The sequence below is a fragment of the Nocardia sp. NPDC050175 genome, from assembly GCF_044459885.1.
Lineage (GTDB): Bacteria > Actinomycetota > Actinomycetes > Mycobacteriales > Mycobacteriaceae > Nocardia.
Genome location: NZ_JBITJI010000019.1, coordinates 71,888 through 129,558 on the forward strand (window position 1 = coordinate 71,888; position 57,671 = coordinate 129,558).

43 protein-coding genes and 3 tRNA genes (1 of these 46 cut by a window edge) are annotated in these 57,671 nt (G+C 64.5%); 30 read left to right on the forward strand and 16 right to left on the reverse strand.

The annotated features are described in order from the left end of the window. Nucleotides 1–838: 838 nt before the first annotated feature. The 6 genes from rsmG to rpmH form a co-directional block, all read right to left on the reverse strand. Nucleotides 839–1,627, reverse strand: a complete 789-nt coding sequence (gene rsmG / locus ACIBK2_RS41835; protein WP_396976090.1) for a 16S rRNA (guanine(527)-N(7))-methyltransferase RsmG — start codon at nt 1,625–1,627, stop codon at nt 839–841. 155 nt (nt 1,628–1,782) lie between these two features. Further along, on the reverse strand, nt 1,783–2,334 hold the full coding sequence (locus tag ACIBK2_RS41840) for a protein jag (protein WP_379283167.1): 552 nt from the start codon (nt 2,332–2,334) through the stop codon (nt 1,783–1,785). 105 nt (nt 2,335–2,439) lie between these two features. After that, a complete protein-coding gene (yidC, locus tag ACIBK2_RS41845) occupies nt 2,440–3,534 on the reverse strand; it encodes a membrane protein insertase YidC (protein WP_396976093.1) in 1,095 nt (364 codons plus the stop codon). A 4-nt stretch (nt 3,535–3,538) separates the two neighbouring features. Continuing rightward, complete coding sequence (yidD, locus tag ACIBK2_RS41850; RefSeq protein WP_396976095.1) at nt 3,539–3,937, reverse strand: membrane protein insertion efficiency factor YidD; 399 nt, start codon at nt 3,935–3,937, stop codon at nt 3,539–3,541. Continuing rightward, the gene (gene rnpA / locus ACIBK2_RS41855) at nt 3,934–4,350 is read right to left on the reverse strand and encodes a ribonuclease P protein component (RefSeq protein WP_396976097.1); all 417 of its coding nucleotides are present in this window, start codon (nt 4,348–4,350) and stop codon (nt 3,934–3,936) included. The genes yidD and rnpA overlap by 4 nt, the downstream gene beginning before the upstream one ends. Nucleotides 4,351–4,368: 18 nt before the next feature. Continuing rightward, the gene (rpmH, locus tag ACIBK2_RS41860) at nt 4,369–4,512 is read right to left on the reverse strand and encodes a 50S ribosomal protein L34 (protein ID WP_005516618.1); all 144 of its coding nucleotides are present in this window, start codon (nt 4,510–4,512) and stop codon (nt 4,369–4,371) included. 666 nt (nt 4,513–5,178) lie between these two features. Here rpmH and dnaA point away from each other — a divergent pair. Beyond that, nucleotides 5,179–7,263, forward strand: a complete 2,085-nt coding sequence (gene dnaA / locus ACIBK2_RS41865; protein ID WP_396976099.1) for a chromosomal replication initiator protein DnaA — start codon at nt 5,179–5,181, stop codon at nt 7,261–7,263. Between the two features lie 969 nt (nt 7,264–8,232). Continuing rightward, nucleotides 8,233–9,408, forward strand: a complete 1,176-nt coding sequence (gene dnaN, locus ACIBK2_RS41870) for a DNA polymerase III subunit beta (protein ID WP_357380130.1) — start codon at nt 8,233–8,235, stop codon at nt 9,406–9,408. Here dnaN and ACIBK2_RS41875 read toward each other — a convergent pair. Next, nucleotides 9,375–9,638, reverse strand: a complete 264-nt coding sequence (locus ACIBK2_RS41875) for a hypothetical protein (protein ID WP_396976102.1) — start codon at nt 9,636–9,638, stop codon at nt 9,375–9,377. The genes dnaN and ACIBK2_RS41875 overlap by 34 nt on opposite strands. On the opposite strand from ACIBK2_RS41875, the gene recF reads away from it, so the two are divergent. The 7 genes from recF to ACIBK2_RS41910 all read left to right on the forward strand — a co-directional run bounded on the left by recF (nt 9,631) and on the right by ACIBK2_RS41910 (nt 18,818). After that, complete coding sequence (gene recF, locus ACIBK2_RS41880) at nt 9,631–10,812, forward strand: DNA replication/repair protein RecF (RefSeq protein WP_396976104.1); 1,182 nt, start codon at nt 9,631–9,633, stop codon at nt 10,810–10,812. The genes ACIBK2_RS41875 and recF overlap by 8 nt on opposite strands. 152 nt (nt 10,813–10,964) lie before the next feature. Continuing rightward, on the forward strand, nt 10,965–11,525 hold the full coding sequence (locus ACIBK2_RS41885) for a DUF721 family protein (RefSeq protein ID WP_396976245.1): 561 nt from the start codon (nt 10,965–10,967) through the stop codon (nt 11,523–11,525). A 594-nt stretch (nt 11,526–12,119) separates the two neighbouring features. Next, on the forward strand, nt 12,120–14,174 hold the full coding sequence (gene gyrB / locus ACIBK2_RS41890) for a DNA topoisomerase (ATP-hydrolyzing) subunit B (protein ID WP_396976106.1): 2,055 nt from the start codon (nt 12,120–12,122) through the stop codon (nt 14,172–14,174). 52 nt (nt 14,175–14,226) lie between these two features. Then, a complete protein-coding gene (gene gyrA, locus ACIBK2_RS41895) occupies nt 14,227–16,749 on the forward strand; it encodes a DNA gyrase subunit A (RefSeq protein ID WP_396976108.1) in 2,523 nt (840 codons plus the stop codon). Between the two features lie 42 nt (nt 16,750–16,791). Beyond that, nucleotides 16,792–17,964, forward strand: coding sequence for a DUF3566 domain-containing protein (locus ACIBK2_RS41900; RefSeq protein ID WP_357380125.1), 1,173 nt, complete (start codon nt 16,792–16,794; stop codon nt 17,962–17,964). Nucleotides 17,965–18,155: 191 nt separating this feature from the next. Next, nucleotides 18,156–18,229, forward strand: a tRNA-Ile gene (locus ACIBK2_RS41905). A gap of 513 nt (nt 18,230–18,742) precedes the next feature. Then, a tRNA-Ala gene (locus ACIBK2_RS41910) sits at nt 18,743–18,818 on the forward strand. A gap of 239 nt (nt 18,819–19,057) precedes the next feature. Here the strand turns inward: ACIBK2_RS41910 and ACIBK2_RS41915 are convergent. Then, nucleotides 19,058–21,082 carry a hypothetical protein gene (locus ACIBK2_RS41915; RefSeq protein WP_396976111.1) on the reverse strand — a complete coding sequence of 675 codons (2,025 nt, stop codon included), beginning with the start codon at nt 21,080–21,082 and terminating at the stop codon, nt 19,058–19,060. 361 nt (nt 21,083–21,443) lie between these two features. On the opposite strand from ACIBK2_RS41915, the gene ACIBK2_RS41920 reads away from it, so the two are divergent. The 11 genes from ACIBK2_RS41920 to ACIBK2_RS41970 all read left to right on the forward strand — a co-directional run bounded on the left by ACIBK2_RS41920 (nt 21,444) and on the right by ACIBK2_RS41970 (nt 36,037). Continuing rightward, nucleotides 21,444–22,865, forward strand: coding sequence for an N-6 DNA methylase (locus ACIBK2_RS41920; RefSeq protein WP_396976247.1), 1,422 nt, complete (start codon nt 21,444–21,446; stop codon nt 22,863–22,865). A gap of 23 nt (nt 22,866–22,888) precedes the next feature. Continuing rightward, nucleotides 22,889–24,835, forward strand: a complete 1,947-nt coding sequence (locus ACIBK2_RS41925; protein WP_396976113.1) for an N-6 DNA methylase — start codon at nt 22,889–22,891, stop codon at nt 24,833–24,835. Then, nucleotides 24,832–26,049 (forward strand): restriction endonuclease subunit S, encoded by a 1,218-nt coding sequence (locus ACIBK2_RS41930; RefSeq protein WP_396976115.1) that lies wholly within the window; start codon nt 24,832–24,834, stop codon nt 26,047–26,049. Before ACIBK2_RS41925 ends, ACIBK2_RS41930 begins: the two co-directional genes overlap by 4 nt. Further along, on the forward strand, nt 26,046–29,234 hold the full coding sequence (locus tag ACIBK2_RS41935) for a type I restriction endonuclease subunit R (RefSeq protein ID WP_396976117.1): 3,189 nt from the start codon (nt 26,046–26,048) through the stop codon (nt 29,232–29,234). The genes ACIBK2_RS41930 and ACIBK2_RS41935 overlap by 4 nt, the downstream gene beginning before the upstream one ends. 22 nt (nt 29,235–29,256) lie before the next feature. Further along, nucleotides 29,257–30,837: a protein kinase gene (locus ACIBK2_RS41940; RefSeq protein ID WP_396976119.1), complete on the forward strand. Its 1,581-nt coding sequence runs from the start codon at nt 29,257–29,259 to the stop codon at nt 30,835–30,837. A gap of 509 nt (nt 30,838–31,346) precedes the next feature. Continuing rightward, nucleotides 31,347–31,661: a WXG100 family type VII secretion target gene (locus tag ACIBK2_RS41945; protein ID WP_396976121.1), complete on the forward strand. Its 315-nt coding sequence runs from the start codon at nt 31,347–31,349 to the stop codon at nt 31,659–31,661. Between the two features lie 3 nt (nt 31,662–31,664). Then, nucleotides 31,665–31,964 carry a WXG100 family type VII secretion target gene (locus tag ACIBK2_RS41950; RefSeq protein ID WP_396976123.1) on the forward strand — a complete coding sequence of 100 codons (300 nt, stop codon included), beginning with the start codon at nt 31,665–31,667 and terminating at the stop codon, nt 31,962–31,964. A gap of 113 nt (nt 31,965–32,077) precedes the next feature. Further along, nucleotides 32,078–33,472 carry a hypothetical protein gene (locus ACIBK2_RS41955; RefSeq protein ID WP_396976249.1) on the forward strand — a complete coding sequence of 465 codons (1,395 nt, stop codon included), beginning with the start codon at nt 32,078–32,080 and terminating at the stop codon, nt 33,470–33,472. A gap of 2 nt (nt 33,473–33,474) precedes the next feature. Then, nucleotides 33,475–33,708, forward strand: a complete 234-nt coding sequence (locus ACIBK2_RS41960; RefSeq protein ID WP_396976125.1) for a hypothetical protein — start codon at nt 33,475–33,477, stop codon at nt 33,706–33,708. A 44-nt stretch (nt 33,709–33,752) separates the two neighbouring features. Next, nucleotides 33,753–34,190 (forward strand): hypothetical protein, encoded by a 438-nt coding sequence (locus tag ACIBK2_RS41965; protein WP_396976127.1) that lies wholly within the window; start codon nt 33,753–33,755, stop codon nt 34,188–34,190. Between the two features lie 701 nt (nt 34,191–34,891). Beyond that, nucleotides 34,892–36,037 carry a tyrosine-type recombinase/integrase gene (locus ACIBK2_RS41970; protein ID WP_396976129.1) on the forward strand — a complete coding sequence of 382 codons (1,146 nt, stop codon included), beginning with the start codon at nt 34,892–34,894 and terminating at the stop codon, nt 36,035–36,037. A 249-nt stretch (nt 36,038–36,286) separates the two neighbouring features. On the opposite strand, the gene ACIBK2_RS41975 is transcribed toward ACIBK2_RS41970, so the two are convergent. Next, nucleotides 36,287–36,952 carry a hypothetical protein gene (locus ACIBK2_RS41975; protein WP_396976131.1) on the reverse strand — a complete coding sequence of 222 codons (666 nt, stop codon included), beginning with the start codon at nt 36,950–36,952 and terminating at the stop codon, nt 36,287–36,289. Between the two features lie 624 nt (nt 36,953–37,576). Between ACIBK2_RS41975 and ACIBK2_RS41980 the strand changes: the two genes are divergently transcribed. From ACIBK2_RS41980 to ACIBK2_RS41990, 3 genes are all read left to right on the forward strand, one after another. Then, the gene (locus ACIBK2_RS41980) at nt 37,577–37,684 is read left to right on the forward strand and encodes a DLW-39 family protein (RefSeq protein ID WP_357380124.1); all 108 of its coding nucleotides are present in this window, start codon (nt 37,577–37,579) and stop codon (nt 37,682–37,684) included. Nucleotides 37,685–37,687: 3 nt separating this feature from the next. Beyond that, nucleotides 37,688–37,760 (forward strand) — tRNA-Ala (locus ACIBK2_RS41985). Nucleotides 37,761–38,130: 370 nt separating this feature from the next. Then, complete coding sequence (locus ACIBK2_RS41990; RefSeq protein WP_396976133.1) at nt 38,131–43,158, forward strand: hypothetical protein; 5,028 nt, start codon at nt 38,131–38,133, stop codon at nt 43,156–43,158. 23 nt (nt 43,159–43,181) lie between these two features. On the opposite strand, the gene ACIBK2_RS41995 is transcribed toward ACIBK2_RS41990, so the two are convergent. Continuing rightward, complete coding sequence (locus ACIBK2_RS41995; RefSeq protein ID WP_396976135.1) at nt 43,182–43,508, reverse strand: LuxR C-terminal-related transcriptional regulator; 327 nt, start codon at nt 43,506–43,508, stop codon at nt 43,182–43,184. Nucleotides 43,509–43,744: 236 nt separating this feature from the next. Here ACIBK2_RS41995 and ACIBK2_RS42000 point away from each other — a divergent pair, with 236 nt between their 5' ends. After that, a complete protein-coding gene (locus tag ACIBK2_RS42000; protein WP_396976137.1) occupies nt 43,745–45,013 on the forward strand; it encodes a TetR family transcriptional regulator in 1,269 nt (422 codons plus the stop codon). 26 nt (nt 45,014–45,039) lie between these two features. Here ACIBK2_RS42000 and ACIBK2_RS42005 read toward each other — a convergent pair whose 3' ends face one another. From ACIBK2_RS42005 to ACIBK2_RS42025, 5 genes are all read right to left on the reverse strand, one after another. Then, nucleotides 45,040–45,495: a hypothetical protein gene (locus ACIBK2_RS42005; protein ID WP_396976139.1), complete on the reverse strand. Its 456-nt coding sequence runs from the start codon at nt 45,493–45,495 to the stop codon at nt 45,040–45,042. Nucleotides 45,496–46,145: 650 nt separating this feature from the next. Then, nucleotides 46,146–47,558, reverse strand: a complete 1,413-nt coding sequence (locus ACIBK2_RS42010) for a hypothetical protein (protein WP_396976141.1) — start codon at nt 47,556–47,558, stop codon at nt 46,146–46,148. Then, nucleotides 47,555–48,925, reverse strand: coding sequence for a hypothetical protein (locus ACIBK2_RS42015; RefSeq protein ID WP_396976143.1), 1,371 nt, complete (start codon nt 48,923–48,925; stop codon nt 47,555–47,557). The genes ACIBK2_RS42010 and ACIBK2_RS42015 overlap by 4 nt, the downstream gene beginning before the upstream one ends. Before the next feature lie 422 nt (nt 48,926–49,347). Further along, nucleotides 49,348–50,538, reverse strand: coding sequence for a hypothetical protein (locus ACIBK2_RS42020; RefSeq protein ID WP_396976145.1), 1,191 nt, complete (start codon nt 50,536–50,538; stop codon nt 49,348–49,350). A gap of 39 nt (nt 50,539–50,577) precedes the next feature. Then, nucleotides 50,578–51,288: a YoaK family protein gene (locus tag ACIBK2_RS42025; protein WP_396976147.1), complete on the reverse strand. Its 711-nt coding sequence runs from the start codon at nt 51,286–51,288 to the stop codon at nt 50,578–50,580. Between the two features lie 486 nt (nt 51,289–51,774). Here ACIBK2_RS42025 and ACIBK2_RS42030 point away from each other — a divergent pair, with 486 nt between their 5' ends. The 4 genes from ACIBK2_RS42030 to ACIBK2_RS42045 all read left to right on the forward strand — a co-directional run bounded on the left by ACIBK2_RS42030 (nt 51,775) and on the right by ACIBK2_RS42045 (nt 55,873). Next, nucleotides 51,775–52,704, forward strand: a complete 930-nt coding sequence (locus tag ACIBK2_RS42030) for an acyl-CoA dehydrogenase (RefSeq protein ID WP_396976149.1) — start codon at nt 51,775–51,777, stop codon at nt 52,702–52,704. Nucleotides 52,705–53,491: 787 nt separating this feature from the next. Next, nucleotides 53,492–53,899 carry a VOC family protein gene (locus ACIBK2_RS42035; RefSeq protein ID WP_396976151.1) on the forward strand — a complete coding sequence of 136 codons (408 nt, stop codon included), beginning with the start codon at nt 53,492–53,494 and terminating at the stop codon, nt 53,897–53,899. A gap of 130 nt (nt 53,900–54,029) precedes the next feature. Next, nucleotides 54,030–55,037, forward strand: coding sequence for an ATP-binding cassette domain-containing protein (locus ACIBK2_RS42040; RefSeq protein ID WP_396976153.1), 1,008 nt, complete (start codon nt 54,030–54,032; stop codon nt 55,035–55,037). Then, on the forward strand, nt 55,034–55,873 hold the full coding sequence (locus tag ACIBK2_RS42045; protein WP_396976155.1) for an ABC transporter permease: 840 nt from the start codon (nt 55,034–55,036) through the stop codon (nt 55,871–55,873). The genes ACIBK2_RS42040 and ACIBK2_RS42045 overlap by 4 nt, the downstream gene beginning before the upstream one ends. A 121-nt stretch (nt 55,874–55,994) precedes the next feature. On the opposite strand, the gene ACIBK2_RS42050 is transcribed toward ACIBK2_RS42045, so the two are convergent. Continuing rightward, entirely contained in the window at nt 55,995–56,207 is a 213-nt protein-coding gene (locus tag ACIBK2_RS42050) for a hypothetical protein (RefSeq protein WP_396976157.1), read from the reverse strand. 265 nt (nt 56,208–56,472) lie between these two features. Here ACIBK2_RS42050 and ACIBK2_RS42055 point away from each other — a divergent pair, with 265 nt between their 5' ends. Then, complete coding sequence (locus tag ACIBK2_RS42055) at nt 56,473–57,000, forward strand: peptidylprolyl isomerase (protein ID WP_375907562.1); 528 nt, start codon at nt 56,473–56,475, stop codon at nt 56,998–57,000. A 4-nt stretch (nt 57,001–57,004) separates the two neighbouring features. After that, on the forward strand, nt 57,005–57,671 hold the 5' portion of the coding sequence (locus tag ACIBK2_RS42060; protein ID WP_396976160.1) for a rhomboid family intramembrane serine protease. 200 nt of this gene lie beyond the right edge of the window; 667 of the gene's 867 nt are visible here — the first part of the coding sequence; the start codon lies at nt 57,005–57,007; its stop codon lies beyond the right edge, outside the window.

Consider the following 57,671-nt stretch of genomic DNA (forward strand, 5'->3'; position numbering starts at 1 on the left):
CCGGCGACCCGGCGACCCGGCGACCCGGCGACCCGGCGACCCGGCGACCCGGCGACCCGGCGACCCGGCGACCCGGCGACCCGGCGACCCGGCGACCCGGCGACGAAAAGCTAGCGAGGTGCCCGCGTTCCCGGCAACGGCTCGTGCGACTCAATCGTGCCGACAGATCTTTGCGATCCGTGTGCAGGAGGGGAGAACTTCACACATGGGTTCCGAGACTGCCTGCCACCGCAGGCAACCCTTCACCAACTCATTCCGTCACGTGACTCTTACGCCAGAGGGTGCTGGGACAGTCCCCTCGGGCGGCATCGAAGGTCTGCGTTTCATATGAAAACCACCCGAGCGACTTGCCCCGCCCGAGAGCGATCGTCACCGTCCGTTCGACCATCACAGGCTTCCAATCTGCCCGCGCTCGCTCTCGTTCCGATGCGACCCATCTCGTCCGCCGACGGGGAAGTTCGGATGCGACTTGTCGCTCATCCGCACTGACGCATCTGGCTGCGCACTCCGCTCCGGGGTCGAATCGGAGAGATCCCCGAGGTGCCTCAGTGCCGTTCAAGTCCACGACCCCGACCCGGCTCTGACGCGCGTCGGGCGAACGGGTGTCGCGCGAGCATCGGACGTAGGTCGACGAGGACCCAGCCAGGACGGTCATTCCGGAACCGCAGGATGGTTCGATCGTCTGCAGTGGCACTTCACCGCGAAGCCGCTGCGATGCGCACTGGAGAGGCAGTCGCGAACACTCACTGTCCACGGCCGCAGCGAGATCCGGCGGATTCAAGCTGAGTCACCCGCAGTGCGCTGCACCCGCCCCCTCGCCGCGAGCAATCGTGCCGCCCTACTTCGACTTCCGAACCCGATCCGGCGCATCCGCACCAGCACGCTTCGCCGCCTTCGCCTCCCGGCGTGCGGTCGCCTGCTCACTCCGCCGTCGCGGCGCTCGCTCGGCGCGGGGGAGGCGCTCGGCGCTGATGATCAGCGTGGGGGTGGAGACGATTCCGGCTCCGCATTCGACGACCGTCGCGTTGCCGGCGCCCGCGCGTTCCAGTGCCTCGCCGTCGCGGGCGAGTTCCTCGGCGGCGCTGACACCTTTGAGTGCGAGCATCCGGCCGTGGTCGCGTAGGAGGGGGAGGGACCACTGGGCGAGCTTGCCGAGCGGGGCTACCGCGCGGGAGGTGACTACGTCGGCGCCGCCTGCTTCCTTCAGAACGCCGGATTGTTCGGCTCGGCCGCGCACGACGGTGACGTCGAGTCCGGCCGCTTCGATGAACTCGCTCAGGAAGATGGTGCGGCGCAGGAGCGGTTCGACCAGGGTGATGCGGAGGTCTGGGCGGGCGATCGCGAGGGGGATGCCGGGGAGTCCGGCGCCGCTGCCGATGTCGACGACGGAGGCGCCTTCGGCGATCAGTTCGCCGATCACCGCGCAGTTGAGGATGTGGCGATCCCAGAGGCGGGGGACCTCGCGCGGGCCGATCAGTCCGCGCTCGACACCGGCGGTGGCGAGCGCCGCACAGTATCGGCGGGCGAGATCGAGTCGGTCGCCGAACACCACCGCGGCCGACGCCGGCGGTGCCAGCTCGGCGGGCAACGCGGTGGTTTCACCGAGATCTCGTTCCACGTGAAACATCCTTCCGGACTCAGGTCGATCAGGGGACCGGCGACGCGCGGGCAATCAGGTGCCGGACATGAACAAGGCCCCCGATCCGAAGACCAGAGGCCCTATCCAACCATTACCCGTCAGGGTGACGAAATACGCCGGGCCCTAACGTGTCTGGCTTTCGCTCAGGACGGAACAACCACAACATGCCGATTCGGCTCGACGCCCTCGCTCTCGCTGGCGACACCGTCGATGACCGACACCGCGTCGTGCACGATCTTGCGCTCGAACGGCGTCATGGGGGACAGCGACTCCGGCGCACCCGACTCCAGCACCCGCTGCGCGGCAGCGGTACCGAGCGCGCTGAGGTCTTCCCGGCGCTTCGCGCGCCAGCCGGCCACGTCGAGCATCAGCCTGCTGCGCACACCGGTGGCCTGCTGCACCGCCAGCCGAGTCAACTCCTGTAGTGCGTCGAGCGTTTCGCCGTTGCGCCCCACCAGCTTTGACAGATCCCGGCCGCCGTCGATGCTGACGATGGCGCGGTCGCCCTCGACGTCGAGATCGATGTCGCCGTCGAAGTCGAGCACGTCGAGCAGCTGCTCGAGGTAGTCGCCCGCGATCTCGCCCTCTTCGATCAGGGCTTCCTCGGCATCGTTCACGACATCGTCGGCGTCCGTTCCGGCGTTCACCATCGTCGTCGCCACTGTGGCGTCCCCTCCGTCGGTCTCAACTGTCATTTGATTTCCTTCATCTGGTCATCGCGCTCGCCGTGCGCTCGCCGCCGGACGGTGCGCGATCAAGGGGTTGCTCAGCGTGGTGGCCGGCCGACCACCGAAATGCGATCAGCGGCGGCGCTTTTGGTTCGCCCTGCCTCGGTTGCCGCCCGGTCGCTTCTGGCCACCCGGCCGACGCTGCCCGGTGGCCTTCTTGGCGGTCCCGTTGGTCGAGGGCGCCGCGTCGACGACGGCGTCCACCGCATCAACAGCGTCTTCGACCGCATCGGCTATCGGCCTCTTCCGCGTATTGACCGGCTTGGCACCGGGTTTCGGCGCATTCTGCGCGCGCTGCTCCAGCTTGGCCTGTTTCTTTTCTTCCGCTTCGCGCTCCATGCGACCGAAGACGAGATGCTGCTGCCCGTAGGTCCAAATGTTATTGGAGACCCAGTACAGGAGGATGGCGATCGGCAGGAACGGACCACCGACGAGCACACCGAGCGGGAAGACCCACAGCGCAAGCTTGTTCATCATCGCGGCCTGCGGGTTGGCGGCCGCCTCCGGCGTCTGCCTGGCGACCGAGGCGCGCGCGTTGAAGTGGGTCGCCAGACCGGCGATGATCATCAACGGGATGGCGACGACGGCGATGCTGACCTTGTTCGGCAGCCCGAGGCCGTCGATGGCGAAGGCGCGCAGCTCGGTGTCCGGGATGGTAATGAAGGCCGAGATCGGCGCACCGAAGATACGGGCGCTCAGGAAGGACTGGACGTCGGCAGCGTTGAACACGTAGTTCGGTGTGTTCGCGTTCTGGTCGATCGACATCGCCAGCTGGCCGAAACCGTGACCGGTCCGGTTGAACGAGCGCAGCACATGGAACAGACCGAGGAACACCGGCACCTGGGCGAGGATCGGCAGGCAGCCCATCAGCGGGTTGAAGCCGTGATCCTTCTGCAGCTTCTGCATCTCGGTCGCCATCTTCTGGCGATCGTTCTTGTACTTCTTCTGCAGCTCCTTGATCTGGGGCTGCAGCTCCTGCATCTGCTTGGTGGTGCGCACCTGCTTCACGAACGGCTTGTAGAGCAGCACCCGCAACGTGAACACCAGGAACACGACGGCGAGTGCCCAGGCGATGCCGCTGTCTTTACCGAGACCGGGCACCAACGAGAACGCCCGATGCCAGAACCACAAGATCCAGGACACCGGATAATAAATGAAGTCGAGCACGGCTCTATGCACTCCCGTCGTTCGTATCGCCGATCACCGCGCGCGGTGATCCTTTCCAAGCGTTCGGCTCCGACACCGGGTCGGCCTGCAGGTTGGCTTCCTGCGGCACCGGATCGGTGGCTGCCACGGTCCCGGGCGCGGTGCGAACGGTGCTTCGCTTCCGCTCCGGAACGGGGTCCCACCCACCAGGGTGCCAGGGCGCACATTTGGCCAGACGCACGGCTGCCAATCCGAGGCCTATGAACAGCCCGCGCGTCCGCAAAGCGGTGACCGCGTACTCGCTGCAGGTCGGGGTGAAACGGCACACCGGCATGCGGGTGGGGGAGACGTAGGTCCGATACAACTCGATCAGAAAGATCAGTGCATTCGCCGGTAGCCGGCCGATCTTCGCGGTGCGGCTCATGGCGATCCGACGGTTGCCGCGCCGACACCGAGCTTGCGTATCGCGCCGCGCAGCTGGCGCAGCAGGTCCTCCGAGGAGGCGGCCGCGGCGCCGGGCAGGGCGCGGATCACGATGTCGGCGTCGGCGGGCAACTCAGGGACTATCTGGAGGCACATATGACGCAGGCGGCGGGCCACACGGTGTCTGATCACCGCGTTGCCCACCGCCTTGCTGACGATCAGCCCGAAGCGTGGCCCGCCTACGCGGACCAGCGCGTCGGCTGGATCACCATGTCGTCCATTCACGTCCACGACTCCGTCATACCCGTGTGTGAGCACGTGTACGACTAGATCGCGCCTCCCGATTCGCTGGCCGCGGCGCACCGTCCGGGAGAAGTCGGCACGATGATGCAACCGATACGGCTCAGGCAACACCCGAGCGTCCGCGGAGGATCAGGCAGTGAGTTCGGCGCGGCCCTTGCGGCGACGCGCCGAAACGATGGCGCGACCCGCACGGGTGCGCATCCGGAGACGGAAGCCGTGGACGCGCGCCCGACGACGGTTGTTCGGCTGGAACGTCCGCTTGCCCTTGGCCACGGTCAACACTCCTCGAGTCAGTGGGCACCAGTTAGTGCCCGAAGCTTTTTCGGTGAAACAGGTATTCGCGATGAATCACAGGTCTGGTCATCATCGGCGCGTCGGTCTTGGCGCACAGTCGGTCGATAACGACCTACACGCGGTCAGCACAAGACCGCCACCGCACCAAAGGGTGACTGTACGAGGGTACTGATCGCCTCGGAGCGGGTCAAACTCGCCCCACCCGGCCTGCCCCGAACGCCCGACCAGCATCAACCCGTTCGGCCCATCCCGAAGCTGTGCATATCACGGTCAGACCCTGTGGACATCAGCGTGAGTTCGTCCACACCCCTAGCCACGCCCGAGCGGATCGGCAACCTGCTTTGCCGGAGGGTTGCTACACAGCCGCAGGTCAGAGCGTTATCGACGGGCCGCGCAGCCGCATTTCACAACTCCCCAGGGTTCTCCACATCTGTGGATAATTGTGTGGAAAGACCCCTGGAGTGGCATATTCGTAGGGCCGACGGTGCCACGCCGCCGCCCGGAATGGGGATCCGGGCAGCGTCCGAACCGGTTACGGACGTACGCAGGATCACGGTACCGACCCGAGCATGGTCGTCACCACATGTTGTCCCCGCGTGCCCCGGCCGTCTGCTCCTATCGACCTACTTCCGGGGAGGAAACTGCATGGACGACGAGCAGAACGTGTTGGCCACGGTGTGGCCCGAGGTAGTTGCCGAGCTGACCACCGGCTCACCGGACGGTGCCATTCCGCCGGTGACCAGAGCGCAGCAGGCGTGGCTGAAACTGGTCAAGCCGCTGACGGTGGCGCAGGGATTCGCCCTGCTCTCGGTGCCTTCCTCGTTGGCTCAGGAGGCCATCGAACGCGATCTGCGCGAGCCGATCCTGCGGTCACTGGCCCGGCGCCTCGGTCCCCAGGTGGAGGGACTCGGCGTGCGCATCGCCGCGCCGACCGCCCCGAACAACGAGCGGACCAGCAACAACCCCAGGCATGCCCGGATGACCAGCATGCCGGAACGCCCGAGGAACAGCGGACCTCGAGACAACGGCCCCCGCGACAACGGACCTCGAGACAACGGACCCCGAGACAACGGACCCCGAGACAACGGACCCCGAGACAACGGACCCCGAGACAATGACCCGCGCGACAACGGACGCGGCCAGGGCGGTTATTCCGGCGAGTACCAAGGCCGCGACGAATACCAGCAACCGCGCTACGCCCAGTCCAACGACTACGCCCCGGCCCCCAGCTACAACGGCGGATCCGACTACTCCGACAACGAGTACGCACCGGATTACGCCGCCGCGGGCGAGTACGACCGCCAGGACTACGCCCGCGACGAATATCAGGGCCGCGACGAATACCCGGCCCCGGCCGAGATGCAGTCCGCCCCGAGGCACGAACCCACCCCCGCGCAACGCCGCGAACAGGGCCTGCCCCCACGCCGGGAATCCATCCCGCCTGGCCAGGAGTCCCTGTTCACACCCGAACCCGGCCCCGCGGCCATGCGCGGTCCGGTCCGTGCGCCGGTGCGCGAGGCCGCGGAATCCGACGATCAAGGCATGGCGGCCGCGCACGAGCCGGTCCGGGAATCCGACAGGTCCGTCCGGGAATCGGAGAACCCGCGCGCCGATCGCGACGACGAACCCGTGGTCAACGCCCGCAATTCCTGGCCGACCTACTTCACCAAGTCGCAGGAGAGCGCCGCGCCGTCGAGTTCCTCGGCCAGCCTGAACGCGAAGTACACCTTCGAGACGTTCGTCATCGGCGCGTCCAACCGGTTCGCCCACGCCGCCGCGGTCGCCATCGCGGAAGCACCGGCCCGCGCCTATAACCCCCTATTTGTCTGGGGTGCTTCAGGTTTGGGCAAGACGCACCTACTACACGCGGCCGGCCACTACGCCCAGCGGCTGTTCCCTGGCATGCGAGTGAAGTACGTCTCGACCGAAGAGTTCACCAACGACTTCATCAACAGCCTGCGTGACGACCGGAAGGTGGCGTTCAAGCGCCGCTACCGCGAGACCGACATCCTGCTGGTGGACGACATCCAGTTCATCGAGGGCAAGGAAGGCATCCAGGAGGAGTTCTTCCATACCTTCAACACCCTGCACAACGCCAACAAGCAGATCGTCGTCTCCTCCGACCGCCCGCCCAAACAGCTGGCCACGCTGGAGGAACGGCTGCGGACCAGGTTCGAGTGGGGTCTGATCACCGACGTGCAGCCGCCCGAGCTGGAGACGCGCATCGCGATCCTGCGCAAGAAGGCGCGGATGGACCGTCTCGACGTGCCGCACGACGTGATGGAACTGATCGCCACCAGGGTGGAACGCAATATCCGCGAGCTGGAAGGCGCGCTGATCCGGGTGACCGCGTTCGCGTCGCTGAACGGTCAGCCGCTGGATCTGCCGCTGGCCGAGGTGGTGCTGCGCGACCTGATGCCCGATACCGCGGCGCTGGAGATCAACGCGGCGACGATCATGGCCGTCACCGCCGAGTACTTCAACACCACGCTCGAGGAGCTGACCGGGCCGGGCAAGGCGCGGCCGTTGGCGCAGGCCAGGCAGATCGCCATGTATCTGTGCCGTGAGCTGACCGATCTGTCGCTGCCGAAGATCGGCCAGGCGTTCGGCCGGGACCACACCACGGTGATGTACGCGGAGAAAAAGATCCGCAAGGAGATGACCGAGCGACGCCGGGTGTACGACCAGGTGCAAGAACTAACAGCCCGAATCAAGCAACGCTCGCGCTGAGTTTCACTAACACCCCCGCACCGCCCCTGACCTGGGGCGGTGCTTTTTTGTGGCCTGTGGATTCCTCGAGGAATCCTTGTGGAGTCCTCGAGTAAACAGCGAGTTGTGCACCGGATGGCTAACAGGCATGGGGATGAACTGTGCGGCGTCCGCTAACAGGGTCTTATCCCCAGCTTCCCCAGCCGATCTTGCGCACAGGCGGTGACCAGCACCGCAGTCGGTCAAGGGGTTGGGGAATCCTCGAGGAGTCCATGTGGAGTCCTCGAGGATTCCTCGAGTTGTCCACGCATCGGTACACACGTGTGAACAACCGGGTGAATTCGGTGGAACAACTCGAGGAGCACTCGAGGATGAATGTGGGACAACTTCGGAACTCCACAGACGCCCCTCGTTCATCCTCGAGACACCCCGCGGTCATCCCCACGGCACCACGCTCGCTGACCTGCGGATTCGGCCTCAGTGCACAGATTCCACAGTGCCTACTACTACTTCAGTTCTTCTCCTAGAAGAACCTTCTTTAAAACAGGTGTGTGGAAAGTCGGGTCGGAGAGGGTCACGACTGGAGCCGCTCTCGTCCACAGGCAAGGAAGCGAGCCGGAGCAGATCCGCGATCGACACTTCGGTCGTCGGTCTCCTCAGTGCTCGACATCGATCAACCGATGGCTCAGCACACCGATGCCTCATCGATGCGATTCACGAGACCCGTCCACTCGCGACGCCACGATCCACACACCTGCCGCGCACTCACCGGCATCACGAACATCGGGCCATCACGAACCGCCGGAGGGTCGGGCTAGGCCACAGCTCATGTCGCGGGTACGGTTTGGTGTCGGTCGCCTGTGCCACACTTTCCATGGCGGCTGATCCACATCCTGCGCGAATCAACGTTGAACGAGCCGACAGGCTTGGAGGACGAATGTCCGGCCACCGCATAACAGCTCACGGAACTGGGAGAGGACAGATCGGGCGATGGAGCTTGCAAGCATGAAGTTTCGGGTCGCCCGAGAGGACTTCGCGGAATCCGTTGCCTGGGTGGCGCGTAGCCTCCCGTCCCGGCCGCCGGTCCCGGTACTCGGTGGCGTGTTGCTCGTCGCCGACGAGGGCGGGCTGACCGTCTCCGGCTTCGACTACGAGGTCTCCGCGCAGATGCGCGTCGCCGCCGAGGTCGCCGGTCCCGGCGAGGTTCTCGTCTCCGGCAGGCTGCTCGCCGACATCACCAAGTCGCTGTCGAACAAGCCGGTGGACGTGTCCGTGGACGGCACCCGCGTGCTGATCGCTTGTGGCAGTGCGAAGTTCTCGCTGCCGACCATGCCGGTCGAGGACTATCCCCAGCTGCCCGAGGTGCCGCAGCAGACCGGCGAGCTCAGCGTCGATGTGTTCGCCAATGCGGTCGGCCAGGTCGCCGTCGCGGCGGGCCGCGATGACACGCTGCCGATGCTCACCGGCATCCGGGTCGAGATCGAAGGCTCGAAGGTGGTGCTCGCGGCCACCGACCGATTCCGGCTCGCGGTCCGCCACATCGAGTGGTCGCCCGCCGACGCCGCCATCGAGACCTCGGTGCTCATCCCGGCCAGGACGCTGTCCGAGGCGGCCAAGACGCTCGGCGCTTCCGATGCGCCCGTGCAGCTTTCGCTCGGTACCGGTGCGGGCTCGGACGGCCTGCTCGGCATCGTGAACGCGGGCCGCAGGACCACCACGCGCCTGCTCGATGCCGAATTCCCCAAGTTCCGGCAGCTGCTGCCGAAGGAACACACCTCGATCGCCACCCTGCAGGTGTCGGTGCTGACCGAGGCCATCAAGCGCGTCGCGCTGGTCGCCGAGCGCGGCGCCCAGGTGCGGCTGGAGTTCTCCACCGAGGGTCTGCTGCTGTCCGCGGGCGGTGACGACGCCGGTCGGGCCGAGGAGTGGCTGGAGGCCGACTTCCGCGGCGAATCGCTGACCATCGCGTTCAACCCCGGCTACCTGATCGACGGCCTGTCCGCGCTGCACGCCGACCGGGTCACCTTCGGGTTCACCACGCCGAGCCGTCCCGCGGTGCTGCTGCCTGCCGTCGACGACGAGCCGAAGGTGCTCGAGTCGGGTGCGTTCGCGGCCCTGGACAGCCCGTACACCTACCTGCTGATGCCGGTCCGGCTGCCGGGCTGAGCAACTGTGCACGACCGCGAGCCGAGTTCGACCATCGCCTCGGTCGCCGCGAAACCGATAGCGACGCTGCGGGATTCGGCGGCCGGGCGGTCGAGCTCAGCAGCATTCATGCACAGCTCATCCACACACTGTGGTTGGGTGCCAACGGTTTCGGCGCCCGCATCGAGGTGTTGTGCACAACTCGGGATGGCGGAACTCGCGCAGGTAGGGGCCAGGTAGCGGATGTTCATCAGAACACTGTCGCTGCGTGACTTCCGCTCCTGGGATCACGCGGAACTCGAATTATCCCCAGGCCGAACGGTTTTCCTCGGCTCGAACGGCAACGGCAAGACGAACCTGCTCGAGGCGATCGGCTACCTGGCCACTCTCGGCTCGCATCGGGTCGCGGCCGACGCGCCGATGATCAGGCTCGGCGCCGACAAGGCGCGGATCGGTGCGTCCGTCGTCAACAGCGGCCGCGAACTGCGCATAGACATCGAGCTGAACCAGGGCACCGCCAACCGCGCGCAGATCAATCGCTCGCCGGCCCGGCGACCACGGGAGATCCTCGGCATCCTGCAGACGGTGCTGTTCGCCCCTGAAGATCTCGCGCTGGTGCGCGGCGACCCTGGCGAGCGTCGGCGTTTCATGGACGAGTTGTGCACAGCCCGGCTACCCAGGCTCGCCGCCGTCCGCAGCGACTACGACCGGGTGCTGCGCCAGCGCTCGGCCTTGTTGAAATCCGCTGGGCGGCAATCGAGATCGAAGGCGGACCTGGGCACCCTCGATGTGTGGGACGGTCACCTGGCCACGCACGCCTCGGTGCTGCTGACCTACCGACTGCGCCTGGTGCACGACCTGTACCCGTATCTCGCCCAGGCCTATTCGTCGATCGCTCCCGAATCGCGTCCCGCCGCAATCGCTTACCGCAGCTCGACCCTGCCGCCCGGATTCCTGGATCCCGCAAGGGAACCCCAGCCGGACGACACCGAGGCGCTGGAGGCGATCATGTTGCGCGAGCTCGCCGCGGCCCGCCCGAAGGAGTTGGAGCGCGGCGTCTGCCTGGTCGGCCCGCACCGCGACGAGCTCGAGCTGAACCTCGGCGAGGCACCGGCCAAGGGGTTCGCCAGTCACGGCGAATCCTGGTCGTTCGCGCTCGCGCTGCGTCTGGCCGCGTTCGAGTTGCTGCGTGCCACCGGATCCGAACCCGTGCTGCTGCTCGACGACGTCTTCGCCGAACTCGACCGTCGCCGTCGCACCGCCCTCGCCGCCGTCGCGGCGGGTGCCGAACAGGTGTTGATCACCGCGGCGGTCCCGGAGGACGTGCCCGCCGAGCTCGCCGCCGTTCCGCTGCGGGTGGAAACCAGCGGCGGACCGGACGGCCGGACCTCGCGGATCGCCGAGCCCGCCACGCCGGCCCCGTGACATTCGCATTCGCACTATGACGTATGCACAGAAAAGCATGGTTATCAACAGGTCCTGTGGAGAACTGATGCGTCCATCACGTCGCCCGAGGCGGCTGTTTTGTCGGTGCCCTGTCGTAGAGTGACCGTCTGGCCGCGCACTACGAGAGGAGCCTGGTGACCGATCAAAAAGGCGCCGAACCGGCAGGACAAGAGCCGGAGTTGCGCGGTGTCGATCTGGCCAGGCGGGCGCTCGAAGAAGCCCGTGCGGCGGCCAAGGCAAGTGGCAAGTCCGTCGGACAGGGGCGATCCTCCCCGCAGCGCAAGTTGCGCACCGGCGCTCGTCGCCGCAGCGGTTGGTCGGGTGCCGGGCCGGATCCGCGTGATCCTCAACTGTTCGGCAAGCTGACCGGCTCGCTCGCCAAGAATCGCGGCTGGTCCACCAAGGTCGCCGAGGGAATGGTGTTCGGTCGCTGGGCCGGCGTCGTCGGCGAGGACATCGCCTCGCATGCCACCCCGTTGACCCTGAAGGACAACGTGCTGAGCATCGCGGCCGAATCCACCGCGTGGGCAACCCAATTACGGATGCTGCAGAGCCAGATCCTGGCGAAGATCAACGCCGCGGTCGGACCCGGTGTGGTGACCTCGCTGAAGATCACCGGCCCGGCGGCACCCAGCTGGCGCAAGGGCGAACGTCACGTCAGAGGCCGCGGACCGCGCGATACCTACGGGTAAGCCGACGCGTTCCACGTGAAACCGCGCATCGGTATCGCTCGCTGTGCCAACCGATTTCGGCCGAGCAGTAGTAGCTGAACCTTTCCGGCAGCGGCTCGGTGGTCTGCTCTCGACGATGGCCGAGTCTCTCGCGACACCGCCGCATCCCTGAGATTTGATCTCCCGCCCTGTTCACCGACCGATCCGTCGTCGAGAGCGGACATCGCACATGATCTCGCAGGCGCTCTTGGTAACTTGTCGGCTACGCCCGGCAGCCCCGAAATACCGGCATACCGCCCGGTGGCCGCCTGCCGCCCGGACGGCCCCTCGGTCCGCACCGCCCGAATCCTCCCAGAGGCGGGCTAAAGTCCCGAAGGGCGGAACAGACTCGCGACAATCCGATTTCTCGCATTCACGGAGCTGTCAGGGGTGTCGTAGGTGCACTGTAGGTTGGGTGTACCAGTAGGATGGTGACGTAACTAGCGGCGATCACCTTCGGTGCGTCCCGTACAGCGCGCGTGGCCCTGTATTTCTCGAGCAGTCATGGCCAGGGACCAACGCGTGCTGTGCAGTGCCTCGCCAGGAGGATCAGCAAGTAAGGAGAGCTACCGACCAGTGGCTGCCAACGACTCCAACGCATCGGGCTCGACCAACGCTACCTCGGGCAAGGCGGATTACGGCGCCTCGTCCATCACGGTCCTCGAGGGACTCGAGGCGGTCCGCAAGCGTCCCGGCATGTACATCGGTTCCACCGGTGAGCGTGGCCTGCACCACCTGATCTGGGAGGTCGTCGACAACTCCGTCGACGAGGCGATGGCCGGGTACGCGTCCAAGGTCGAGGTCACCCTGCTCGCCGACGGTGGCGTCGAGGTGGTCGACGACGGCCGAGGTATTCCGGTGGCCATGCACGCGCAGGGCGTCCCGACCATCGAAGTGGTCATGACCCAGCTGCACGCGGGCGGCAAATTCGACTCCGACTCCTACGCGGTGTCCGGCGGTCTGCACGGCGTCGGCATCTCCGTGGTGAACGCGCTGTCCTCCCAGCTCGAGGCGGAGATCGACCGCGACGGCTTCCACTGGTCTCAGACATACAAGGATTCGGTCCCCGGCAAGCTGCTGCAGGGTGACCCGTCCAAGAAGACCGGCACCACGATCCGCTTCTGGGCCGACCCGAACATCTTCGAGACCACCACCTACAACTTCGAGACGGTGGCCCGGCGGCTGCAGGAGATGGCGTTCCTGAACAAGGGACTCACCATCACCCTCACCGACGAGCGCGTCACCGACGCCGAGATCACCGACGACGTGGTCAGCGAGACCGCCGACGCGCCGAAGCACGCGGAGGCCGAAAACGTCGCCGCGCCGGTCGAGCACAAGGTGAAGAAGCGCACCTACCACTACCCGGGTGGCCTGGAGGACTTCGTCCGTCACATCAACCGGACCAAGCAGCCGATCCACAACTCGGTCGTCGGCTTCACCGGCAAGGGCACCGGCCACGAGCTCGAGGTCGCCATGCAGTGGAACTCCGGCTACTCCGAGTCGGTGCACACCTTCGCCAACACCATCAACACCCACGAGGGCGGCACCCACGAAGAGGGCTTCCGCGCGGCGCTGACCACCGTGGTCAACAAGTACGCCAAGGACAAGAAGCTCCTCAAAGAAAAAGATGCGAACCTCACCGGTGAGGACATCCGCGAGGGCCTGGCCGCCATCGTCAGCGTGAAGGTCTCCGAGCCGCAGTTCGAGGGCCAGACCAAGACCAAGCTCGGCAACACCGAGGTCAAGTCGTTCGTGCAGAAGGCGTGCAACGAGCACCTCTCGCACTGGTTCGAGGCCAACCCGGCCGACGCGAAGACCATCGTGAACAAGGCGGTCTCCTCGGCGCAGGCGCGGGTCGCCGCCCGTAAGGCCAGGGAGTTGGTGCGCCGCAAGAGCGCGACCGACCTCGGCGGCCTGCCCGGCAAGCTGGCCGACTGCCGGTCCAAGGACCCGAGCAAGTCCGAGATTTACATCGTGGAGGGCGACTCCGCCGGTGGCTCGGCGAAGTCCGGCCGCGACTCGATGTACCAGGCGATCCTGCCGCTGCGCGGAAAGATCATCAACGTCGAGAAGGCGCGCATCGACCGCGTGCTCAAGAACAACGAAGTCCAGTCGATCATCACCGCGTTCGGCACCGGCATCCACGACGAGTTCGATATCGCCAAGCTGCGCTATCACAAGATCGTGCTGATGGCCGACGCCGACGTCGACGGCCAGCACATCGCGACGCTGCTGTTGACGCTGCTGTTCCGGTTCATGCGCCCGCTGGTCGAACAGGGCCACGTGTATCTCGCGCAGCCGCCGCTGTACAAGCTCAAGTGGCAGCGCAGCGATCCGGAGTTCGCCTACTCCGACCGCGAGCGCGACGGCCTGCTCGAAGCCGGTGCGGCGGCAGGCAAGAAGATCAACAAGGAAGACGGCGTCCAGCGCTACAAAGGTCTCGGCGAGATGAACGCCAAAGAACTGTGGGAGACCACGATGGACCCCTCGGTGCGCGTGCTCAAGCTGGTCACCCTGGACGACGCGGCCGCGGCCGACGAGTTGTTCAGCGTGCTGATGGGCGAGGACGTAGAGGCCCGCCGCAGCTTTATCACCCGTAATGCCAAGGACGTTCGCTTCCTCGACGTATAAGCCGGTGCGCGTGCCACGTCACCGCAACCGCACCGCCCGCTAAGGAGACTTCATGACCGACACGACGCTGCCTCCGTACGGAGGCACCGGCGGCGACCGGATCGACCCGGTCGACATCCAGCAGGAAATGCAGAACAGCTACATCGATTACGCGATGAGCGTGATCGTCGGCCGCGCGCTGCCCGAGGTGCGCGACGGCCTCAAGCCGGTGCACCGGCGCGTGCTGTATGCCATGTACGACAACGGGTATCGGCCCGACCGCGGCTATGTGAAGTCCGCGCGCCCGGTCGCCGAGACCATGGGTAACTACCACCCGCACGGCGACAGCTCGATCTACGACACCCTCGTGCGCATGGCGCAGCCGTGGTCGCTGCGTTATCCGCTGGTCGACGGCCAGGGCAACTTCGGTTCCCGCGGCAACGACGGCGCGGCCGCCATGCGATACACCGAGTGCAGGCTCACGCCGCTCGCGATGGAGATGCTGCGCGAGATCGACCACGAGACGGTCGATTTCGTGCCGAACTACGACGGTCGCTCGCAGGAACCGACCGTGCTGCCGAGCCGGGTGCCCGCGCTGCTGATGAACGGCAGCAACGGCATCGCGGTCGGCATGGCGACCAACATTCCGCCGCACAACCTGCGCGAGCTGGCCGAGGCGATCTACTGGGCGCTGGACAACTACGACGCCGACGAAGAGTCGACCCTCGCGGCCTGTATCGAGCGGGTCAAGGGTCCGGACTTCCCGACCTACGGCCTCATCGTCGGCGGTCAGGGCATCCTCGACGCCTACTCCACCGGCCGCGGCTCGGTGCGGATGCGCGGTGTGGTCGAGATCGAGGAAGACAACAAGGGCCGCACCACCCTGGTCATCACCGAGCTGCCCTACCAGGTCAACACCGACAACTTCATCAACGCGATCGCCGAGCAGGTGCGCGACGGCAAGATCGCCGGCATCTCCGACATCCACGACGAGTCCTCGGACCGCGCGGGCATGCGGATCGTCGTCACCGTCAAGCGGGACGCCGTCGCCAAGGTCGTGCTGAACAACCTGTACAAGCACACCCAGCTGCAGACCAGCTTCGGCTGCAACATGCTCTCGATCGTCGACGGCGTGCCGCGCACCCTGCGGCTCGACCAGATGATCCGGCACTACGTCAAGCACCAGTTGGACGTCATCATCCGGCGCACCAAGTACCTGTTGCGCAAGGCCGAGGAGCGGGCCCACATCCTGCGCGGCCTGGTCAAGGCGCTCGACGCGCTCGACGAGGTCATCTCGTTGATCCGGCGTTCGGCCAACACCGACACCGCGCGCACCGGCCTGATGCAGATGCTCGACATCGACGAGATCCAGGCGACCGCGATCCTCGACATGCAGCTGCGTCGCCTCTCGGCGTTGGAGCGGCAGAAGATCGTCGACGAGTTGGCCAAGATCGAGCTCGAAATCGCCGACTTGAAGGACATCCTCGAAAAGCCGGAACGTCAGCGTGCCATCGTGCGCGACGAGCTGGCCGAGATCGTCGAGAAGTACGGCGACGACCGGCGCACCCGGATCATCGCCGCCGACGGCGACGTGGCCGACGAGGACCTGATCGCCCGCGAAGACGTGGTCGTCACCATCACCGAGACCGGCTACGCCAAGCGCACCAAGACCGACCTCTACCGCAGCCAGAAGCGCGGCGGCAAGGGTGTGCAGGGCGCCGGGCTCAAGCAGGACGACCTGGTCAAGCACTTCTTCATCTCGTCCACGCACGACTGGCTGCTGTTCTTCACGAACAAGGGCCGGGTCTACCGCGCCAAGGCCTACGAGCTGCCCGAGGCCAGCCGCACTGCCCGCGGTCAGCACGTGGCCAACCTGCTCGCCTTCCAGCCGGACGAGAAGATCGCCCAGATCATTCAGCTGAAATCCTACGAAGACTCCCCATACCTGGTGCTCGCCACCAAGAATGGCCTCGTGAAGAAGTCGAAGCTGACCGATTTCGACTCCAACCGCACCGGCGGCATCGTCGCGGTGAACCTGCGCGACGAGGACGAATTGGTCGGCGCCGTGCTGTGCTCGTCCGAGGACGACCTGCTGCTGGTCTCGGCGCTGGGCCAGTCGATCCGGTTCTCCGCGACCGACGAGGCGCTGCGTCCGATGGGTCGCGCCACCTCCGGCGTGCAGGGCATGCGATTCAACGCCTCCGATGAACTCTTGTCGCTGAACGTTGTGCGCCCGGATACATATCTGCTGGTGGCCACCGCGGGCGGTTACGCTAAGCGGACTGCGATCGAGGAGTACACGGCACAGGGCCGGGGCGGTAAAGGCGTATTGACCGTCCAGTACGACCCCAAGCGTGGCACCCTTGTCGGTGCGCTCATCGTCGAGGACGAGGATGAGTTGTATGCGATCACATCCGGTGGTGGTGTCATCCGGACGGTGGCGAAGCAGGTTCGCAAGGCTGGACGACAGACCAAGGGCGTGCGATTGATGAACCTCGGCGAGGGCGATACGTTGCTTGCTATCGCGCGTAATGCCGACGAGCCCGATCCCGACCTGCTCGCCGGTGAAGACAGCGACACCGGTTCCTCTGAGTAGTAACCCAACAGCGGCGGCAACGAACGGATCTAAGGATTCCCATTGACCACTCCGAATCAGCCGAATGACGAGCGGCACCAGACGAACGGTGTGACCGAGCGGATCGCACCGTCCCCGATTCCGCCGCGGCCCATCCCGCGGCCGGGCTCGTCGGCCGATAACGGCCAGCAGGGCGGCGGGCAGCCAGGTGGCGGCCAGCCGAACGGTGGCCAATCGGGTGGTGCGCAGTCCGCGCCCGGCCAGCAGCATGGTGGCCAGCCGGGTGGTGCGCAGTCCGGTGGTGGCCAGCAGGGCGGGCAGCAACGCGAAATGCAAGACAAGCAAGGCGATTTCGCGGGCCAGCCGAAGGGGTCGGAGCAGGCTCCCGGTCACACCGGGCAAGATCCGTTCGATCAGACTGTCCGCATGAACAACTCAGAGCCCGGCGCACCCGAGTCGGGGGATCAGTCCGGTGGCAACGGTGGTGGCCAATCGCCGTTCCAGGACGGCTGGGCACAACTGCCGCAGCGGGAACCACAGTCCAACCTGTACCGGCCCGGTCAGGCCCCGGTCACCGGACGCCCGAGCGGCTCAGGCGCCCAGGGTGGTGGCGGTGGTGGCCTCGGCGGTGGCGTGACCAACGCGCGCACCACCGCCGACCTCGCGGCCAAGGCGGCCCGCAAGGAAGCCGCCATGGTGAAGTCCGTCGGCATCGACGGACCGACCCGCAGCATCGCCAGGCCCGAGCTGATCAAGGACATGCCGGACCTCTCCGAGATCCGGCATCCGCTGCCGCCGTCGGCCGAGCACACCGGCCCGCAGACACCCATCTCGCCCGCGGTGCCGGTCGCGGTCGCCGCGGCCGTCGCCACCGGCGAGCCGCTGCGGGCCACCGTGCAGATCCGCCGGATCGACCCGTGGTCGACGCTGAAGATCTCGCTCGTCATCAGCGTCGCCATGTTCTTCGTCTGGATGCTCGCCGTCGGCCTGCTCTACATCGTGCTCGAGGGCATGGGCGTGTGGGAACGGTTGAACAACACCTTCACCGACATGGTGTCCCAGGACAGCGGGTCGGTCGGGCTCATCGACGCCGGCACCGTCTTCGGCTACGCGGGCGTCATCGGGCTGATCAACGTGGTGCTGTTCACCGCGCTCGGCACCGTCGGCACGTTCATCTACAACCAGTGCTGCGATCTCGTCGGTGGCATCCAGGTGACCCTCGCCGACCCCGACTAGAACTCGAACACCCAACGGCCGGCGTCGTCCCTCGCCAAGGGACGGCACCGGCCGTTTTCGGTATTCAGGACAGTCCGCGATGAACCGGCGCGAGCCCCCGTGGCACCCCTGCTACCAGCCGTTTTGGAGGTAGTGCGAAAGGTCGGGTAATCTCTAGCCTCGGCTCAGGTGGAAGAACACAAGAGTCATACGGGCCTATAGCTCAGGCGGTTAGAGCGCTTCGCTGATAACGAAGAGGTCGGAGGTTCAAGTCCTCCTAGGCCCACAAATTTCTAGTTAACTCTGCTGGTCAGGGCATTTTTTCTGCAAAGCACGCCCATTTCGCCCGAATTTAGTGATGACGAGGGTTTCGTTTTCGGACTTTGCAACTTGGTGTAGAACTCTGTGAGCTGCACTTTTGTTGACGCCGTCATCACTTCTGCAGTCCTCCGCCCCCTTCCGTCGAGTTGATTTCCGGCGCAAAGATCCCTGACCTGGTATTTCTTCACGTAGTTCGGAGCGTCAGGATCCTCCTACCCCCTCGACTTCAGCCTTGCGATCAGCTGGCTAACAGCTTGGTTCCGGTGGATCCTTCAGGCGTACTCGGCCATCCGCTTAGCTGCCAACGCGACAATCCGACAGAGTTGAACCTCGAAGGTGACTCAGTGTGGAAGGTGTTCGCCTGTAACGAGCTTCGGTCGGCTGTGGTGTGAGCGTCCGCTGGATTTTGACCGTATGGATGCGGGAGGGTACGGTTTCCCCGGCGTCTGCGGACACCGTCGCCGCTAACAACGGTGTCGGGGCCTTAGCTCAATTGGCAGAGCACTGCCTTTGCAAGGCAGGGGTTAGGGGTTCGATTCCCCTAGGCTCCACCAAATCGGTCATTGCACGAGTCGAATCCTCCGGTGCCGGTACCGCAAGCAGTCTCGACGAGCGGGACAACAGCTTGGGCACCACACCACCAACCCGGATCGAGGGAAACTCTGAACCCATTATCTACCGTCTTATGGAAACAGAGCATTAGCGTGGCCTCGGTGAGCCTGCATGCCCTGGGGCGCGGTTCCACCTCATCCACCTTGAGCCTGGCAGGCGACACACCGCCAGGAAACGATCTTCAAGTCTGGCTGCCGATAACGATCAGGTTGTCGCACCGGCCGACGACCGCAGTTTGCGCTGCGTTGAGCAGGCTGTCAAGGCGGCGTAGACGCCAGACGTCATCGCCTGCTGGTTGGTTGTCCGCCGATTCGGCGTGCACTCGTCGGCAGGTAGCTTCCGAGACATGAGGTTGCACGATGACGACCTCTTTTCGGCAGGTGTCGTCGCAAATCGACAGCATGGCGAGGAACTCGGAGCGATCGAGTACTCGCTTGCCGTCCGTCCAGCATGCGGGCCTGGACACCCGCGGCTTCATCAGACGTGCGCTGAGCTTTTCGAGGTTGGTGAAGGGCATGTTCTTGATGGCTTGGCTGGTCACTTGCTCGTAGGCCGTGGCCGAGACGTGCCGCCGTGGCCCGCGACTGTTGGCGCCTTTGACATGGATCAGTGTGAGGGTTCCGTCCTTGGCGAGGTGCACGAAGTCAGCGACTTCCTCGGCGCCGTCGTCACAGACAAGCCAGCCATCGGAGTAATGGTGGACCACCCAGGAGAACAAGGACTGGTCGCCTGGAACACCGATGGCATCGTGGATGGCCTGATCCGATGCGGTTGGAATCGGCTTTTCATGATCGATTAGATAGCCGGTGAAGTCGTGGAAACGCCAATTTCGGAACGGAAAGGGCGTCGTGTGTTCCTGATGGAATTGTCCGTTGGTCAAGGCGTGCCCGGAACGGTAGTAGACATTCATCAGGTCGCCATTGCGCAGCGCCTCGATGATCGGCCGAACACGTGTCATGTCTGAGGCCGCACCCACGACGCCTATGCGGAGCCGGACCCCATTGCCTTCCGCGACGGGACGGAAGGACAGTGATCCACCCGTCGCTCCATCCAGGCCAACCTCGACCGTGAATCCCGGTCCAGTGGGATCGGCGACCGGTGCCATGAATACCGCGCGCTGCAACAGCGCCGCCGCTGCCAGCAGATCGTCGTCCGGCACGGGCTCCTGAGGCAGATCCTCAGGAGCGAGCACGGACACCTCATAGGCTCCGTGGACCTCGTCAGGATCCTCTACCTCCCTAGCGAGTATTGCCAGTTCGCCGAGGAACGGTTCCGTTTCCGCCAGATGCTTCTCGATAAAGACGAGGGCCTCTGCCACCGATGTGATGAAAGTCGAGAAGTCGGGCGTCGGGCCACAAGACCAGATCGACGAGTCGCGAGGCGTCATGCCGATGGTGCCGCGTAGCGCCGTGCGCTGGGGATCGTCCGGCAGGTTGCTTCGCCCCGACCGCAATGCGTACGAGGAGTCCCGAGTGGGGTCCAGCGAATCCTGCAATCGAATGCCGCCCAAGCTCTGGCTATCCGGCTTGGTGGACCGGCGCCGATGAGTGCCCCGCATGTTGATCCCCTTGAGCGATCCGTCCGCGAGGCAGCTCATCGATACCTCGACCGGAATGAGTCGCCAGCATTCCTTGCCATCCTGATGCACCCACCGGGTGAGCCGCTCCTTGATGGCCGAGCCGTTGGTCTGCACAGCTACAAGCTGCCCGCTCAGCAAAGTGATGGTGAGGTGTGAATCGATATCGATGAGGTCGCTCTCGGGTGCCCACCTTGGTCCACCCTTCTTACGCCAGATGAAGCCGTCCACTGTGCCGACGCCCAGTCTCGCCATGACGATGCTGATCTCATCAGGGGGATCGTCGTCAGCCGTCCAGCCGTTCTGGTTCACGATGAGCCCACTGCGATCCTTCGTCAGGAATGCGACGAGCTGCGAGTACGCAGCTGTCGTGTCTTTCGAGATGCACTGCAGCACCGTTGCCGAAAGCTGCGGGCGTACTGCAGCCCAATTCACTGTTGCAGGCCCGTGATTCGACTGCTGCGAATCGTTTGGGACACCGCTACCTGCTGGGGGCTTCATCGAGCCCATAGGGGTTCCTCTCCTGGTCACGGCGGAGCCGTTGGTTGTATCGAAGCTGCTCAGCACCTGCCGTGGCAGCGTGCACAGGCGACTGTAAACCATTTTGTGAACATCGACAACAGTGTTCACAACATACTTGCTTTGACACCTCCCTCTCTGTACCGTCGAAGACGTGAGCGACGAGATGACAGCAGCGGCGATAGCTCGGCTGGCCGGCGTCGGCCGAGCGGCGGTATCGAATTGGCGACGCCGCTACCCGGAGTTCCCGAAACCAGTCGGTGGCAGCGACGCCAGCCCGACGTTTGCCAAGGCCGACGTCGAAGCGTGGCTAACCGCGACCGGCAAGGCGGATCAACTGGCCACCGCAGGGCGCACTGCGACAGGGACTCAGTACAAAAACGGAGAGTTCGACCAGCCTCCGTCCGCTCAACAGCTGACGTTGGAACGCGGCCTAGCCGATTTAACGCCGGCTCAGCTGTTGGCGAAGGTCATGGCGGCTCTACTGCCTCGCTCGATTGCGGCCGACCGAGGACCGGATGACCCGGAACTCGACGCCGATACCGATGACTTGCCGGTGATTCTCGACCCGGCGTGTTTCAACGCGACCGCACTGTCGGCCGTTGCCGACAGGTTCGCCGACCGCGTGAGACTCGTCGGCCAGGACATCAACGAAACGGCCACCTCCATGGCCGCATTCCGGCTACGCCACAATCCTTATGGGACGTCGTACGAGATACAGGTCGGCGATTCGTTTCTGGACAACAGGCTCGCTAGCTACCGGAATGTGGCCGCTGCCGTGGTGTGCGAGCCGCCGTACGACCCGCCGTGGCCAGCGGACGAGCTGGCGACGGATCCACGCTGGGAGTTCGGCACACCGTCGGCACGCGATGGAGAACTGGCGTGGGTGCAGCACTGCTACGCGCATCTGCGTCCTCGCGGCGTGGCGGTGGTCGCGGTGTCGCCGCGCACCAACATCCATTCCTCAGGTCAACACATACGTGCGGCCCTGGTCCGTTCCGGAGTGCTCAGTTCAGTGATCGCACTGCCTAAGGGCCTGGGATCGCGTCCCGGTACTAAGGCGTACCTCTGGGTGTTGACGCGCCCTCACAACACGGACACGGCGCCCCCCGTCCGCATGATCGATTTGTCACGGCTGGCGGATGCCGCCGACGTGCCGAACGAATTTGCGTCCTGGCAGCGGCTTTTCGCCGACGCCGATCCAACCGTGCTTCGAGCTGTCCCGCGCCTGGAACTGCTCGACGGCGACACCAACCTGCTTCCGTCTCGGCACGTCGTTGTCCGTTCCGACGCGAGCGCGACCGACATCGCGCGGGTCACCAGCATGTTGGAAGGTCTCTATGCGCGGGTAGGCAAAGGCATGCCGCGCTACGCGGCCCCGGAAGCACCCACTCGGCACAGCCAGGTGACCTTCGGTGAACTGGAACGCGTCGGAGCGTTGACGATCCTAGCTCGCGACACCACACCCCGCGCCGGCGACGTACTGCTGCGGACCCTGGGCCGCCCACCGGTAGTGGCCAGCGGAACGCCGGATGACGACAAAGGCATCGCGCAAGTCATCGAGGTGAACCAAGCCCGCCTGGACCCGCATTTCGTCGCGACATTCCTGGAAACCGACGCCAACTCCCTGCCGGTAGCCAATACGCTGGGCGCGCTGAGCCGCGACGACTTACGGCGCTGCCGAATTCCGCGAATGCCCATAGCCGAGCAACGCCGATACGGCACGGCATTCCAGCAGTTGCACGACCTGCGGAACACGCTGGCTGCGCTGGCGAAGGTCAGTGTCACGGTGATCGACCAGACCATCCACGGTCTGACCACCGGGGCGCTGGCACCCGACGTGCTGGTGAAGAACGACATCGACAAGACCGACCCTACAGAAGGTGAAATGTGAGTTCAGGACCCACACACTCCCAAATGGCCGCCGACATCTGGAAAGTCGCGGACCTGTTGCGCGGTGACTACAAACGCCACGAATACGGCCAGGTCATCCTGCCGTTTACGCTCATGCGTCGTCTCGACGCGGTGATGGCCCCCACCCGTGACGCCGTCCGCGCGCGTGACAGGGAACTGGACATGCAGAACAAGCAGCGCCCGCTGGAGATCGCTGCCAAACTGCCGTTCTACAACACCTCCGATCAGAACTTCACGACCATCGCCGCGGATGCACCGAGCACCGCGAAGAACCTGCGTGACTACATCAATGGCTTCTCCCCGAGTGTCCGCGAAATCCTGGCCCGCTTCGACTTGGACAACGAGATTACCCGCCTGGCCAGCGCGAAAATCCTATATCAGGTCGTAGGCCGGTTTGCCGCCATGCGAGATCTCGACAAGCTCGATAACCATCAGATGGGCTACGTTTTCGAGCATCTGATCCGGATGTTTGCCGAAGACTCGAACGAGACGGCCGGTGAGCACTTCACCCCTCGCGAAGTCATCAAACTGATGGTCAATCTGCTCATCACTCCAGACAAAGACACCGTCCTTGGCGAAGGCCAGGTCATCAATATCCTCGACCCCGCCTGCGGCACCGGCGGCATGCTCACCGCCGCCGAAGACCACATCAAGTCGATCAACCCCAACGCGACTGTCTACCTGTACGGGCAGGAAATCAACGGTGAGTCGTGGTCGATCTGCCAGTCGGACATGCTCATGCGCCGCCAGCGCGGCCAAATCCACTTCGGCAACACCTTCAGCGACCCCGCATTCGCGGACATGAAGTTCGACTACATGCTGGCCAACCCGCCATTCGGCGTGGAATGGAAAAAAGTCAAGGAAGAGGTCGAAAACGAGGCAGAGCTGGGTCACGCCGGCCGCTTCGGCGCGGGCACGCCGCGCATCAACGACGGTTCGTTCCTATTCCTCCAGCACATGATCTCCAAGATGGAACCCGTTGAAGGCAAGGGCGCCCGCCTGGCGATCGTCTTCAACGGTTCTCCGCTGTTCACCGGGGCCGCCGAGTCCGGCGAGTCCAGGATCCGCCAGTGGATCCTGGAAAACGACTTACTGGAAGGCATTGTCGCGCTGCCGGATCAGTTGTTCTACAACACCGGCATCTCCACCTACTTCTGGATCTTGAGCAACCGCAAGGCCAAAGCTTTGCGTAACAAGGTGATCCTGCTCGATGCCCGCGACCAGTGGGAGAAGGTGCGCAAGTCCTTCGGTGACAAGCGCAAACAGATCAGCGACGACCAGATCAATCACATTACGGAGCTGTATGTCCAAGCGGTCAATATCGCGGCCGATCCTGAGGACCCGGACCACGGAAAGGTGAAGATCTTCGGCACCCGCGACTTCGGCTACCACCGCATCACCGTCGAGCGCCCGCTCAAGCTGCGCTTTGAGATCACCGAGGACACTCTCGCCGCACTGGAAAGCGCAAAGGCGCTGGCCAAGTGGGATGGCCGCGATGCGCTGGTCGAGGCGTTGCGCGGCTCGGTTGGCGCGGTGTGGTGGACGAAGAAGGAAGCCACCAACGCCCTGCACAAGGCGGTAGCTGAAGGAGGTGCGCAGTGGCCGAAGGGTACCTCGCTGCTGAAGGGCCTCTGGTCCGCCGTGTCGGTCTCCGACCCGGAGGGCGAGGTGCAGACGGCAAAGGACGGCAGCGTTCTCCCGGACCCGGATCTGCGCGACTACGAGAACGTCCCGTTGGACGAGGACATCGACACCTACTTTGTCCGCGAGGTCATCCCACACGTTCCCGATGCCTGGATTGACCACGACAAGACCAAGGTTGGATACGAGATCCCGTTCACACGACACTTTTACGTGTACACGCCCCCACGACCACTCGCGGAGATCGACGCGGAACTGCGCGAGCTAGAGGCACAGATACAGAAGCTGCTGGGCGAGGTGACACGATGAAATGGACGGAAGCGCGGCTCAAACATCTATGCGTCGACGCAGGACAGTACGGCCTCAACATCTCAGCACAGGACTACGCGCCTCAGGGGCATCGTCTGATCCGTACCTCAGACATCGATGAGCTCGGGCACCTACGCCCGCGTGACAGTGCTGTTTACGTCGACGTGTCTCTCGACGCGCGCCACGAGATTAGGGACGGAGACCTCTTGCTGTCGCGTAGCGGCACCCTGGGGCGCTCATTGCTTCTAGATGCTTTAGATGAGCCCAGTACTTATGCAGGCTATTTGGTAAGGTTTCGTCCTCGCTCGGATACCGAGCCGCGTTTTATGGCTTATGTGGCGGCATCAAAAACATTTCAAGCATCCATTGAAGCCGATGCCGTCACATCGACGATTCAGAACTTTAATGCCGAGCGTTACGCGAACATCCCGGTGACTCTTCCGTCACTCGACGAGCAGCGCCGCATCGCCGACTTCCTCGACGCCGAAGTGGGGTGTATCGACGAGCTTGTGACGGATCAGCTGAGAGTGCTTCACTTGCTTGAGGAGCGGATCGACAGCAGGATAATGGATATCGTCGGGAAAAGTAAGCTTGCCGATTTTGGCGGCACTCAGTCCCTGCCGCTTCGTCGACTTCTGTTGAAGCTTGACCGCATTACCAAGGCCACCGACGAAGTTATCACTGCTTTTCGGGATGGTCAGGTTACGGCTCGCAGCGTCCGGCGAAGTGAAGGTTATACGCTGACTAAAAGTGCTGAACCTCAAGGTCAAGGCGTAGAAGTAGGTGATGTCGTCGTCCATGGCTTAGATGGGTTTGCGGGTGCGATAGGGGACTCCGAGGCTATTGGTAATTGCAGTCCTGTATATCATGTATGTCAGCCAATTAGCGGCGGCAATGCGCAATTTTACGGTCGACTGCTTCGTGTTCTCGCTATTAATGGCTACCTAGGCTTATTTGCATCAAGTACAAGAGAGCGCGCTGTTGATTTCCGAAATTGGGCGCTCTTTGGAAATATTCCCGTGCCTGTAGTTGACAGTAAGATCCAGCATGAAATCGGTCAACTCGTGGTAAGTGTCAGGCCACTCCGTGAAGAGGTAAGCAGGTTCAATCAACGTCTTGCTGAGCGTCGCCAGGCCTTGATCACCGCTGCCGTCACAGGGCAGATCGATGTTACGACCGCGCGCTTCTCGCCGTCTGGAGCTGAGTTAGCATGACCCCCGGAATTCACACTGAGCTTGCCTTCGAAATCCGTGTCGAAGCCGAGATGGTCGAACTGGGTTGGGATCGTGCTCAAGGCACGTTCAACCTTGAGCTCGGAATCGACACCGGCGAAATGTACCGTTTCATCGGCGCGGCGCAGGCGCGGGCTTGGGAACGTCTAGTCGGCTTCTATGGAGGTGACCCCGACACCGCACAGCGCCAATTCGCACAGCGGGTCGCGGCGGAGATCGACGCGCGCGGTGTGTTGGACGTGCTACGTCAAGGCGTGCGGGACCGTGGGGTGTTGATCAACCTGGCTTACTTCCGGCCCGGACACACCCTGGCCGCCGACGCGCTAGTCGAGTACCGTGCGAACGTGCTGACGGTGGCGCGGCAGCTGCATTACAGCGTGCGTCACCCGCACAAGTCACTGGACATGGCATTGTTCGTCAACGGCTTGCCGGTGGCCACCGTGGAGTTGAAGAATCCGAACACCGGTCAGGACGCCGATGATGCCATCGCGCAGTACCGCAACGATCGAGACCCGCGCGAGTTGTTCTTCGCCAAGCGTGCTCTCGTGCATTTCGCCGTCGATCCGGATCGTGCGTTCGTGGCGACTCAGTTGCGCGGTGCCGAGACGCGATTCCTGCCGTTCAACCTCGGCTCGAAAGGGCCGGGGAAGTCCGGTGAAGCGGGGAACCCGCCTGCTGAGGAAGGCTCGTATTCCGTCGCGTACCTGTGGGAGCAAACTTGGCAGCCCGACAACTGGCTAGAGATTTTGCAGCGGTTCATGCACGTGCAGGCTCCGGACCGCAAGGGCGCCAAGACGAATCCGCACACCGCGCCGCGAATCTTCCCGCGCTACCACCAGTGGGACGCCGTGCAGCGGATGGTCGGGCATGCGCGGGAGAACGGTGCCGGGCACAACTACCTGATCCAGCATTCGGCGGGCTCGGGCAAGTCCAACACGATTGCCTGGCTGGCGCACCGGCTGTCGAATCTGTTCGATATCGACAACCAGCCGGTGTTCCACAAGACCATTGTGATCACCGACCGCACAGTGCTGGACCGACAGTTGCAGAAGACGATCTATCAATTCGACCACACCCCGGGTGTGGTGAAGCGGATCGACGAGGATTCGACTCAGCTGGCCGCGGCACTGGATGATTCCACATCGAAGATTGTGATCAGCACGCTTCAGATGTATCCGTTCGTCCTGAAGAAGGTCGCGGACATGGGCTTGACGGGCAAGCGGTACGCGGTGGTGATTGATGAGGCGCATTCCTCGCAGGGCGGAGAGTCGGCGGTCCAGCTCAAGCAGGCATTGGGGTCCAACGCGGAGCCGCGTGCCGAGGACGAGGATGACGCGGAGTATTGGACGCGTGTGCGCGGCAAGCAGCCGAACTTGTCGTATTTCGCGTTCACGGCCACACCGAAGTCGGCGACACTCAAGCTATTCGGTGAGTTCGAGCCGGAGAAGATCAATCCGCGCACCGGCGAGCGGGGCATGTATGTGCCGTTCCATGTGTATTCGATGCGGCAGGCCATCGATGAGGGCTACATCCTCGATGTGCTGGCCAACTACATCACCTACGACACCAAGTGGCGGCTGCGGAACGCAGCAGTCGATCAGCAGGAGTCGGACCTGGCCAATCCGCGGGTGGATGCGCGTAAGACCAAGGCGAAGTTGGTTCGCTATGCCGTGCTGGACGTGAGGCCCTTGGAGATGAAGGCAAAGGTGATCGTCGATGACTTCCGGGAAAACATCGCGCCGCGGTTGGGTGGACGGGCCAAGGCCATGGTTGTCACCAGTAGTCGTGAACACGCGTTGGGGCTGTATCAGGCGATCCGGGCCTATGTGAGGCTGCGCGGTTATACCGACTGCGGGACGCTGGTGGCGTTTTCCGGGAAGCTCGAGGACAAGTCAACCCGGAAGCCTGGGGCGGACTCTGGCGGGGTGGAAGTTACCGAGTCCCTGCTCAATAACATCCCAGAATCTCGGTTGGCGGACCGCTTCGGGTACGTCAAGGCCGACGATCCACAGGCGGTCGACCGGGACCAGGAGGAATTCCGGATTCTGGTTGCGGCGGAGAAGTATCAGACCGGGTTCGACCAGCCGCTGCTGTGTGGGATGTACGTCGACAAGACACTGACCGGTGTCGCGGCCGTGCAGACGTTGTCGCGTCTCAACCGGATTCATCCGCTGAAGTCGCAGGACGACGTGCACATCCTGGATTTCGTCAACAAGGCGGGCGACATCCAGGAGGCGTTCAAGGACTGGTTCGAAACCACGATCACCGAGCCGAGCGACCCGAACCTGCTCTACTCCAAAGCACGTGAAGTGATGGATTACGAGTTGCTGGTCGCCTCGGAGATGGAGGCGTTCATCAGGGTGCTAGGCGCGGCCGGACCGGACCGGATGCCGGATTCGGCCGAGAAGAAGTTGCACAGCGAGCTGCACAACTACCTGACGCCGACGCTCGAACGTTTCAATGCGCTCGAGACCGAAGACGAGCAGGAAGGTTTCCGCAAGACGCTCACCCAGTACGTACGTGCCTACAGCCTGATCGCGCAGATAGTCGATTGGGGCGATCCAGACCTCGAACGGCTCTATCAGTTCGGTCGAATCCTGCTGATCCGCTTGCCGGATCGGCCCTCGACCTCGGTTGATGTCGGGGACGCCGACCTGAGTCACTTCCGGTTGGAGTTCACCGGCAAACACAACGTGTCGCTGTCGGCGGTAGGGGAGCGCGACGTGCGGGGACACGCCGCCGACGGCGGCGGGTACAAAGAGCCGGAATTGGTACCGCTGGTGGAGATCATCTCCGAACTCAACGACCGGTTCGGTCTCGAACTTGGCACTGCGGATGAGATTCTGGTCTTCCAGCAAGTCGTCGGCCTGGTCGAGGACACGGGGATGCAGCAGATCGCCCTGATGAACGACGAGGCGAGATTCGGCCAAGTCGCCGACGACCGGCTCGACGACATCGTCGCCGAGAACGCCGAACGCAACACCGATTTCATGAAGCTGTACTTCGATAACACCGAGTTCCAAAAGGCGATCAAGGAGGTGGCGCGCAAACGTGCCTACCGAATCATCACGGCACCGGTCCGTGACGAGGCCCTGGCGCTGTTGCGCGCAGAGATGAAGCGGGAGACAGTAGATCGCGGACTCGAGTACGACCGTTTCAGCGATTGAGACGAAATTTGGGTAGGGGAGCGTGGCCGACTACGAAGAACCGCTGACCGGCAAACGGCTGATCGCGGGACGGTACCGAGTGGACGGGTCCCTCGGCCGGGGCGGCATGAGCGAGGTCTTCTACGGCTACGACGAGCGCTTGGACCGCCAGGTAGCGATCAAGGAGCTGAAGCCTGCCGGACCTGTCCTCGAGCCGGACAGTCCGGAGGCGGTGGAAATTCTCGATGCCCGGGACCGGGACCGCAAGCGGTTTCTGCGCGAGATCCGCACCACCGCGCGGCTCGAGCATCCAGGCATCCCGGCGGTCTATGACACCGGCATGGACATCGGGCCGGGCGGAGAGCCGCAGTTGTGGCTGGTGATACAGCTCCTGCGTGGTTCGACTCTGGAAACCGTTCTGGACCACATGGCATACAACACCGCACCACCGAGCCCGGCGTGGGCTGCCGCGATCGCGGCGCAGGTCGCGGCGGTGTTGGTCGACGTGCACAGAGTCGACATCGTCCATCGAGACATCAAGCCGGCCAACCTGATGCTTATCGACAGTGGTGTGGTGAAGGTGCTCGATTTCGGGATTGCGATCCTGCGCGGCGCGGGCGAGCTGCCGCGGTTGACACAGGTCGACAAGACCGTTGGGACGCCGGACTACATGTCACCGGAACAATGGCTGGGGGAGGTGGTCACTCCGGCGTCGGATATCTATTCGCTCGGCTGCTTGTTGTTCGAGATGCTCACCGGGGACGTGCCGTTCCACGGCACGAAAAGCATGACGCTGCGCACTCACCACCGCCAGTCTCCGCCGCCGTCATCACGGGCACGGCGGGCCGATGTTCCGGCGAGTGTCGACCAACTTGTTACAGCGATGATGGCCAAGGATCCGGCAGTCCGTCCAACGGCTGAAGCGGTGTACGAGTTGCTCATGCCGCTGACGCGGGAGTCCGGCGGGGTCGGTGGCGACAATGAAATCCGTGATCCGACGCGGCCGTTCAGGCAGCCACTGCTAGCACCTCCGCCCACGAGGGACATGCGACCTGGCACAGGCAGTCCGCTGACCGAAGCGGAGTCCGAACAGGTCAGAAAGAACGTCGAGGCGCTGTTGGACAACGATCGGCCGTCCGAGGCGATCAGGTTGTTGGAGGATGCCTGTGGGCGTGCCGAGCACGACCCCTTTATCAAGCTGAGGCTGAGACATTACCTGGCAGCCGCGCTGTTCAGTAACGAGGAGTACACCCGGGCTGCTTCATTGTTCGAGGCGGTCGGTAGGGAGTACGCCAGGTACTTGCCGGCGGACGACGAGTATGTGCTCGACTGCAGATACCACGCCGGTCATGCCTACGCTGCAATCGGCAAGCCCAATAAAGCGCTGCCACAGCTACGGTTCTACGTCCTCAACGCGCACGCGGAGATCGAGGACGAGGCTGAAAGAATTCTCGGCTCCCGGTACGTTATAGCCCAGATGCTCGGAGCCGTAGGGTATTACGACGAGGCCATCGCCGAATTGAACAGCATCCGGGTAGAGCTTGTAGCTACTTATGGCTGCAGTTCGACCCACGTTCGCAACCTCGACAAACAAATCCACCGGCTGGAGGATCAGGGGCCGTAGTCTCGACGGCGAGCCGATTCTTGCGCGCAGCGGCGTAGTTCCGGTCCAGGCTCAACGTGGACACCGCGAGTACGGGCTGTTGGCCGGGAAGCAGCAGCTCGTCACGGCCTACACCAGTCAAGGCCACTTCTTGAGCGTCGAAGTGGACGTCGACAATCAACCGGTACTGGGCAGTGTTCGCGACATCAAGACGGCCCGGGAAACCTGCGAGCTTCCATCGGCTCAATCGTGCCTGCTCCGGCCCGATACCGCGCCCATCTTCGTCTGCAGTCTTTACGCGATGTCAATCCCGTTGTGCTGTAAGTCCGCCGACGGGTAGCGCTGCCAGTCACAGTCCACGCTGCCCGGCGACTTCGCCCCTGGCACTCATCTGGGCAAACGGAGCTGCTCGAACAGGTCTATGGCCTACAACTCTGACCGTGGGGGATTCTTCGTAGTGTGGTCGGTCCGATCCGTGCCCCGTTTTATAGTTGGAGTCGATCGGCGGGTAGGGCTAGAGGGGAGTCGCGGTGGCCGATGAGCTACAGGTCCGGGTCGACCAGCTTCGTGCGGCGTCGCGGTTCGCCGCAGACAAGGCCCAGATGATCCGACAGCAGCTCAAGTATCTTGACGACACGATCGGCAAGGAGTTGCTGGCTGATGGTTGGCGAGGTGCAGCGGCATCGGCTTATGACGAGTCCTGGGTGGAATGGAAGCACGGGGCCGATCAGATCGTCGCCGCGTTGGAGACCTCGGCGGGAAACCTCGCTGATGCCGCCAACCGCTACGAGCTCCGCGATGCCGCCAATGCCGACGGGATCACCCAGCTCGGAAACCAGGTGTAAACCATGGCCGACGACTACAGCTACCGGGTAAATCTCACCCAGCTCGATGACGCGATCGTGACGATGGCGCAATTCGGTGCCGATGTCGAGGGCTGGTTGCGCGAAGTGGATCAGCACATCGCCGAGCTGCATTTGTCGTGGTCGAGCCAAGCAGCCACGGCGCAGCGCGCCGCGCACGATCGGTGGATGGCCGGGGCCGACGAGATGCGCGAGAACCTCGACGAGCTGCGTGCAGTGGCGCGCCGGGCGCACACGAGTTACAGCGGAGCCGCGGAAACGAACTACGGGATGTGGCCGCAGTGACGGCTCCCACCGTCCCGGTCATCGTCCACCGCGCCGGAGAATACCATTCCGCGGGCGAGGTTTTCGGCCAGATGTCGGATGATGTGGTAACCACGCACGCCGCGTTGATCGCGGTGTTGACCGCCTACAAGGGCATGGCCGGTAGTGACAGTGTCGGTGGCCGGTGGGCCAGCGCCTACGACGAAGCCGCGCAGCTGGCCATCTCCTCATCATCCAAGCTGGCGACCGCGTGTGGCCAGACGCGGGACCTGATTGTTGTTGGAGCACACAACCACCAGGTCGCCGAGGCTAGTTCCAACAAACGTGACCCGGTCCCACCCGCAGCGCCGCAGCTGTCGATGGCGCCGTGTCTGGCTGAGGGCGCGCCGTCGGCGGCGGGGGATGGAATCCCTGAGCCGTTCGGGTGGTCGTTGCTCAAGGATGTCGTTGGGCTCGGTTGGCCAAACGGGCATCAGGACCAGCTCGACGCCGCCAAGACTGCGTGGCATACCGCTTCGGCCGACTACCGCACGGCGGCGGGACAGGTGCCCCGGGCTGTCGAGCTGCTCAACAACCAGCAGTCCGCGGAGATCGAGATTGCCGTCGGTACCTGCCAGGAACGTCAAAACGACCTGAACGCTTTGGCTGATGCCTGCCAAATCCTCGGGGATTCCTGCGGTGAGTACGCCCACCACCTCGATGAGGCGCACAGCAAGATTCTCGATGAGGTCAAAGATTTCTTGATCGAAACTGCCGCCGCCGAGGCAGCTTTCGCGATCCTGGCGCCCTTCACCGCCACGGCGTCGGAGTGGATCGGCAACACCGCGCTGGCCGGGCGCATCGCAGTCAGGGCTCGGCGCATCACCACGATCATCGGCGAACTCGGCACCAGAGTCGCCGAAATCGTTACCCGCGCAATCAAACCGGTGAGCGCGGCACTCAAACCTGTGCTGGACAAGGTCAGCAAATGGGTCGACGTCGCTAAAGCGAAACTGTGGACACGAGAGGCCCGCGGAGCGACCCCAGGAAAAGCGACGCCCGATGAGTGGTTCAGCGGCGGGCGGCGACGTCCAGCCAACATCTACGATGACCCCGCCCAGACCAAGTGGGCACGGGATGCCTATGACAGCTTCACCCAGGACCCGCGCGATATCGCCTCGATCAGTCGCAATACCGACGATCTCGTTCGAGCCAACGGAGCCTCAGGGTTCTCCGAGGCCGAGATCGCCGCGATCAAGAAACACTTGTTCGAGACCGAACACCCGATCCTGGACTACGACACCGGCCAAGTCGTAGCCCGCAAGTTCGACCCGGACGCCGACATCGCCGATGCATGGATCAGGCTGCGCTCCGGCAACGCCCTGCCGGAGGATCATGTATTGCTCGAGCACGAGCTGGCCGAGTTGAATCATCTACGGTCCAACCCCGGAGTCACCTATCAGGATGCACACCAGGTGGCCAACGAGTCCTTCAACTGGCAAAACCAGGTACCGGTGAACAAGCGCGAAGACTTCGAAAGTGGATGGTGAACATGGCAGCAATCGTGTACTTCGCCAAGCAATCAGAGGACCCGCAGGTCATCGTGTACAAATTCGGTGACGACCCAGCTGGCCTGGCCCGGACACTGACCATGGACAAGGCTTCGCGCACCTCGCAGCCAGGCGACGGCGAAGCCGACTACACCTTCCTCAAAGCATCCCGGAAGATCAACGCCGTCTACAGCGAGTCCAACACCTGGCCCGAACGCGGAATGAGCGTGAGCTGAGCTGCCATTCATGACACCGCACATTCCCAGGAGTCGGATCGTCCATGACCGACATTGAGCAGTGGGAGCAGCAGCTCCACCAGCAACTCGCCGAAATCCATAGCCACAGTGGCCGGTTGACACAGAAGGCTGCCGAGCTCCGTGGCCACGGTGAAGTCCGCGGCGTCCTCGTCGAAGTCGACACCGCCGGCGAGATCACCAGTCTGCAGATCGCACCGGCCGCTATGAAATGGACTCACTCCCAACTCACCAGCGCCGTACTCGACTGCCACCGCAGAGCTCGCGCCGATGTGAAGTCAAAGGTCGAACGACTGCTCCGGAAAGCCGACCCCCGCATCCGTGAACAAGCCAAGCTACTCGTCGCCGACTCGTCGCCGGTCGCTGACCGACCACGCCAGCCCGTGGACGAGGCCACGATCCTGGAAGCAGACGACGCCTACTACGAACACCGAAATCGGCACGGCGGCTGGACAGCTCGATAACCAAGAAGTGATCGCGGTATTGCGACGCCACGATTCCGCCGGATGCCCTCCTCCGCGCGCTCGTCGATCACGCCACCGTGCCAGATCCGGTATTCAAGATCTGGCCCCACTTTCCGTGACGGACGCGTCGCTCACGCTGCGAACAGGGATTGATGATTGATCGTGTTGCCGGAGCACATCGCCTCGCTGCTGTCTCCGTTGCGACCCCGGGTGATCAGGACGGCTGGTGGTGCCGGGGCTGAGTCGCACCGGAACCGACAGGGGCCCAGCGCGATGGAATGCAACAGCCGGTGTGTTGATGACCCGTTCTGTTGTTGTGAGGCCCGAGAATATGTTGCCAGCTCGCTGTCGTCAGGAGCACATGCGGAGAGAGCAGAGCTGTGGAAGCTGCTGTCGGTTTCCGGTTGTGGGCAATAATTTCGATCACTGTGGGACGCGCGCTGATCTCGAATTGCTGTCGGTGCCGACCAGACGGGCGTCGCCGTGCTCTGCGTTGGCGGCCACCAGCGGTCGCCGAACGCACAGTTCTTGTGAATACCGGTTGTCGGACTGGAGGTGACAGTTAGATGCCTACTCCTCGTCCTCGTCCGCGTAAGGACGGGACTGTGGCTTGGCAGGTTCCGTTTTACGTCTATGTCGGTGGGCGTAGGCGCCAGAGATCGCAGACTTTTGATGACCACGACGAGGCATGCCGGTGGGCTGTGCTGCTCGAGCATGTCGGTGTTGAGCAAGCGTTGAGGGTTCTTGGTGCTCAGCGCGGTGATGGTCCCGAGCACGTCACGTTGTCGCAGTGGCTACGCCACTACACCGACCGCCTCACAGGGATCCAGGAGGATGTCCGGCGCCAGTACCACCGCTACATCCGCAACGACATCGATGAGTTCATGGGGTTTCTCCCCATTCAGGCGATCACGCAGGACACCGATGCCGCATGGGTGGTGTATCTGGAGCAGGACAAGGGCAACGCGCCCAAGACGATTCAGAACAAGCATGGGTTCCTGTGCGCGGGGATGCGGGCGGCGATGCACCAGCGTCCGACACCACTGATCCCCTTCAACCCTTGCGCGGGAACCCGATTACCGCGCTGGGACGCACCGGAGATGGATATTTTCGACAACGATGAGTGGGAGTTGTTCGAGCAGCTGCTGGCACCGCGATGGCGCTCGCAGGCAGAGTTCGGGTTGGTGTCGATGGCGCGTCCGGGTGAGGTCGGGGCTTTGCTGGTGCGTGATGTAAATCGCCGGACCGGTGCGGTGCGGATCAACAAGGCGTGGAAGGCTGCAGGGAGCAAACTGAAGCTGGGCAAACCGAAGAGCAAGCGCGGTGTTCGAACCGTGAATGTGCCGCTGGAAACTTTGGACCGGTTGGATTTGTCACGCCCCGGCGATGAGTTGCTGTTCCACACGGTGCTCGGCACACCGATCACCGCGGCCATCCTTCACAAGGATGCGTGGCAGCCCGCGCTGCGGCGACTGGAGGCTCTGACCCGCGGTGACTTCTCCCCGTTCACGCGCAGGGCGCACTGGCAGGGTGCGGATCCGGAGCACCTGTTAGAGCGGTTCGCGCTCGCGGTTGAGGAGTTGCGGGTGAAGAGGCTGACGCCCTATACGTTGCGGCACACCGGTATTTCGTGGAAGTTGCAGGACGGAGTGCCGATCTTCGTGGTGTCGCGCGACGCGGGCCATGAATCGGTGACTACCACCGATCGCCGCTACGGTCACAACGATCGTGCCGCGAGTGAGTCTGCGGCACAGGTGATCGCGAGCAGACTGCCACGGGTGCGCGCTGAGATGCGCACGCAGACAGCGGATGATCTGCCTGACCTCGCTGAGACCCGTTCTGCCTGATCAGAATTCATTCCGTGAGAGGGATGAAATGTAATGAAATGTAATGAAATGTAATGAAACCCAACCGTTGCGGCGATCGCCCAGTATGGGCAGCACTCTGGACGACGAGCCAAGAGTCACCATGAAATGACGGACTCGGCCTCTTCGTCAGCAACCGGACCGGACATCATCGGGGCCATGGGAAGCGAGTCAACTCGCCGTGTTGTCATGGGCTTAGCAGCGAAGCCAGTGTCTGTTCTTCGGCACCGACTAGTCGCTTGACCGCTCGTAGACCATTTTGTGCGGGATGTCCCATCCGAGGCCGGCGGGCCCTATGTCGTCGGTGAGGCGGTGCAAACTCAGGGTGCGGCTTCGGTTCTTCAAGAACTTCTTGACCTGGTCTTCCCCTTTCCAAGGGAAACCGCTTGGCAATGGGATGCGGCTATACCACGCGTCGAACAGTGCTGTGTGCACCGATTCCGGTGCTTCGTGGTCTGGATGGCGGATCAGTTCTATGGCCACATCGACGTCGCTGACATAGTGCCGGGCCTGATCGAGCATCGAACCGAACAGTACGATTCTGTGCACAGTCCAGATACAGTACGGGTCGGTTTCGACTTGATGGGCGCGTTCGAGCAGTCCGGTCAAGGCGCGATCGGCTGTAGCTCGCCGGATAGGTCTAGCCGCGCTGGCGTTGATTACCGCGAAAGCTTTGATCGTGAGCTTGTACCCGTCCGGTTCCTTCGAACCCGCGAGATCCGTGCGCCCCTCGGCGCGCTCGAGGTATCCGTTGATCAGGAGCTCCTCCAACAGCTGGGCATCGAACTGAGTCTCGGGACGATCCCATGACCCGCGTGGACCCCGCGAGCGGGCGAGGCGCTCACGGAACTCCAACATCGGGATGCCGCCGTAGGTGCTACTCGGGTCGATATTCATTGTTCGACAACACCTTCCCGGTATCGAGCAGATGATCCGACAATTGGCTTCGTACCCGGCTAGGCGCGTAGGCAGTTTGCTTCCTGAGCAGAGGCGGATCTCGTCCGAGAGTACGCGCCGACCAGTTGTGGCAGACGACGGTCTCTAGCCTGGTTCTGCGGTCAGTGACCGGCATCAGGGTTCCCTGCGTGTCCCAGCGAAGCCTGATGAGGCTGCGGTGCCCTAGCTGCCAACCTTGAGGTGGGGATTTGTCGGATGGTGCCCGAAATACGGTCCTGCCTCCACTCAACTGCTAGCTGTGCAATGCCGGTCATAGGGGGTTGCCGAGACGACGAAGTACGGCTGGGGAGCTCGGCGGAGGTCGTTGAGAACCACGCGATCAGCTGGATCAGAGGTGATGACGCTGTCGTCAGGAGGTGCCGAACCATGCCTTGACCCCCTGATGACGGCGTCATCAGGGAAGTGGTATTTTCTGTCGTGAAATGTAACCAAGTGTCGTGAAGAGGCAGTTGAGCGGCAGTCGTGCGCAGAGGTTGGTTCGCTGACCTGGTAGTTTGGCGAGAGAGCCGAGGATTTTCAAGTCCTCCTAGGCCCACTCCCGAACACGACAGTAGGGTGGGAACCATGAAGTTTCTTGTCACGGTAGGCGCCGTGATCGCGGTTCTCATCGGCATCTCGAAGCTCCGCCAGCGCAACGAGGCGGATATGTGGCACGAGGTCACCACCCGCTGACACGGGGCCTTAGCTCAATTGGCAGAGCACTGCCTTTGCAAGGCAGGGGTTAGGGGTTCGATTCCCCTAGGCTCCACTCGATAAAGGCCCATGCCCATAGAAAGCATGGGCCTTTTCTCGTTTCGCGTTTTTTGTGGGGGCGGAGCCCCCACACCCCGCCCGGCGGGGCTTTGCCCCCCGGACCCCCCTCGCAGGTGCGGCTATTCGGACCGTTTCCTGGTTCGTTCACTGCCGTGCTGAACTCATCGAGTGTTCCCCGGGTCGCCGCCGTCCATTTCCCGGCAACGAGGTGACCGTTACCGCGTAACGCCGCCGTTGGCAGGTGCCGACCGCAGGCCTGGAACGGGGTCGGTCGAACAGCGTATTCTCCGCGGTAACCGGGGGGACGGCACGGGTAGCGGGCTACGGTCGGCGTAGTCGTTTCTTCGTTGTCGATGGTGGGGCACATGGGGCTTTCACAACAGCGTGTCGTGGAGATCTTCACCGAGCGCCCGCACGAGAGTCAGCATGGGTCGGGCTATCTCGTGGGCCCCGCGACGGTCCTCACGGCCGGACATGTCGTGAGCGGTGCGGCAGCATCGGTGTTGGTGCGGTTCCCGCACAGCGAGCGGCTGTGGCCGGGGTCGGTCGTGTGGTGTGAGCCAGGAGGATCGGACGGGGAGATCGACGCCGCTCTGATCCAGTTGGCGGGGGATGAGCTGCCGGAGTGGGTGCGTCGGGCGGAGCCGGTTCGGTTCGGACGGTTCATCACCTCAGACGGGGCGGTCGATGCCGAGGCGCATGGATTTCCGGAGATCCCCGGGTTCCACGAACGTTCCGAGGTCGAGCACGTGGTGGGCCGGATCCCCTGCGGCGCAGTGACGGCGGGCCGTCCGCACATTGCCGTTGCGAGCCCGCCGGCCGGAGTGGCCGCCGTGACCGTCTGGCGCGGGATGTCAGGAGCCGCGGTGTGGTCGGGCGGTCTACTCGTCGGTGTCGTCACCAACGACGTGGTGGCCTTTGCGGGCGGGAGAATGACCTTCGAGACGGTCGAACGGCTTTTGGCGCGTGGGGATTTCACCGGTGCGATGGCCGGCGAGCCGGTATTCGCGGCGGCCGTGGAACTGGTGGCCCTTGCACCGCACTGGTTCACCGACACACCGATCTCGCCTGCGCGCATGCTGCGCGCCCAGTCGGGCGTGATTGCCTTCTCCGGTCGTGCTGACGAACTCGGAACGCTGGAGCAGTGGTGTTCGGGCAAGGAAGACAGCATCATGCTGCTGCATGCGCAAGGCGGGCAGGGCAAGACCCGCCTTGCGCTGGAGCTAGTCGACCGCCAGCGGCGGCGCGGTTGGGTAGGTGCTGTGGTCCATGCCGATTTCCACGATATGGCCACGGCACTCGGCCGCGTGGAAGTCGAACGGGCACTGCTGCGTTCACGGGTGGAGCTGCTGATTGTCGTCGACTACGCGGAGGCATGGTGCACCTCCAGCGCGCTGTCCGACGACCCGGTGCGGCGGCTGCTGCGTTTGATCAAGAGCAGGCCCACGGAATCCACTGTCCCGGTGCGGGTTCTGCTCATCGCCCGCTCGCCCGGTGCGTGGTGGACCGATCTGCAGGACAAGCTGCACGGGCTGACAACCCGTGAGATGCGGCTCGGCCCGCTCGCCGACGACCGCGACCCCAGGCCCGCGCTGTATCGAGAAGCGCTCACTGCCTTGGCTTCCGGGCTCACCCAACTGCCCGGCTATGCGGGCAGCGATTGGCCCGCGGTGGCCGCGGGGCTGGCCCCGCCCGCCGCACTGGACGCGGTGCGATACGCCCATGCGCTCACACTCTACGAGCGGGCGCTGGCCGACCTGCTGCAGGCCGGACCACGGCCGGTGCGGGTAAGCCCGTCCGCCTCGACCGAGGACATCCTGTTGAGCCACGAATCGACCTACTGGTCGCGGACCGCCGAGGCGCACCGGCTGGACCTGACCCCGCCCGTGCTGCGCGAGGCCGTTGCGGCGGTCACCCTATTCGGTGCGCGCAGCAACCAGCAGGCCGACAACCTCATTCGGCTGCTTCCCGCAATACGGGAACGGGATTTCGGATACCGCCGCAGGGTCACGGACTGGCTGGCGCATCTGTATCCGGACCCCTCCGGCGCGTGGGGGGTGCTGGAACCAGATCGGCTGGGGGAGTATCTGATCGCCTCGGTGTGGGCCGACGAAAGCACTTTGCTCGCGGCGGTGAAACCGCATCTGCTGGCTCCGAGGTCCCCGGCCGGGGACGAGATGCGACTGGGCGAGGCGCAGATCCACCGGATGCTGATTGTGCTGGACCGGATCACTCGGACCCGGGATCACTGGCGCGGCGCCCTCCGCACCATCCAGTTCCTGCGCGACGCGGGCCGGCTGCTGCCGATCTGGCCGGAGCGCCAGCACCGGGAGTATCTGCGCCTGGGAGCGCACAAGGCCAGGGTGCCGGACGCGGAGGTCGTCCGGATCGGCAATGAGTTCGCCTACGACGACTCGCCTCTGGCGTGGAGCTCCCGCTGGGCGTGGTGGAATGCCCAACGTGCCGCAAGGGTTTTCGCGGTACCCGGGGAACTCCATGTCGCGGTCGTCCAAGTGGGTGGCGGGCCCTGCCTGCTCGCCGTCAACAGCTCGTTTGCCGCGTGCTTCGAGCTCGCGACGGGGCAACAGCGGAAATGGCTGTTCGGGCTCGATTCGGGGGAGACGAGATTCACTGCGGCCTGTTCGGGTGTGTTCGGCGCGCGGCTGCACATCGCGGTCGGGTTGAGCAACCGGTCCGTGTGGGTGTGGCGATGTGACGCGGACGGCAACGGTGAATGGCTCGGGGGCTACGGACAACCGGTCAGCGAGCAACACGGGCTCGGCGTGAAAGCGGTTGCACTGACCGAGGCAGCCGGTGCGTTGCGTGTCATCGGTGCCGACTGGTTCGGTTCTATGGTCGTTCTGGACCCCTATCTCGATCGACGTCTCGCGGTCTTCGATGCGGCCGTACTCACGGGCAGCAATGACATTGCCGTGCTGCACCCGCAGGGGCGGCCGATGTTCGTGACCGCCGACGGTGATGGCCGGATTCGCACCTACGATCTGTTGCGGCTCGAACTGACCGAGACCCACGAATACGGTTACTCCGAGGCGTGCGCGATCGCGCATATACCCTGGTCCGACTTGCGCACCGGCTCGGACGCCGCAAGCTCTGCGACGGTCGTCATCACCGGGCATCTCGATGGGCGGGTGTATCTCTACGACTTGGACACCCGAACTGTCCTGGCCGAGATGGTCGGGCACTCACAGGAAGTCACCGCCGTCTGCGTCGATCGCGTCGACAACCTTCCGATCGCGATCACCACCGGAGCCGAGCGCACCGTGATCATGTGGGATCTGCGAACCGGCGAGCAACTGGGCCGCGCCTATACCGGCCACGCGGATCCGGTGGCCGCGATCACCACCGGCCGGTTCGGCGCCGATCTGGTCGCCATCACCGCGGGCAAGGACTTCACCACCCGGGTCTGGGACATGAGCACTGTGGACCTGCCCGAGGCCGCGCTGGCCGGGCACACCCAGGAGATCACGGCCGTCGCGATCGTGCGCGAGAACAGCACTCATCTGGCCGTCACCGCGAGCCAGGACAAGACGGTGCGGGTGTGGGATCTGGACGTGGGTGGGTGCGCGGGCGCGGAGGGAATGCCGGATCTCTACCGAACCAGGCAGAACACGGTGGCGGTGGCTGCCGCGATGCACCGTGACGACCTCGTCGTGGTGGCGGGTGACGTGGACGGTTCACTGGTCACGCTGAGTCCCGGTGGCGCGCCGGACCAGCGCCCGATCTGGCTAGAGCATGCGATCTCCGCAATGGATTGCCGCGTCTTCGGCGACCGCGTCCTGGCCGTGGGCGCCGATAACTCCGGGATGGTGGTCGGATGGGATCCGCTGCGCGGTATTCCCTTGGGCCCGAAGCTGACCGGTGATCATGGCGCCATCCATCGGGTGCGGCTCGCGGTCTGGCGACGGCGGCCGGTCGCGATCGTCGCGACCCGCGATCGCTGTCGGACCGTCGACCTGACCGAAGGCCGGTTCGACGAGCGCGCCTACGGTGGCGAGTTCCGGCACGAGCATGTCCTCGGTGTGGGCTGGCTCGACCGGGTGCCCTGCGTGATCGTGGCGAACCCGGCACCGGACGAACGGTCCTGCGTTGTGCACGTCCTCGACCTGACCAGCCGCCAACGGGTATGGCCGGACTGCCATTTCCCGGCGATGCTCCGCCGGGCGGACATCGTGGATTCGGGCTCGGGCCCGGCCCTGCTCGCTATCGGCCTGGACGGCCAGATCTGGTTCCGCTCGCCGGACTCGGCACCCTACGCCGGCGCCCCGGTCGGTGCGGTGCGCGCGTCCGGCCTTGGCAGCTCAGTTGTCGCCGCGACCGTCTACCGCGACTCGACGGCACTGCTGATCGGCGGCGTCAAAGGTGAATTGGAGTTGATCGACACGAAAACCGGTACTCCGCTGATCGATGCGGAATCACCCAACCCGGTGGCGGCGACCGTGGCCACCCACCGCGGTGTGCCCGTCGTCCTGGTGGCCTCCGAATCCGGCAAACTGGTATGCCGCGATCTGCATACCGGCACGCGGGTCGGGCCCGCCATTCCCTTGCGCATCAAGGTCTCAGCGCTGCACACGATCACCGAGGCGGATGGAACCGAGTTGGTGGCGGGCCGGGACCTGCTCGGGATCCAGGTGTGGGCAGCGGACACCATGACATCGTTGCCTGCGTGGAATACCACCGAGGAGCGCCCATCCATGGTGGTGCTGCGGCCGGGTGGCGAGGCGATAGTCGTCGAGGCCCGCAGTGACCGGCTGGAGACCGAATACCTCACGCACCGACGACCGTTCGGCCCCGTCATCACCGCGCTGCACGCCGAGCGGGCCCGCCACGGAACGATTTTGGCCGCTCTGCTCTTCCAGGGACGTCCGGTGGCCTTCACCGCGGCAATGCTCGGGGACACCGTGCGTGGGTGGGATCTCACCACGGCCAGGCCCATCGGCCCAGTCCTGGAGATGCCCGCCGTCACCCATCTGATCGCAGGCACCGTCGGGGTCGCCCCGGTGCTTTACGCCATCAACGCCGGCGGGCTGATCGTGGAGTGGTCGGTGGAGGCGTTGCTGCGCCCCCGCCTGCTGCGGTCGGTTCGGGGTACTCCGCCGCCCTTGCGCGTGGTCGACGGAGACGGCTCGGTCACGGCCGTCTGCATGCATCCGGCGCTGGGGCTGGTGGCGGCGTGCGGCAGTGAATTGCGTTTGCAGCCTTTCGATCCGGTGGACCAGAGGTCTGTCTACCTCGACGCCCCGATCCTCGGCCTCACCGTGGCGGATCGGGGCGCGATCGTGGTCACGACCGAGCAGGGCGTCGCGGTATTGGATCTGTCCATACGGCCGTTGTTCGCCTGGCAGCGTAGTGGGGGTAGAGTCCAGCTCCCCTGACCGGGTGCAACAACGCGTGACGCTCACGTCGGTCCGCTCAAATCGCTTGCTGCCGAAGGTGTTTCGCCGAGCAACTGCTCGAGGGTGACGAATCCATCTTGCAGAAACCGCAGCAGTAGTGCTGTCTTGGTCGGCGCGTCGCGGCCAAGCAGGCGGTATTTCTCCCGCACCCGCAGCACATGTGTGTTCACCGTGCCCATGGAGATGAACAGGCTCTTGCCCACGTCCGATTTGGAATCGGCCACCACCCAAGCATTCACCACCTCGACTTCGCGTTTGGTCAAGGCGGGTCGCGGTGCTCGGCAGTTGTCGGGCCGGTCGGTCCGGAAATTGTCCAATACGGCGTTCATCGGTCTTGCCTTCCTGCGTACGACCTTCGCGTGCGATCGGTTCGATGCGAAGGTGTTGCTATTCATGCAAGCTCGTCGCTACCGGGCGGGCACTATCGTGTTGTGGTCGATTCCATCTCGATGAGATCGATCGGTCTCACCCTCCGTAACGGGGGTGTCTCGGTGTTCTGATCAACCCAGCGGTGGGTTTGCCCACGGCGCGGTGGGTTTGTCGACAACGGTGTGGGAAGGCTGACATGACCTCTAACGACCAGACCGCGGAGCGCCAGCTTGTGGAGGCCGCGATCGGCGTCATGCTCGACGATCCGACCACCCTGCTCGACCGCGGTCTACCCATCGAGCGCATCTGTGACCAGGCCCATTGGGGTCGCGCCACCTACTACCGGCGGTATGGAACGAAGGATAAGTTCATCAGCGCCATGTTGGACGGGCTCGTGAGCTCCCCGGTTCGCGACGGCGGCGTCAAGGCGGCCAGCAGAGCGATGCTCGCGGCGCACGATGGTGACGTGTCGCGCGCCGTTCACGCCATGGCAGCGGCGTATTTCGACAGGGCCGACGAACTGGTGGGTACCGAAAGAGCGTTGCTGGCAACGGTTTTTGGGCACGACCGTGGGAAGATCACCCAGCGGCTGCGCGAGACGTACCAGCGGCGCGACGCCATGGCGGTGGAATCATTCGACACCTTCGTCGGCAGCCGCGGCGCGACGCTGCGACAACCCTTCACCGTAAAACGGCTCGCGCTGGTCCTCACGGCACTCATCGACGGCATGCTGCTGCGTCGGCGCATCGATCCGCATGCGGTCTCGGCGCAGATGCTCGCCGACGCTGTGCTGGCGATCGCGAGCTCGGTACTGGACACCGAACAGGAATACGCTCATGTCTACGACAAATTGGGCGAGCTTGCCCCGAATCCCGCTGTCGTGTCGTCCGTTCCGCGTGATCCGAGGGCGGCGATGATCGCTGCTGCTCGGGACGAATTCGGCAAGCGCGGCTACTTCTCGTCCTCGCTGGACATCATCGCCGGGAAGGCCGGTGTACCGGTTTCCATTGCTCGGCAGATCTTTCCGACCAAGGCGCACATTATTGTCGGAGCGTTGCGCACAGAATACGCGAAACTGTCGGAATCGATGAATGATGACCTGATGATCCACGGCGATGACGTCGACCTGGTGGTGCGGAAACACCTGGAGCGGTGCGCACAGCTGGTGGCTCAGGAAATGGTCTTCATGGATTCTATGATGGCCGCCGTCGCCCACGACACGTACAGCGAACCGGACGGAATGCTGGCCATCAAGGAGGAATTGGATTTTCCGGCGCTGTTGGAGCCGGTCGTGCTGCGGGGGCAGCGAAACGGACGCTTCGACAAGAATCTGTGCTCGCGCGATATCGCCGCACTAGTCACCAATACAATGCTGCTCCGGTGCTTCACCCGCAGAGCGACTGCGGCGGAGGACAATGCGGGCTTCGTCAGCACCCTGATACTCGACGGGTTGCGGACGCGCTGACCCCCGCCAGCGCGTCCTCAACCGTGTTACATGGTCGCGGGAACCGTGCCGAGTTTGACCAGCTTCCGGGACAGTTTCCATCGCTTGGTCAGTACCCGGTCGCAGGACGAGACCATTCCCCACCGGCTCGACCAGGATGACATCCAGATGTTTACGCCGGTGCGAGTCGGGTCCAGGGCTTCCAGATCGATGGACAATACGGGGTTCTTCATATTGAGGGAACCCAACCCAGCCCCACGCGACTGAAAATTGAAATGACCTCGGCCGTCGGTCCTGCGCCAGCCGATCCCGCGGAAATGCTGTTCGATCACCTCGGCCGCCGACTGGATCGGTGCGGCCACCAGGATATCGAGTTGTCGCTTGGCCAGAAAGCTAATCACCCACGCCGTGATGACGAGCGCGCCCAGCCATACCAGCACGAAGACCACAGCCGACCCGGCGCTGACCGATCCCGCCGCGAAGAGGCCGCCGACGCCGATCACGACCCAGAGCAGAAAAATCTCCATCTATTCACTCCGTCGCGCTATTTCCAGTAGCCCTCGTGCACCGGGCATACCTGTCCGGAATTCTGGCATTTGCTGCACGTGGTCCAGCTCGTCTGACCTTTTCCGCCGCAGCCCTGACAGTCCTGCAACGGGCGGGAACATTTCTTGCATTTGAGGCCGGCGCCCATGGTGCGTCCTTTCGCGTTGTCGCCGTTGATATTTCACTGATAAAGATATCGAGAACGGTCGATCGCGTCTGTACGCCAAATACACGACAAAGACGAACCAGCCCGTGCGGGCGATGATCAGGATCGGCGCCTATGCCTCGTTCCGTGCACACCACGGTGCCGACGTGGCCAGTGAGCTCGCGGCCATCACCCCCCGAGGTGATCGGCTCGAGCATCCTGAAAAGCATTGCGCAGCTGGGTAAGTGCTACGGGTGATGCCGTATCCGGAAAGCATCCGCTCGGCTCTGGACGATCCGGCGGTGAGCTCGCAGCTCAGCGGCAATTCACCCTGACTATGGAACTCGGCTCCTGTTCGGAGCCGCCGGTAACGCTGAAACCGTTCGGCCACACAGAATTACGCACTGAATCCAGCAAGACCCGCTACGTGCGAGCCGCCGATATCAAACGCTTCGATCTGGATCACCAGCCCTCGTCCGGATCGGGCAGGATCAGCTCGACGAGCATCGGGGCGTCGCCGGTGGGCTCGAGCGCGGTCGGCAAGCGGGATCGGTATCGGTCGATGGCGATGAGCCTGGCGGCGACGGTGTTTCGCGGCCAGGTCTCGGCTTCCTCGCCCGAGGATCCGTCGAGCAGATCCGCCAGACGACCGCGTGCGGTGCTCGCCGAGGCATCGGCGACAAGCAGTAGCTCCTCGCCCCGGATGTGCGCCAACGCGGCAGCGGTAGCATCCGGGTTATCCGGGAGAGCCGCCAGCGTCGCGAGCGCGGCGCGGTGGTGATTCCACGCCTCCACCATGTTCCGGTCGACCTCGACGAGAGCGCGTCCGACCGGGTCGCAACGCAGTGCAGACAGCTCGGTGTCGGCGTCGAACAGACCGAAGTTCACAGTGCGCAAGGAGTTTCCCCGCGCAGGCAGGTCGGCGACCGCCGATCCGGTCGCCACCTGCGCCGCCGTCACCGCGAGCGGAGCACCTGTCCGGTTGTCCGCGCAGTACGCCAGCAGCTGCTGCGCTTCACGACAATACGGATCGACATCCGCGGCCAACGGCGCACTCAGCCGAAACACGTCCGCGTCCTGGTCGTGCACGATCCGCAGCTCGCGATCACGGGCACTCTGCCAGGCCAGAATCCGGGGTGCCAGGACCGTGAGATCGAGGTGACCGTAGGTGATTTCGGGTGACGCCGAACCGGTGCCACTGATCGGCACCTCCCGCACGGCGACCGCGTCGGCCCACCCGGCCAGCATGGCCGCCAGGTCGTCGTCCTCGACCGGAGTGGTCTCGGCCAAACGGTGACGCAGTGCGGTGACAGGCCGACCGAGACCGCTCTGCTCGGCATCGGCCAGCGCCTGTGCTACCGCAGCGGTCACCCGGCTCGTCAGCGTGCCATCGACGCATCGTTCACCAAGCTCCAGCAGCGCGTACTCGGCGTAGGCGAAGGCGTGCTCGGCCTCGGTCCGGTGGCCGAGTGCGTGCTCCGCGACGGCTTCATCCAGTAGCAATGCACCCTTGTGTATCCGGCGCGTGGTCCATCGGCCGATCGCGGTCGTCAATGCCAGACGAGCCCAGGGCGCTCGCAGTCGCGGACAATCGAATGTCCGCACCGCCTCGCCGAGGTCTCGTAGCGAGGCCAACCAGTCCGACAGCATCGGGTCGCCCACCGCGTCGGCCACGGGGTCCGGTCGAGCGGCGGGTTGCACCGCCCAGGCAAGCAGATCGTCCGGTTCGGTCGGGTCGATCTCCGCCACCACTCCAGGGCCGAGCGTCAGCCGTACCGAGGGGACCGGGGCGAGACGTGATGACCACCAACTGATTCCGCCGAACTCGTCCACAATCAGCAGGCCGCCCGCCGGTGGTTCGGGGTGCGCAGTCATGAGCGGCCCTCCAGGTCGTCGATGGCCAAACCATGACGATGCAGGGTGGCATCGGCGTCGATCTGTCGGCGTGCGATTCGGTCGGTTGCGCCATCGTGGTTCTCGCCGAGGTCGCTGATCTGGGTCGATTGTGAAACCGCGAGGAACAGCAGCGCTTCGACCAGTTTGGCCGCCGTGTTCGGGGTTGCGCTCATCGCACGATCGGTGGCCGTGCGCTCCTGCCAGGCCTGCTTGACGGCGGCCCGCAATTCCCCGGTCGTCGCGGCGCGCGGCGCTCCGCCGAGCAGTGCGAGGGCGACGGTCTTCTCCCAGCAGTCCACCTGGGTACCCGGAAGGAATGCGGGGTAGTGCACCAAAAATGTGGTGGCACGGGACAGGATGTCGGTGTCCTCGACGCGGAGGAACTCCCGCGCCGGACGGGCGACGCCGGCAAACGATGCCAGCTGGTCCGTGCTCACGGAGGTCTCGTGTTTGGCGCGGGCCCGTTCCGCCCGCTGTTCGTCCAACCGCGCCGATCTCAGCTCGGTGTAAAGAATCGTGGCATTGTGCAGTGGCCGGCCTTGGCTCGTCCAGCGCAGCATGGTTCGACGCGCCCGCAGGTATGCCGCCGACAGACTGGGATCGGTGCGCAATTTGGCGTCGGCCTCCACTTGCGTGGACAGACGATCGTTGACACGCCGTTCGTCCGCCGCCGACCACAGCAATGGTGATCGAGTGTCGAAATCCGCGAGTGCCGTGATCTGTTCGGCGAACGCGCGGGCGATTTCCGGATCATCTTGGAAGACGGTGATTTTCGACCGCAGCGTCGAAACGTAGTGGGTCATCGCCACTCGGTGGTACGTCTCGTAATGCGCTTCGGGGTCGCTCGTGAACGTGCGCGTCGAGCGCTCGGTATCCACGACGCCACCTGTGTGGCCGGGACCGGGAGTACTGACCATGGCCGCTCGCACCGCGGGCGGCACCGTCAGCGCGTAACACTTCACCTTGTCGCCGAGCTTGTTCGGCAGGCCGCGCGGGCGCTGCTTGTGCGCGACGGCTACGTACTGGGCGCTGAAACGGGCCAGCCCATCGACGTGATCGGCGTACAGGCGCGATACCGCGAGCCAGGCCTCGGGTTCGTCGACGATGGTGTTGACCTGCGCCAGGAACGCGGCGAGTTTCGTGTAGGCAAGCGCAACCCACGGCTTCGTACCGCCGAGGACGCCGGACCAGCCCGTCATCTCGTCGCGGAACTCCTTCCTCGGGGGCTTGGGTGGGGCCGCGCGCTCGATCCAGGCGGCCACGAGTGCGGGACGTGAGATGGCGGCGTTTTTCGGTGGCGGAGCCCACCACCGGGGGGCCACCCAGGTCGGCTTGGGGTACGGCATGGTCGTTCCTCCCGGACAATTCCCTGGAGCGGAGACACTCCCTGCATTGTGTCCAGCACCGTCCCGGACCGCAGCCATTCCGTCGGCCGGTTCAGGAGATTCATCCAAACGAATGACCCGGTGGTGCAACACAGTCGGGCATTCAGCGGACAGACGCCCGGTTGGTTCCTGTGTCATGGTCGATACGGCATCCAGTCAAGCCGTCGTGCGCCGTAGGAATAGGGCAACTGATGGAGAGTAGGTGCCGTGATCGCGGTTCTCATCGGCATCTCGAAGCTGCATCAGCGCAACGACGCGGACATGTGGCACGAGGTCACCACCCCGCTGACACGGGGCCTTAGCTCAATTGGCAGAGCACAGCCTTTGCAATGCGGGGGTTAGGGGTTCGATTCCCCCACACCCGCTGGGGTGCTTTCGGTGTTTCAGCGGGGGGTTGCGGTGGCTTCTAGGCGGGCGAGGGTTTCTGGGGTTGGCCAGTGGCGGGCTTCGTAGCGGCGGGGGGTCATGTTGGGGATGGGGGTTAGGGGGGTTAGTTCGGCTACGGCAGTGAAGGGGGCCTCGAAGAGGGTGGTCATTTTGCCGTTTTGTTCGGTGCAGAAGATTATGCGGTCGGCTTCTGGGAGTAGGTATTCGACGTCTTTGGCCCAGAGGGTGGTGGTGTAGGGGCCGGCGTCGGCGGAGGCGTAGTGGACTGAGCCGGCGAAGGCGGGGGCCAGGGCTTCGTGGTCGGGGTAGGCGAGGTGGCGGTCTACGGCCTCGGTCAGGGCGGCGGATTGGGCGCTGTATTCGGTTATGGCCAAACCACATCGGGCGCGTAGGGCGAGGGCGCGGTGGCGGTGGTCGGGGGACTGGTCGAGGGGGATCACGGTGCCGTGGTCGTCGACCGTGTAGGCCTGGGGGGAGATGGGGCGGACTGCCTCGCGGTATTGCTGCTCGACCTGTTCGAAGAGGGATGTCAGGTCGTCCAGATCGGGGGCGAGGATGAGGGTGTCGACGTCGGGGATGAAGGCGAGGGGGCGGTGGGTGCCGTCGCCGGAGCCGGCGAGCCAGCCGGGGACCATGGGCCAGGAGGTGCAGTAGCCGTCGCCGTTGTCGGCGAAGCGGATCAGGCCCGTTCCCTGGTATCCGGCGGAACCGACCAGGGCGGTGAGGTTTTCGCGCGCCGCGGCGAAGACTTCGTCGGCGTCGACGCCCCAATCCCGCAATGTCGCGGTGGAGACGATCGAGCGGGAGTGGGGTCGGTCTACCGCGACCAACTCGTCGATGAACGGGAACGCGGGGCGGGTGATCGGTCGCATGCCGCCGGTCGGGGAGTTGATGCCGAAGGTGTTGGGGCGCAGGATCGGTCGCAGCATGGCGCGGACTGCGGGCCAGGTGTCCGGCTCGTCGTCATCGGTGACACTGGCGACGAAATTCGCGATTCGTCCGTCCCGTTCGGCGGCCGGGAGCTCCGCGGTCTCCCGAAAGATATTGCTCAGGTACAGGTCCAGGGTGCCGACGACGATCTTGAAGTCGGCGGGGTGGTACTGCGCGTCGTGCTCGCCGACAACGGTCAGTTGGTGCAGGACGAGCGCTGCGAACTGGTCGGCGTCGGTCCCGAGATTCTCCTCCACGCGGCCACCGTAACCGGCGCGACCGACGAGTGCACGGAGTCAGTCTTCGGACAGCGGTCCGTGCCGATCGAGATGCAGGTAGGTGTAGCCGGTCACGATCAGGCAGACGACCGTCGCGGTGATGAGCATGGCCCACCCGGCGACGAGCATACTCAGCAGCCCGCCGAGCAGGGCGCCCAGCGCGAAGCTCAGGTAGAGCAGGAAGTAGCCGAGCCAGTCCGTGTAATCGCCGCCGCTCATGTGGCGCTCGATGCCCTGGGCCAGCTTCACCAAGGTGCCGGTGACGTAGCTCAGTGGCACGGACACCTCGCCGTCTTTCACGAACGAGGTGTTCAGTGCGCCGACACCGAACGCGACGAACAGGATCGGCACGAAGTCGATGGATGCGGTTTCCGGGTTCTGGAATCGCACGATGTCGATGATCGACGCGGTGGCCAGGCTCATCGTGGTCAGCAGGGTCGGCCCGTGTGGATGCCCGGACCAGTAGCGCCTGCGACACCAGGAGGAGACCACCACGCCGCCGACGAACGATGCGAGCAGCCCGGCTGCCGCGCCCGCGGTGTCGTTCTGGTTGTGGAAGTGGCCGAGGATGGCACGCTCGGTGTTGCCGGTCATGAACGTGACGAAGTAGCCGGCGGTATGCATGAATGCGGCCGCGCCGATCAATCCCGCCAAAGCGGCCAGCACCCAGGACAATCTGGCCTCATTGTCGAAAAGTGCCTTTTTGCGTGCTTCGTCCGGTTTCGGCACAGGTCAGGCTCCTTTCGCAGCGGATGTGACCCTCTCAGTGTTACCGCTCGCCGGCGAAACGTGCATGTGCAGCGCCGTGGGTTGCCAGGCGATCACCAACGCCGCGCCGAGTAGTCGTCCAGCCTCAGGTGCGAGTGGGTTGTCGGTATCTCTGCAGTCACCGAGTCGCTCGAAAATGCCGTCTTCCTGGGGCAGCATCGGTGACGCATGATGCCGTCAGTTACCGGAAGTGACCGACCGGCCCAGCCGAGAAGTGATCGTGCGCGCGTCGGCGAGCAGGTAGGCAGTTGTGACGGGTAGCACGAAAGGAGCTACGGCACTGGGCAACAAATTCGGTGGCAGTGGACGCGACCGCCGAGTGGGTCGACGCGCCCGAGCCCCGGCAGCGGGTTGAGCGGCTGTATCGGCAGACCAGCCCGCAGCGGCTGCCCGCATTGCCGCGTGACGGACAGCCGGGCGGACCGCGGCGCCGGTTACCGTGCAGGAGTGGACTCCGTGCTCGATTTCCTGCTGACCGAACCCATACCGGCGACCCCGCTCGACGATGTCGCCGCGGCCTGGACGCGACATCGAGTGGCCGCGAACCGATTCGACAAGCCGGTCGATGTCGCCCTGGCCGCCGGATTCGGCGCCGACCGGCTCGGTTACGCGTTCCTGTCCGGATACCAGGAGGCGTTGCGCGCGCTGATTCCCGATCTGTCGCCCGACGAGCTGGTTGCGTTGTGTGCGACCGAGGCGGGTGGCGGGCATCCGTCGGCGATCGAGACCACGCTGACCGAAGAGCTGGGCAGCGCCCGGCTCAACGGCACCAAAACCTTTGCCACGCTGGGCATGCTGGCGCACCGGCTGGTGGTGCTCGCCAGTGTCGGCGTGGACGAGGACGGCCGGAATCGGTTGCGCGCCACCATGGTCGACGTGCGCGAGGCCGGGGTGCACGTGACGAATCTGCCGACGACCCCGTTCGCGCCGGAGATCCCGCACGCCATGGTGACGCTGACAGATGTTGCGGCAGTGGTGTTACCGGGCGACGGCTACCTGGACTACCTCAAGCCGTTCCGCACGATCGAGGACGTGCACGTGCTCGCGGCGGCGCTCGGCTGGCTGGTTCGGGTGGCGCGTGCGTCGGGCTGGTCGCAGTCGGTGCTGCAGCAGCTGCTCACCGCGGTGGCTGCGGTGCGTGGGCTCGACATCGATGCTCCGAGTTCGCCGGGCGTCCATGTCGCGCTGGGTGGCGCGTTCGACTACGTCGGCCGGTTGCTGGCGGAGCTGGATTCCCTGTGGGCGTCCGTGGATTCGGTGACCAGGCAACGGTGGGAGCGGGACCGTCCGCTGCTCGCGATCGCCGGGCGGGTGCGCGAGCAGCGACTGGCTACGGCCTGGCGATCGGTGCGACCCGGCACCGATCCGGCGGTCTGACCTGCTCCAGAAATGGGGAGCGGGCCTCGGCGAAGGGGGGGAGTTAGCCGAGGCCCGCGTAAGGTCGGCCCGGGGGGGAGGGGCCGACTTGAATGATCCTACGCGATGATCCGCGATTGTGTGCGCGTGGGGAGGGCCACTTTTCGAAGATTTTTTGGGTGGGCTTACTTTCTGCTAGATCGGGGTCGTTTCGGGTACTCCGGCCACCCCTGTGGGCCACTGTTCGATGGTGGCCTGGTGTTTGCCAAAACCACTGTTACGCAGGCTGATACCTAGTATTTGACAGATTTGGCCGAGGCTATCGGGAGTGCTCGAAAACATGCCGACCGGTCGCTGTGTGGCGAGGATCGCTGTCGGATATGTGCGGTTCACCTCGGCGGGCGGAAAAAGGCGCCGCGTGTCGTCTTCGCGGGCGGGTCCGCGGTGCCGAAATCTGTCGTACCCCGGTGCGAACATGTGTTCGTGTTCAGCAGGGGTGAGACGAGTCACATCGGCCGAGCGACCAAGGCGCTCGGCCGCTTTCGCGTCGGCGCGCCCCGGCGCGAGTACCGAGCGGCCGGGAATCGGGTAGCCCGCTACCCGCGACCGGCCCGGTGCCGCACGGGAGTATCGAACCGGTCGCACTTCGATCCGGCACCCCCGAGCACCGCCTGGATCGAGGTGCGACCTTTTGTCTGTCGCGCGGCGGAAAGCCGAGGCCGAATTTGGGGCTGGGCAGCCATCCAAAAACTCTGTACTTTGTAGAGAGAAAGCTTCGCCGCACGCCAGCACAGAAGGAATCGAGCGAATGCGCATCAACGCCTGCACCCTGTCCCTGACCGTGGCCGACATCGCCGCCACGCAACGGTTCCTCGTCGATCACTTCGGTTACACCGAGGCAATCGCGGCCGACGGCTTCGTGTCGCTGACCCATCCGGAAGCGCCGCTTGGCATCGCGGTGCATGAGCTCGGCCTAGCGGTGCTACCCGAGGAACAACGGCACGTGCCCTCGCAAGGTGTCGCGATCGCCTTCACCGTCGATGACGCCGCGCGCGAGGAGGCGCGACTACGGGACGCGGGGGTGCCCATCACGTTGCCGCTGATCGAACAACCCTGGGGCGAGAAGCTGTTCCAGGTGACCGACCCCAATGGGGTCATCGTGCAGGTTCTGGAATGGACGACGCCCGGTGTCGTCGAGCCGGTGTCTTTCCCATGATCGAAATACCGCACAAATCGGATGAAATTGTCGGTGGGTGGCGCAATACTGACTCGAGTATCGGAAATTGGTCCCGATCCAGCGAAGTCGGGCAAATACATCCCATGAAAACTCACGACTCAGGAGAATCATGCCCGACGCAATAGTCGCCGAGGGTCTGGTCAAACGATACGGCGATCTGGTCGCCCTCGACGGACTCGACCTCGCGGTCCCGGAGGGGACCGTCACCGCGCTGCTCGGCCCCAACGGCGCAGGTAAGACCACCACGGTCCGGGTGCTCAGCACCCTGCTCATCCCCGACTCCGGCCGCGCGACCGTCGCGGGCATCGACGTGCTGCGCGATCCGCGGACGCTGCGCTCCCGGATCGGCGCGTCCGGCCAATACGCCGCGGTGGACGAATACCTCACCGGCTTCGAGAATTTGGAAATGGTCGGGCGGCTATATCACATGGGTGTGCAACGCAGTAAAGAGCGAGCGCGCGAACTGCTCGACCGTTTCCGGCTCAGCGATGCCGCCGACCGTCCGGTGAAAACGTATTCCGGCGGTATGCGCAGGCGACTCGATCTGGCGGGCGCATTGGTGGCCAAACCGCCGGTGCTGTTCCTCGACGAGCCGACCACCGGCCTGGATCCGCGGGCCAGGCTCGACCTGTGGGATGTCATCGAGGAGTTGGTCGCCGGCGGCACCACGCTGCTGCTCACCACTCAGCACATGGACGAGGCCGATCGGCTGGCCGACGCGATCGCGGTGATCGACCACGGCAAGGTGATCGCGCGCGGCACCGCCGACGAGCTCAAGACCATGGTCGGCGGCGACCGGATCGAGCTCACCGTGGACCATGCCGACAACCTGGATACCGCGATGCGGGCGCTGAAAGGCCTGGCGGACGGTGAGATTCACGTCGAGCCGGGGCTGCGCCGGATCATCGTCCCGGTCTCGGACGGCTCGCAGGCGCTGGTCGCGGCGATCGGCAAGCTCGCCGAGCACGACGTGAAGATCCACGACGTCGGCCTGCGCCGGCCCTCGCTCGACGATGTGTTCCTCACCCTCACCGGGCACGAGGCGGAAGAACTGGTCAACGACAACGGCCGGGCCGCGGCGGACAAACTCGAAGCAGCGGAAGGGAAGTCCCGATGACCACGACGGCTCCGCGGCCCTCACTCGGCGACCGATTGTCGATGGTGGTCAGCGACAGCCTGACCATCGCGAAGCGCGGGGTCATCAAGATCAGGCGGGTGCCCGACGTACTGATCTTCTCGACGCTCTCGCCGATCATGTTCGTGTTGCTGTTCGCCTACATCTTCGGCGCGGCGATCGACGTGCCCGGCGTCTCCGGTGGGTATCGGGAATTCTTGATCGCCGGCATCTTCGCGCAGACCGTGGTGTTCGGTGCGTCGTTCACCGGTTCCGCGCTGGCCGAGGACATGCAGAAGGGCATCATCGATCGATTCCGCTCGCTGCCGATGGCGCCGTCCGCCGTGCTGATCGGCCGGACCCTCAGCGACGTGGTGATCAACGTGGTCAGCCTGACGGTGATGTCGCTGACCGGCCTGGTGGTCGGCTGGCGGATTCGCGGATCGTTCCTGGACGCGGTGCTGGCCTACGTGCTGCTCTTGCTGTTCGCCTACGCGGTGTCCTGGGTGATGGCCTTCGTCGGCCTGCTGGTCCGCGCGCCGGAGGTCTTCAACAACGCCAGCTTCATCGTGGTGTTCCCGCTGACGTTCATCGGCAACACCTTCGTGCCGAGCGAGAAGCTGCCGACGGTGCTCCGGGTGATCGCCGAATGGAACCCGGTCTCCGCGCTCACCCAGGCAACTCGCGACCTATTCGGCAACACCAGCGACCTGGCCCCGGAGCCCACCGCCTGGTCGCTGCTGCATCCCGAAGTGACCACACTGATCTGGGTGTTGGTGATCATGGTGATCTTCGTGCCACTGGCGGTCGGTCAGTACAAGAAAACCGTCAGCCGCTGAGCGGCAAAGGGGTACTGCCAAACCTGGGGTCAGGCCGCCCCTGCCGAGGCCGGCTCCCAGCTGAGGAATCAACGCCCGTCGCGACGGAAGAGACAAGCAGAGTCTCGGTGCACAGATCGTGTCAGTTATCTCCGTGGGCCATTCCGTGGGCTACGGGCGCGGGGGCAGAGCCGTTGCGGGAGTAGCCGATGCGCGGCGGCGCCGGGGCGGGCGCGGGCGGCTGCGGCCGCTTGCTGCGGATCAGCAGGGCCACGGCACTCGCCAGCGCGACGGCGGCCGCGACAATGAGCCGGTTACGAGTACGTGCGGATACATGTAGGGGCCCCAAGGTCATTGGCCCATGCTGGCACAACCGGGCCGTTCATGCAGTAGCGCCAGCTCAGCGGCGCGCTCGGCGTTCCGGATCCGCTACCCATCCGCTCAGGTCGAGCAGGGGCGGGTGACCGACAACTCAGCCTCGACGCGGCGGCGACCGCTTGCGTTCATCCGCGAATAACCCAGCGCGCGGACTCGGATCTCGGCCACCCGGCACAACCCGACACGGGCGGCAGCGGTCGGTGCGCTGAAGTTCCGAGGCGGCGAGACCGTAGCATTGCGGCGTGACCTCACCGAATCAGACCGCTGTGGCGACGCTCCACACGAATCGCGGCGACATCAAGATCTCGCTCTTCGGTAACCACGCGCCCAAGACGGTCCGTAACTTCATCGGCCTCGCCGACGGTTCGGCGCCGTACACCACCGCGAACGCGAGCGGCGGCAGCACCGGCCCGTTCTACGACGGCGCCGTGTTCCACCGCGTGATGGCCGGGTTCATGATTCAGGGCGGGGATCCCACCGGCACCGGGCGCGGCGGACCCGGCTACGAGTTCGGCGACGAGTTCCACCCGGAACTGCGCTTCGATCGCGGCTACCTGCTGGCGATGGCCAATGCGGGCCCGGCCACCAACGGCTCGCAGTTCTTCATCACCGTCGGTGCGCAGCCGCACCTCAACCGCAAGCACAGCATCTTCGGCGAGGTCGTCGATCCGGAGTCGCGCAAGGTCGTGGACGCGATCGCGACCACCGCCACCGATCGCAACGACCGTCCCTTGGAATCCGTCGAAATCACCAAGATCACGATCGAATGAGGTTATGACCGCTCAGCCGCCTGCGCAGACGTGCGTTCGCCATCCCCAACGTCCGACCGGCCTCGCGTGTACGCGCTGCGGACGGCCCGCCTGCCCGGAATGCCTGCGTCCCGCGGCGGTCGGCCAGCACTGTGTCGACTGCCTCCGGCAAGAGCAGCGTGACGTGGCACCGGTGCGCACCGTCGCGGGTGCGCCGGTGGCCAGGGCGTCGCTGCCGTACGCGACCTATGCGCTGATCGCGATCAACGTCGCGATCTACGCGATCACCGCCGCCCAGTCGAAGAGCCTGCTGGAGAACCGGACCTCGGCGCTGTTCCACGACTGGGTGCTCTATCCGCCGTTGGTCGCCGACGGCCAATGGTTCCGGCTGATCGGTTCCGGCTTCCTGCACTACGGTCCGATCCACCTGCTGCTCAACATGTTCGCGCTGTACATGATCGGCCGGGATACCGAGCTGGTGCTCGGGCGGCTGCGTTACCTCGCGGTCTATCTCGTGTCGCTGCTCGGTGGTTCCGCCGCGGTGATGGTGTTCTCGCAGGACACCGCGACCGCGGGTGCCTCGGGCGCGGTGTACGGCCTGTTCGGCGCGATCACCGTGATCCTGATCCGGCTGCGGCAGAACCCGAATCAGATGCTGATCCTGATCGGTATCAACGTCTTCATCAGCTTCT

Excerpts from the sequence above, each read along its gene's own strand:
- ACIBK2_RS42050 (WP_396976157.1), bottom strand. The coding sequence starts at position 56,207 with ATGACCTTGGGGCCCCTACATGTATCCGCACGTACTCGTAACCGGCTC.
- recF (WP_396976104.1), top strand. The coding sequence starts at position 9,631 with ATGTTCATCAGAACACTGTCGCTGCGTGACTTCCGCTCCTGGGATCAC.
- ACIBK2_RS42035 (WP_396976151.1), top strand. The coding sequence starts at position 53,492 with ATGCGCATCAACGCCTGCACCCTGTCCCTGACCGTGGCCGACATCGCC.
- ACIBK2_RS41965 (WP_396976127.1), top strand. The coding sequence starts at position 33,753 with ATGACCGACATTGAGCAGTGGGAGCAGCAGCTCCACCAGCAACTCGCC.
- ACIBK2_RS41920 (WP_396976247.1), top strand. The coding sequence starts at position 21,444 with ATGGCGGCTCTACTGCCTCGCTCGATTGCGGCCGACCGAGGACCGGAT.
- ACIBK2_RS41960 (WP_396976125.1), top strand. The coding sequence starts at position 33,475 with ATGGCAGCAATCGTGTACTTCGCCAAGCAATCAGAGGACCCGCAGGTC.
- ACIBK2_RS41875 (WP_396976102.1), bottom strand. The coding sequence starts at position 9,638 with ATGAACATCCGCTACCTGGCCCCTACCTGCGCGAGTTCCGCCATCCCG.
- ACIBK2_RS41840 (WP_379283167.1), bottom strand. The coding sequence starts at position 2,334 with ATGACAGTTGAGACCGACGGAGGGGACGCCACAGTGGCGACGACGATG.
- ACIBK2_RS41930 (WP_396976115.1), top strand. The coding sequence starts at position 24,832 with ATGAAATGGACGGAAGCGCGGCTCAAACATCTATGCGTCGACGCAGGA.
- ACIBK2_RS42040 (WP_396976153.1), top strand. The coding sequence starts at position 54,030 with ATGCCCGACGCAATAGTCGCCGAGGGTCTGGTCAAACGATACGGCGAT.
- ACIBK2_RS42045 (WP_396976155.1), top strand. The coding sequence starts at position 55,034 with ATGACCACGACGGCTCCGCGGCCCTCACTCGGCGACCGATTGTCGATG.
- ACIBK2_RS41980 (WP_357380124.1), top strand. The coding sequence starts at position 37,577 with ATGAAGTTTCTTGTCACGGTAGGCGCCGTGATCGCGGTTCTCATCGGC.
- gyrA (WP_396976108.1), top strand. The coding sequence starts at position 14,227 with ATGACCGACACGACGCTGCCTCCGTACGGAGGCACCGGCGGCGACCGG.
- dnaN (WP_357380130.1), top strand. The coding sequence starts at position 8,233 with ATGGAGCTTGCAAGCATGAAGTTTCGGGTCGCCCGAGAGGACTTCGCG.
- ACIBK2_RS42000 (WP_396976137.1), top strand. The coding sequence starts at position 43,745 with ATGACCTCTAACGACCAGACCGCGGAGCGCCAGCTTGTGGAGGCCGCG.
- yidD (WP_396976095.1), bottom strand. The coding sequence starts at position 3,937 with ATGAGCCGCACCGCGAAGATCGGCCGGCTACCGGCGAATGCACTGATC.
- ACIBK2_RS42015 (WP_396976143.1), bottom strand. The coding sequence starts at position 48,925 with ATGCCGTACCCCAAGCCGACCTGGGTGGCCCCCCGGTGGTGGGCTCCG.
- ACIBK2_RS41935 (WP_396976117.1), top strand. The coding sequence starts at position 26,046 with ATGACCCCCGGAATTCACACTGAGCTTGCCTTCGAAATCCGTGTCGAA.
- ACIBK2_RS41925 (WP_396976113.1), top strand. The coding sequence starts at position 22,889 with ATGGCCGCCGACATCTGGAAAGTCGCGGACCTGTTGCGCGGTGACTAC.
- ACIBK2_RS41975 (WP_396976131.1), bottom strand. The coding sequence starts at position 36,952 with ATGAATATCGACCCGAGTAGCACCTACGGCGGCATCCCGATGTTGGAG.
- ACIBK2_RS42010 (WP_396976141.1), bottom strand. The coding sequence starts at position 47,558 with ATGACTGCGCACCCCGAACCACCGGCGGGCGGCCTGCTGATTGTGGAC.
- ACIBK2_RS41995 (WP_396976135.1), bottom strand. The coding sequence starts at position 43,508 with ATGAACGCCGTATTGGACAATTTCCGGACCGACCGGCCCGACAACTGC.
- ACIBK2_RS41990 (WP_396976133.1), top strand. The coding sequence starts at position 38,131 with ATGGGGCTTTCACAACAGCGTGTCGTGGAGATCTTCACCGAGCGCCCG.
- dnaA (WP_396976099.1), top strand. The coding sequence starts at position 5,179 with ATGGACGACGAGCAGAACGTGTTGGCCACGGTGTGGCCCGAGGTAGTT.
- ACIBK2_RS41950 (WP_396976123.1), top strand. The coding sequence starts at position 31,665 with ATGGCCGACGACTACAGCTACCGGGTAAATCTCACCCAGCTCGATGAC.
- rsmG (WP_396976090.1), bottom strand. The coding sequence starts at position 1,627 with ATGTTTCACGTGGAACGAGATCTCGGTGAAACCACCGCGTTGCCCGCC.